The sequence below is a fragment of the Nocardia albiluteola genome (assembly GCF_018860155.1).
GTDB lineage: Bacteria > Actinomycetota > Actinomycetes > Mycobacteriales > Mycobacteriaceae > Nocardia > Nocardia albiluteola.
The window spans coordinates 1-56,979 of the sequence record NZ_JAHKNI010000029.1 but is presented as its reverse complement, the minus strand read 5'-3'; the positions used below and the strand labels follow the sequence as shown (position 1 = coordinate 56,979).

Below are 56,979 nucleotides of genomic sequence, written 5' to 3'. Positions count from 1 at the left end.
ACGACGGCTATGTCAGCGGTTCCGAACGCATCATCAGCGATGCGGGCCTCGACTCGGTGACCGTGCTGGACCTTACCGCCCCGCAGGCGGGTCTGGGGGTGCGCCGGGGGCTGCAACTCGTGGCGGAGGAGAACGTGATCGGCGCCCGCACCGGGGGTTCGGTGGAGAAGTTCGCGGGCCCCGACCGGGTCGACCTCGACGTGGCCGCCACGTTCGCGCGCGGCATGGCCCGCTACCGCCTGGCCACCACCGCGCAGATGGTCGACCTCGACGAGGACGCCGCGGGCGATCCGGGATTGATGGCGCTGCTGAAGATTCCGGACGCCGCGAACATCGACGCCGACCGGGTGTGGCGGCCCCGCTCCCCGCGCGAGCGGCTGCGCGTGCCGATCGGGGTCACTCCCGACGGCGCGCCGGTCGAGATCGATATCAAGGAGTCCGCCGAGAACGGCATGGGACCGCACGGATTGTGCATCGGCGCAACGGGTTCCGGAAAGTCCGAGTTCCTGCGCACCCTCGTGCTGTCCATGGTGACCACGCACTCACCGGACCTGCTCAACCTGGTGCTGGTCGACTTCAAGGGCGGCGCAACATTTCTCGGCCTCGACCCGCTACCACACGTCGCCGCAGTGATCACCAACCTCGAGGAAGAACTCTCGATGGTCGACCGCATGCGCGACGCGCTGGCCGGTGAGCTGAACCGCCGCCAGGAATTGTTGCGTGCGGCAGGCAATTTCGCCAACGTCACCGAGTACGAGAAGGCCCGCGCCAACGGCGCGGCACTGGATCCGTTGCCGGCGTTGTTCGTCATCGTCGACGAATTCACCGAACTGCTGTCGCAGAAGCCGGATTTCGCCGAGTTGTTCGTGATGATCGGCCGCCTCGGCCGGTCGCTGCGCGTGCATCTACTGCTGGCCTCGCAGCGCCTCGAGGAGAACCGGCTGCGCGGACTGGACTCGCACCTGTCCTATCGGATCGGCCTGCGCACCTTCTCCGCCGGCGAGTCCCGGCAGGTGCTCGGCATCACCGACGCCTACCACCTGCCCGCGCAGCCCGGTGCGGGCTATCTGAAGAGCGATTCCTCGGATCCGTCGCGATTCAACGCCACCTATGTCTCCGGCCCCTATACGCCGCCGGTCGCCCGGCGCGCCGGAGGCGTCGTCGCGGGCGCGGCGGCCGGCCGGGTCGGCCTGTTCACCGCCACCGCCGTCGCCGTCCAGAAGGCGGCGCCGGTGCAGGTGGAGCTGCCGAGCCTGGCCGAACTGCTCGCCGAGGAACCACCGTCGGGTACCGAACGCTCACTGCTGCAGGTGGTGGTCGAACGCCTCACCGGCCACGGGCGACCCGCGCACGAGGTGTGGCTGCCACCGTTGGACATCTCCCCGACCGTGGATATGCTGCTGCCACAAGAGGATTGGCGGGCCCCGGAGAATCGGCACGGCAAGCTGTGGCTCCCGATCGGCATCATCGACAAACCGTATGAACAGAAGCGCGATGTGCTCACCATCGACCTGGCCGGCGCGCAGGGCAATGTCGCGATCGTCGGCGGGCCGCAGTCCGGCAAGTCCAATGCGCTGCGCACCGTCATCATGGCCGCCGCGGCCACCCACACCCCCGAACAGGTGCAGTTCTACTGCCTCGACTTCGGCGGCGGCACCCTCGCCGGCCTCAACGGCCTGCCGCACGTCGGCTCGGCCGCCGGTCGGCTCGAGGCCGACCGGGTGCGTCGCACCATCGCGGAACTCAGCACTCTGCTGCGCCGGCGCGAGGCCCGCTTCCTGCAACTCGGCATCGAAACCATGCGCGACTTCCGCAAGGCCAAGGCCGAGCTGGCCGCCCTCCCGCCCGACCGGCACGGCGGACATCCCTTGTCCGAGGACCTGTTCGGGGATGTGTTCCTCGTGATCGACGGCTGGCTGACCTTCCGCGAGGAGTTCGAATTCCTCGAGCCGCAGGTACACGCGCTCGCCGCGCGCGGCTTGTCCTACGGTATCCACCTGATGCTCGGCGCGAACCGCTGGGGTGAGATCCGTCCCGCGGTCAAGGACCAGATCGGCACCCGCATCGAGCTGCGCCTCGGCGACCCGTCCGATTCCGAGATGGACCGGCGCGGCGCGGTGGGCGTGCCGATCAACCGGCCCGGTCGCGGCCTCACCGCCACCAAGCTGCACATGCTCGTCGCACTACCTCGGCTGGACACCGACACCGACCCGAACACGCTGACCGAGGGGGTCAACGCGGCCAAGGAGGCGTTGCGGGAGATATACGGCGAGCGGCGAGCACCCGCGGTGCGTATGCTGCCGCTGGAGCTGCCACGCGAGCACGTGCTGGCCATCACCCGTGAACAGAACGTGCGGCTGGATCGCCAGCGGATGTTGATCGGCCTGTCCGAATCCGAATTGCAGCCCATGGTGCTGGATTTCGCGGATTCGCCGCACCTGATGATCTTCGGCGACGTCGGCAACGGCAAGACCACCCTCTTGCGCAATATCGCGCAGGGCATCGTGGAGAACTCCACACCCGACGAGGCCCGGATCGTCCTGATCGACTACCGCCGGACGCTGCTCGGCGCGATCGATACCAAGCATCTGGCCGCATATTCCACCAGCGCCCAAACCTCGATTCCGACGCTGAAGGAGGTCGCGGGCTTCGTCTCCGAACGCATCCCCGGATCCGATATCACCCCCACCGAGCTGCGCGAACGCAGCTGGTGGTCCGGGCCGGAGGTGTATGTGATCGTCGACGACTACGACATGGTGGCCAACAACAATCCGCTGCTACCGCTGATGGATCTCATCCCGCAGGCCCGCGACGTCGGCTTGCACGTCATCATCGCCCGTCGTTCCGGCGGCGCGTCCCGCGCACTGTTCGACAATGTCCTGGGCCCACTCAAGGACATGTCGGTGGACGCGTTCCTGATGAGCGTCCCCAAGGATGAAGGCATCCTGATCAGCGACGTCCGCCCCGCCACCTATCCACCCGGCCGCGGCATGCTGGTCTCCCGCAGCCGCGGCGGCCGGGAACTGGTACAAATCAGTCAGATGCCCCCGCTGTAGGCGAGTGACCGCCGCCCCAGGTCAGCAGTTTGCGCGAGCGACGCGGCGAATGATTGGTCCAAGTGCCGTGCCCGTAGGCAAGTAGTGCGAGACCGATGCCCCTCGTCGGCGCGACCGGTTGCCGGCAACGGCCGAGACATCCGCGGCGGTTCTTCGTATGCTCGTTGTTAGCGAGCAGGAGGGTCGTCAGTGGTGGACCTCGATGGTCCAGCGGTGGAGGAAGGGCATCGCGGATGGACAGTCGCGACGTTGCGGAGATGGCGCGTGACTGGTCGGCAGCCCTGGTCGAATGCGGTGGCGTGCTGATATCTCTGCCGCACGACATCAGCCGGTTGACGGCCAGATGGATCGTGGAGCTGGAAGCTGCCCTGTCGGCCGAATCGTTCGACCCGTCGCCCGCATGCCGAGTCGGGGTCGAGATGGTCCGGTCGAACCTGACGGTCCCCGCCATGATGAGCCCGACCGCCGCGGTGCTGACCGGTTTGCTGGGGCGGTCGCCACAGCCGGATCGGACACAGCGATTCGGCGCGCTGATGGGCGAGCTGGCCCGTGGCTACACCACCGAGCTGTTGCAGGCCCACGTCCGCAGCCAGGAGCTTGCGGACCAGCGCTTCCGCGTGGTGTTCGACAACGCCGCGGTGGCCATCGCGCTCTACGACGTCTACGGCATCACGCTCGAGGCCAATCCCACCACGGCGCGGATGGTCGGGATGAACCCCGAGGACATGCCGGGCGTGTCCGCTCTGGACTTGATGCACCCCGATGACCGCGACAAGCTCCGTCAGGTGGCCGTCGGTCTGTTGAAACGCGGAAGCGGCACCGAGTATCTCGAGGGCCGATTCTGTCGCACTGACGGCACCGTCTGCTGGGGGGCGTGGACGATAACGCTGGTACGCGGCATGGACGGACGTGACGTGCGGCTGCTCGCCGTCGGGGAGGACATCACCGAGCGCCGGGCTATGCAGGAGGAACTGTCGTGGCAGGCCCGTCACGACCAGTTGACGGGTTTGCCGAATCGTCGTCGCTTACTCGAGCAGCTGGAGGCCATTGTCGCGGTGGCCCGTCCCGCCGATCACCTCGGTTTGTGCTTCCTCGATGTCGACGACTTCAAGCTGATCAACGATCGGTACGGTCACAGCGCAGGAGACAGCGTGCTGGCCGAGGTCGGCCGCAGGCTCGACGCGGCCCTGACCTCGCCGGCGGTCACGCTGGCCCGTATCGGCGGAGATGAATTCGTCGCTCTACTCGCACCGCCCTGCGACGACGACACGGCGTACGAGACGGCCGAGACGATGCTTGCGGTGCTGCGAGACCCGATTCCGGTCGGTCCCAGCGATCTGCTGACGATGTCGGCCAGCATCGGCGCCGTCGTCACGCCGGCTGCCGGCACACAAGCCGAAAAGCTCTTGGACGACGCCGATATCGGCCTATACCGCGCCAAGGCCGCCGGCCGCGGCACCTGGGTATTGCATCACAGCGACGGCCCCGCAGCCGGGGAGTAGGCGATCGGCCGGTACGGCAACCACGCCGGACCCGAAACCATCGCCTGGCACCTACCGCTATGCCCGGACCTCGTTGAGGTAGTTGTAGATCGTGTAGCGGGTGACGTCCAGGCGTCCGGCAAGGTCGTCGACGGCGTCCTTGATGAGGAAGAAGCCGGCCTCGTCCAGTTCGCGCACGACGGCCGCCTTGTGACGCTTCTTCATCAGATCCACCGGGATGCCGACCTTTCCCACCGCGCGGTCGACGAGGAACCGTTGCAGGCTGTCGATATCCGCGGGAAAGATCTCCGGTTCGCCGTTGCCGTCGGCGGATGCCGCGGTGTCCAGGCTGTTGACGCACAGGCAGCCGATCGCCGACCCGTCCGGGTCGTGCAGGAACAGCGTCGACGAACGGATCGGGCGGCCGTCGGGACTGTGGGTCCGATAGTTCGTCAGATCCTGGGTGGTGCCGCGGCGGATCAGGCTGAGCAACAGATCGGTCATCGGGCCGCCGATGCTGCGTCCGGTCAGATCGCCGGCGATCGCGATGATCGAGTCCGGCAGCCGGCTCAGGTCGTGCAGCAGCACCTCGTTGCCGGGACCGAGCATGGCGGCCAGGCCGGGTACGGCTGGGACCAGCGCGGTCAGCACGTCTGGCGTGGCCGCCGTGGCCGCGGGCGCCGGAAGCGGTTTCCGCGGACGGTGCAGCGTTTCCAGCGCGGAACGCAGCAGCTCCGCGCTGGCGGGCGGGGTTGAGGCGTGCGGCGACAGCCGAACGTGCTCCGGCCGGACCGTCGCGGCGATCCCGGCCGAGGTGAGAGCCAGACCAACCTGTTCGGCCGGGTGGCCGGGCAGGGTGAATGCCAGGATTCCGGCCCGTCTATCCACAGCGGACACGATCTGCGCGCCGACACCGGCGAGCACGTCGGAGAACTCGCCGATCCGCTCGCCGATCCGGGCCGCGATCGCGCCGGGACCGGCCTCCTCGACCAGTTCGAGCGCCGCGGCGAACGCGCCCGAGGTGATCGGGCTGAGATTGGTCAGCGACCACGCGGCGGCGGTGGTATCCGGCGGACGGATCTCGTCGTTGAACAGCCCGGGGTCCCGGGCTCCGGTCCAGCCCGACAGCACCGGGTCCATCCGCTCCAGTGCCCGGTCCGACAGCACGGCGAACCCGGTGCCCCACCCGGCGCGCAGCCACTTCTGGCCTCCCACGACGAGGATGTCCGCGACCTGCCACGGTTCCTCGGTGACGCCGAAACCCTGGATGCCGTCGACGACAAGCAACCGGTCACCGACGACATCGCGCAGTGCGGCCAGATCGGCGCGGTAGCCGGTGCGGAAGTCGACCGCGCTGACGCTCACCGTGGTTATCTCGTCGGTCAGCCCGGCCGCGACTCGCTCCGGCGTGACATACCCACCGGCCAGCCGCCGGACGACGAGCCGCCCGTCCTGCTCGGCCCGCGCCCACGGGTAGGTGTTGGCGGGGAACTCCGCGGCCGATACCAGCACTTCGCCGCCGAAACCGAACGCCGCTTGGAACAAGCCGAGGCTGGTGTGCGGGAGCAGCACAACATGGTCGGTATCCGACCCGGACAGTCGTGACACGGCCGCTCTGGCCCGGATCTCCTGCAGCATCAGGTTGTCTACCGTGGCCGGACCGGCGGTGGTGGCCTCGTGCAGCAGACTCGCGGTGGTGTCCAGCACGGCGTGCGACGGCGGACCGAACCGCGCGAAGTCCAGATATCCTGCGGGCTCATCGAACTGCAGCAGGTACCGCGGCGAGATCCGCGTCGCTGGATTCACGACAGAATCCTCGCGAGGAACTGGCGGGTGCGGTCGTGTTTCGGTGCGCTGAGCACCTCACCCGGCGGCCCGGTCTCGACAACTACGCCGTCGGCGAGGAATACCACCTCGTCGGCGGCCTCGGCGGCGAAGCTCATCTCGTGTGTCACCACGACCATCGTCATCCCCTCTCGAGCCAACGTACCCATCACTTCGAGAACCTCACCCACCAACTCCGGGTCGAGCGCCGAGGTCGGTTCGTCGAACAGCATCAGCTTCGGGCGCATCGCGAGCGACCGGGCGATCGCCACCCGCTGCTGCTGCCCGCCAGACAGCTGCGCCGGGTAGGCGTCGGCACGGTGTGCCAGCCCGACCCGGTCGAGCAGCTCCAGGCCCTGCCGCCGCGCGCTCGCGGCGTCGACACCCAGTACCCGGACCGGCCCTTCGACGACATTCTCCAGGGCCGTGCGGTGGGCGAAGAGGTTGAACCGCTGGAAAACCATGCCGATGTCGCGTCGCTGTCGGGCGACCTCGTGCTCCCGCAGCTCGTACAACCTGCCGCCGCGTAGCCGGAATCCGATCGGCTCACCGTCGACCCAGATCTGGCCGCCATCGATGGTCTCGAGGTGGTTGATACACCGCAGGAACGTGCTCTTCCCGGCGCCGGAGGGCCCGAGCAGGCAGACGACCTGACCCTTGCGGACTTCCAGATCGATCCCGCGCAACACTTCGGTGTTGCCGTAGTTTTTGCGAACGCTCACGGCTCGCAGCAGGGGGTCACTCACGGGTACTCCTTACTAACGGCACGCCCCGCAACGCCTTCGCGGCGCGCGCCATCGGCCCCCGGTCGGCCACACCGAACGCGCGCTCCAGGCGATGCTGGCCGACCCCGGCGACCGTGACCACGACCATGTACCAGACCGCCGCGGCGAGCAAGGTCTCCATCACCAACAGGTTGCTGGAGGAGATGTTGTTGGCCGCATGGATCAGCTCCGTCACGCCGATCACCGACGCCATCGACGTTCCCTTGAGCATGTTGATGAAGTCGTTGCCGGTGGGCGGGATGATCACCCGCATCGCCTGCGGCAGTACGACCCGCCACAGGGTCATCCCGGGTGTCATACCGATCGATTTGGCCGCCTCGGTTTGTCCGCTGTCGACACTGTTCAGCCCGGCCCGGACGATCTCGGCCATGTATGCGCTCTCGTTGAGCGCCAGGCCGAGGAAGGCCGCGGTGAACGCGCTGATCAGAACATTGGTCTGTGCGTGGAAAAGGGATGGGATGGAGATCACCGGGAAGACCAGCGCCAGGTTGTACCAGAGCAGGATCTGCAGCAGCACGGGCAGGCCGCGGAACAGCCAGATGTAGCCCGCCGCGAACCAGCGCGCCACCGGGTTCGCGCTGCGTCGCAGCAACGCGACGACGACGCCGAGCACGATCGCCACACCCTGCGAGAGCACTGCCAGCACAATGGTGTTGACCAGGCCGGTCACCATCACGCGATACCACAGGAAGTCCGGTACCCGAGCCCACTCGATCTTCCCGTTGCCGAGCGCGATGCCGAGTGCCACCAGCAGGGCGAGGATCACCGCGGCGGCGATCCAGCGACCCCAATGTCTCAGGCGGACTATCGGCAGCTCAGCTTCCTCCATTGATCACGGCCTCCTTGACCGCGCCCTTCTCCACACCCCACGCCTGCAGGATCTTGCCGTAGCTGCCGTCGGTGATCAGCTCGTTCAGCGCCTTCTGCACGGCCTCGGCGAGCGGCTTGTTCTGCTTGTTGATACCGATACCGTAGGGACCGCCGTTGATCGGCTCGCCCGGCACGACCTCGAAGAACTTCCCGTCGCCCGCGGTGCGGGACACGTAGATGGCGGTGGGCAGGTCGTTGACGATCGCTTGGACCCGACCGGTGCGCAGCTGGGTCTGGTTCTGGTTGTCGCTCTCGGTCTCGGTGACGTTGATCGCGGCCTTGCCTGCCTGCGTGCATTTCGTGCTCTGGTCCGCGGCGAACTTCTGCTGGCTCGTTCCCTGGACGACCGCGACGTTCTTGCCGCACAACGTATCCGGCCCGGTAATCGCGTCCGGGTTGCCCTTGCGGATCATGATCGCGATGCCGGAGGTGAAGTAGTCGACGAAGTCGATCTGCTGCTGACGTGCTTTGGTGTCGTTCATCGCCGCCATGGTCAGGTCGACTCGGCCGGACTGCAGGCTGGTGATCAGCGAATCGAACGTCATGTCCTGATACTGGACACCGACACCGAGCTTTGCCGCGATCGCCTTGGCCAGATCGACCTCGTAGCCGATCGGAGTCTTGCCGTCGGCGGCATAGAAGTTGTTGGGTGCGGACTGGATATACGACGCCAGGTGCAGCGTGCCCGCCTGGCTGATCGACGCCGGCAGGCCGGCGTTGAGCTGCGGATCCTTGGTCACCGCCCCGATGATCGCGGCGTTGTCCGGGACGTTGGCGCTCGGTGTATGCGACGTCGTGCCGCCGCCGCTCGGGTCGCCCCCGCAGGCGACGAGGAAACTGACCAAACCTGCCAGTAGTGCGATGTGGCGCACATAGGTTCGCGACATTGCGGAACCTCCGTTCTCTAGATAAACGGCGACGCTACGCTCGCTTGTTGAAGAGATCAACGGATTGTTGAAATTCCGCCTCGCCTTCGACCGTGAGCCGGTGGATCGCGCGCCGAGTTGCTCGACGCGGCTGGGCGGCTAGGTGCGCATACCCGATATCACGGAAGCCCTGTTCCCGGCGGTGATGCGTGGCGCACGTGACTCGAATCCGCCTGCCCTGGAACTGCTTTCGCAGCTGCGCCAGCCCACGCTGACCGCGGCCTGGGCCGGGGATCCGGTACATCCGACCGCCACCGCCGAACAGCTAGCCGACACACCTGGGGATCGGGCGGAACCAGCGGGCGTGCGCCGTCAGCTGGCTCGAGATGCGCAGGGCAGCACGGTCTTCCGGGTTCGGACATCCGTACCTGACCGACTCGCTGTCTCTGGCATCGGTGCGAGCGTGCCCGCATCGACCGCGCAAGGCCGCCCTGTGGTGTCGGGTCGGGGGCCGGTCAGCTGAGGAAATCGGCGATGCGCGCAGGCATGGCCTAATGTCGGTGCGTGCGAATTCTGGTGTTGGAGGACGACCAGCGGTTGTGCCACGAGGTCACAACCGGACTTCGGGCGGCGGGGTTCGCCGTTGATCCGGCCGGAGACATAGCCGATGCCGATTTCAAGATCGCGGTCAACCGCTACGACTGCCTGGTCGTCGACCGCGGATTGCCCGACGGTGACGGCCTGGACTTGGTCGCCGGCACCCGCGCCGCCGGTCACAACGTACCCGCACTGATCCTCACCGCCCGTGACGGGCTGGCCGACCGCATCGCCGGTTTCGAGAACGGTGCCGACGACTACCTGGCCAAGCCATTCGCGCTGGCTGAGTTGGTGTTACGGGTGCGCGCGTTGTGCCGGCGTCAGGCCCAGCCGACCGCGGCGCAGATCATGGTGGGCGACATCGAGATCGACCTGATGCGCCGCCGGGTGCAGCGCGGAGGGATCCTGCTGTCGTTGACTCCGAAGGAGTTCGCGGTACTGGAGTTGATGGCGGCCCGGCGCGGCAGCGTGGTCTCGCGCAGCGAACTCATCGAATGCTGCTGGGACGAAATGGCCGAGCCCACCTCCAACGTGGTCGATGCGCTCGTGGCCAAGCTGCGCCGCAAACTCGGTCCGCCGCCGGTCATCGAGACCGTTCGCGGCACTGGCTTCCTGTTCGCTCTCGAGCCAGTTCTACTAACGAGCGAAGCGGAGGCATGAGTGAGCGCAGCGAGCGAACGATGAACACGGCCGAGTACTCGCTCGCGCCGGAGCGAAGCGGAGGCAGGAGCAATACCCGCCCCGCACTGGCTGGGCTGCGGCGCACCCGATGGATGCTCACCGCGCTGGTCACCTCGATCACCGCGGTGTGCACGATGGTGCTCGGGGTGGGCGTGGTGTGGGTCGACAGCCAATCCCGCGCGCGCGGAGTCGATCACGATCTGGACCGGGTGGCGGGCGGCCTGGCCCGGGCCGTGCTGCTCACCACCGACAACAAGGCCGTCGACGTATCCACCATCGCCAACGACGACCTGACCAACCAGCAGACCGCCGTGGTCGTGCTGACCCGCAAGGCCACCGGCGGAAAGTGGCGACAGGTGTACACCCATCTGCGATCGCAGCTGCCTGACGACACCGATCTGGGGATCCTCGCCTCCGACTCCGTCGACCGGTCCCAGGGCCAGATCTACGCCACCTGGATGCACACCGGGGTCGACGTGTCCGGCGCAGCGGTGCGGGTGGCCGCCACCCCGGTGTTCTGGGACGACAACGATCGGGTCGCCGTGGTGATGGCGGGCGCGCCGCCGACGAGCGGGGCCGGTGCGCATCGGCTGCTCATGCTCGGCCTGTTCGCCGGCGGGCTGCTGATCGTGGCCGCCGCCGGCGCAGCCGGGCACGTGCTGTCCGGGCGCAGCATGCGAGCCGCGGTCCAGGTGCTCGACGAGCACGAGCAGTTCCTCGCCGACGCCGCCCACGAGCTGCGAACGCCACTGACCACCATGAAGCTGATCACCGAATCCCGGACGCACACACCGCAGGACCTGGACCGGGTGCTCGACGAGACGCGCGGGCTGGCCGATCGGATGGCGCGGCTGGTGACCGGTCTGCTCGCGCGGGCCCGCATGCAGGCAGGCATCGCGGATCCCGAACGCACCATGCTGCGGCTGGATCAGCTGGCCGATACCGTCGTCGAGGACATCCCGGACGACCGCATCACCCTGGACGCCCGGCCCTCGATGGTGGTCGGCGATCCGGAACTGCTGACCCTGGCGATCCGCAACATGGTGGAGAACGCGCTCACCCACGGTGCGGTGAACCGATCGGCACCGGTGGAGGTGCAGGTGGCCGAGGGCCGGATCAGCGTCCGCGACTACGGACCGGGCATCGATCCGGCGCTGTCGGCCAACCCGTTCGACCGCGGCGTCGCCGGGCGCAGCGGCCGGCACGGCATCGGGCTGGCTCTGGTGGCCTGGGTGGCACAGGTGCACGGCGGCAACGCCGCCATCGAACCGGCCGCCGGCGGCGGGGCGATCGCCACGCTGTGGCTGCCGCCGGCAACACTGCCCGCCGTCACGAGAACCCAGTAGGCATTCTGCTGGAATTCGCTGTGGTGGAGGGGATGAACCGCTTCTCGCCGGCTTTCCACCAGTGCGAGTGAAGGCCGGTATAGCCGGAGGGAACGTCTATACCGGCCTCCATCCGCACTCGGAATGCAGTGCGCGGCGACGCCGGGTGGCGCGACCCCTCGCGAGCCACCCGGGCAGCGGCTTGGAGGAAACCCCAGCGGCGATGTCGATCAGTTCGACAGGTACAGGTAGAAAAGGCCGTCGTCGCCCTGGCGGCAGTCCCACTTGGTCCACTTGTCGTTGTTGCGGGTCACCTCGACATGGGGGCCGTCGGCCTGGCAGGCGGCCAGGGTCGAGTAGTTGCCCTCGACCTGGACCTCTTCGGCGGAGGCGATCCCGGTGCCGGCAGCGGCGAGGCCGATCGCGATGGCGCCGGTGACAAGAATGTTCTTCATCATGAGAGCTGAGTCCTTTCGTTGTGGCGCGGATTTCCGTGCCACACAAAGGAAACCAATCTCTTCGTGAACATTTCATGATCGCCCGCGCAGCGGTGTCAGCTCTTGGGCGCGGAGCTCATTTCGTGACACATCGACTACCACAGCATGACTCACTCGACGACCAGGCCCTACGCGGTTGTCAACGGAACGCCAATCGTGGATCTGGCACAGACTTCGTTTGCGCCGTGAGGCGCTGTGTCGGAGGAGGGAGCTGGCTGCGGAGTTGCGGCCCATAGCGTGGTGTAGGAGCGGCGGCCGCTCAGCTACCGGGCCTGTCGATTCCCGAGACAGCAGGGTGGTCATCTCGTGATCCGAGGCCGACGCGGCGTGCGGCGCCGGCTACGGCGAACGCTCCGAATGCCGCATCTGCGATAAGTCAGGACATGCTGCTACGTTGCCTCCGCGGAGACGGCCGCCGCTCTGCTGGTGGTGGTCAGATCCTGGATGCGTCCCTGCATAACGGCGAGCCGGGTGAGCAAGGTCTGCGCGAAGGCGGCCTGCAGGGCGGCGCTGCCCCGCTGGACGGTGTACACGGTGAGCAGCGCTACGGCGCCGACGATCGTGTAAAAGACTGTCCGATTGTGGGCTGTGTCCGAGCCCATGATCGTCTCGATGACTATGTCGTGGCTGTCACCAAGGGGAATGAACCTGCCCCAGAACCAGTACGTCAAACCACCCAGCGTGATTGCCCACCACAGGATAGGCAACACGAATGTGACGATCGCGATCGGCAGGTTGACGACGGCGTACAACAGATCCAGCCAGCTCTGCCCCTGCCTGATCGGTGAGGTGATCTGGCGGAACCATCCCGCTCCCTCGGGCGCCTCGGCGTACCGAGGCCGTGGTGCCGCCCTGCCCGTCAGCTGCTGTAGGCGTACGCGCTCGATGTCGGCGAAGCCGCGCGCGAGCAGCAGCGTCAGCGCGAGCAGCGGAATCCCGATGAAGATCACCGCTGTGCCGATACTCGCCGCGAAAAGGGACACAAGGAGGCTGAAACTGATCAATGCGAGGGGTAATCCCAAGAACGTGTATGCGAAGTCGAGGCCCAAACGCCGGATAATCGTCACGCGGACAACGCTAGGACCGCGCCCAGCGAGATCCCATCCAACCCTGGTATGAGATCGGGCTACCCCCAGGGAGGGATGGAATTGCCACTCGCCCGTAGGTGGGCAGGAGTTCGGCTGGCCCACGCTCGCGGCACCGCCTCCGACTGCTCCCGCCACGGTATGGCTGATCGCCGCCCGCCACAGCTCAGCTTGCACACCGCGGTGGCGCTGGTATGTGAGGTGGAACGCACGGGTCGCACACCCGTGCTGTCGGGTACGCACGCGGTTGTGGCGCAGGCCGCAGGGCGACTGCGCGCGCTGGGGCTCCATGTCGAAACGGGCCCCGGCACCCCTGGTTAGCTGAAAGCCGGTGCGGCAGTGCAATTCATGCGGCATTCACCATGGTCCTATTTCCGGAACCACCAAGGTCTTGGCCGCGGTGGAAGCTCATACGATTCCGGCAACCCCCGCCGAATAAATTCCGCACGGTGAAATTTTACGTAATTCAAAGCCTCTTGGGCTGGCTTCATTGCCACGTAAGTGACGGAAATTAGAATTACAACAACAATAGAGCCCAGTAGCAGGAACATCCCTGACGCCGACGACGCCAGGGAGATAAGGGCAAAAGTGCTGCCCGCCAATGCGCCATAAAGCAGGTAACTGACCATCAATAGGCGCCACTCTTGAGGAACCTTATAGATCGCCGCCATCTGCGTCGCAAGGCACCTAACCTGGTCGAGAAGCACCGCACGCTGTCCGGGAAACTGGTGTCTATCAAGATCTTTCACTAGGTCCAGTAGTTTCTTGATACGCCAGCCTCGGTAAGTTCCGGGGCCTACTAACGCAGCAAGAAGGGTAACAACACCAGCCATACACGCACCGACAACCGGTGGAACAAGCAGGTTCAGCCAGTCCATACAGAAATGGTAATTAATGCTGCAAAGCCGGGGCGTAAGGCGCGCCGACGGTGTGACCACCCACAAGAGCGCTAGGTGGCTGGTGTCGGTCTTCTGGCAGACCGGAACGAGCAGGACCGCCTTATATTCCGGCGCTGATGGACGCTAGGCCGCGTGTCAAAAGTGGTGTGAGTTGGTGGATGCCGCCGAGCGGCACCTACCAGCTGGTCAGTTGAAAAATGTTGTCGGCATTGGTGTGTCGATGAGAAGAGGATGGCGAGGTCTCCGGTAGGTGGTTTAGCGACCAAGCAAAACCGGAGATACCGGAGACCTCGTGACCAGCGTATCGGTGACGAGGCGAGCGAATCTGACTGACGCCCAGTGGGCGCGGCTGGCACCGCTGCTGCCTCGTGGCATGAAGGCGGGCCGCCCGCCGAAATGGACGAAACGACAGCTCATCGATGGCATCAGACCGAAAACTTTTCGGCGGCGGCTGTTCTCGATCCCCGCCCGCCTCGCACGCCACGCCCGGCGAACCCACCTGCGCCTGTCGGACCACACCCCCCGGACCGGCCTGGCGCTTACCGTACTGACCCGTCTGCAACCAGGCTGACCAGCACCAACTCGCCCCAACGAGACGGAAGGCAACCATTCCGGGTCCGGTGGAAACCCGGCAGCCACCCGCTGAACGGGACCCCAGCCCTGCCGTACCCGATCAGGCCAGCACATCACCCCCGTGAAAGATGGAGGTTAACCGCCCGGACGGCATCCATTGATCGCCAGCGGACTGAAATAGTCAGCGCCGCTGGCAGATTCGCGCAGCGACTGTTCGCCGGTCAGTGCCTTCCTCGGTCGCATCCTCGGCCATGTCATGGATGCGTTCGCGCACCTGCGGAATTCGATCACTCGCATGCGCCACACCGAGGGGCGGGTTGCGGACTCGCAGTCATCGAGGCATTCGATCGCACGATGCTCGGCGTCAGTCATTCGCCTATGACGAATGTCCGGGCAGTACACATACCGAATCCACCCCGAGCACGTGATTCAGCCGCCCGAAGGCCAACCACGACCCGATGCTCATGCTCAATTCGACGATTTCGGTCTGACTGTAGTGCGCCCGCATCCGATCCCAGAACTCATCATCGAGATTGTGGTGATCGGTGGCGTAGCGCTCGGCGTATTCAGCGGCCAGCCGGGTTCGTTCGTCGAACAGTTCGGTGGTCTGCCAGTTGGTGACCGCGTCCGCGAACTCCGGCTCCACCTTCTGGCCGTCGCGTTCGGTGCGCCAGTCCAGGCAGAAGACGCAGCCGTTGACCTGGGCGATCTTCAATCGCGCCGCCTCGAATTCGCGCAGTCCGAGGGTGGAATGCGAATACACCGACAGCGAGAAGTTCGAGGCGGCGAGGCCGATGCCGGGCACCATCTCGCCCCATACGTAACCGATCGGATCCTTGCCCTCGGGTATGTCGATGATCACGGGTGTTTCCTTCCGAGCTTGCCTACTGCGGGGCGCAGTGGGACTTCGAGCGCGTCATAGAGTCCGGGTTCGGCGTCGACGAGCCAGTCGATAGCGTTCACCATTCGGCCGACCGCGGTGGCATTGCCGCCTGCGGAACGGTTTCCGTCCTCGTCGGTGGCCTCGACGGTGATTTCGATGCGCGGGCGGCCCTCGATGAGCACGCGATGCGCGCCCTCGCCGTCCGGTGGCGTCGGCCAGTCCGGCGCGCAGGACGGGTGGATGCGGGTGACGTGCTCGATGACGATGCATGCCTCGCCCGCTACGATCCCCTGCACCTCGAAGCGCAGCGCGCCCTGCGTACCCGCGGCGAACTCCCCCATCCGTTCGGTAGTCACCGTGGCGTCGAGCGCGCGCCGGTCCAGGGTTTCACGGATCTCCTCGAGTTCGACGCCCAGCGTCCGCGCCATCAATCGAATCTGCCCGCCCCACACCATGGTCGGGACGCCGGGCGCCACCATCGGCGGCAGATAGTCCATCGGCTGGCCCATACCGACCAGAAAGCGTACCGAATCGGGCTGGTCGTAGGTGGCGTAGTCGAAGATCTCCTGGCAGCGGATCACATCGACGGTGCTGCCGAGTCCGCTCATCAGCAGCGGGAGCACGTCATTGCCCCAGCCGGGATCGACACCGGAGACGAACAACGACCCACCACCTCGCACGACGGCTGCCAGCACCGGATCACGCACTTCGGGTGGGGCGCTGCGCGGATCATAGAGCGCGTACAGCGCCGGGGTGACGACGACCGCGCCGGCCTCGATGGCCCGGACGACGTCGGCGAGCGCGCCATCGGGACGGACATCGCCCGAAGCCGCATACACCACGGCCCGAGGGCCGCCCGCCAGGGCCGCATCGATATCGGCGCTCGCCGGGACGTCGAGGTCGTAGTCGAGTCCCGCGAGCCGACCCGCATCGCGGCCGACCTTATCCGGGTTGTGGACGAGCACGCCCGCGAGTTCCAGCGCCGGGTGCGCGTCGACGGCGCGGATGGCCGCGCGGCCGACATTGCCGGTGCCCCAAACAATCGTGGGGATCATCGAATGAGCGTAGCAAGCGCTTGGTTCAGTGACTGTGATTTCTCCGTGCCCGCGACGACGTTTCGGCTGCCGCGACACCCCCCGTAGACGTCGCCGCGGCACGATTCGCCGGCCAACGCGTCCACGGCTCCTGCGTAGACGCCCGCGTATGCGGGCGAGCGCCTCGACGATGTCGCCACGGCCCGCGCACCGGTGTACTGAACGCATGACGGAAAACAGCATCAACCAGCCCCTTCACCTCGTCACCGGCGGCGCCGGAAAGACCGGACGGCGCGTCGCGGCCCTGCTCGACGCGGCCGGCGCCCGGGTCCGGATCGGCTCGCGCACCGCCTCCATTCCCTTCGACTGGACCGACCGCGGCACCTGGGACGCGGCCCTGGCCGACGTCACCGCGATGTACCTCGCGTTCCAGCCCGACCTGGCGGTCCCCGGCGCTCCGGAGGCCGTCCACGCCTTCGTCGCCGCGGCCCGGGCCGCGGGCGTCCGGTCGGTGGTCCTGCTCTCCGGGCGCGGCGAGCCCGAGGCCGTGGAATGTGAACGGATCGTGCAGGATTCGGGCCTGGCCTGGACCGTGGTGCGGTGCAGCTTCTTCATGCAGAACTTCGACGAGGGCGCGTTCGTCGACGATATCCGGGCCGGAGCGCTCGCCCTGCCCAACGGTGGTGTGCCGGAACCGTTCGTACACGCCGACGACATCGCTGAGGTCGCGGCCGCCGCCCTGACCGACAGCCGACACCACGGCCGGCTCTACGAGCTCACCGGCCCCCGCGCCCTCACCTTCGCCGACGCGGTGGGTGAGATCGCGGCCGCCACCGGCCGCGACATCGCCTTCGTCCCGGTGTCGCGCCCCGAATTCGTCACCGCGCTCACCGAATACCAGGTCCCCTCCGACGTGATCACCCTGCTGGACTACCTTTTCGGCGCCGTCATGGACGGGCGCAACACACCGATCACCGACGGTGTGCGGCGGGCACTGGGCCGGGAGCCGCGCGACTTCGCCGACTACGCGAAAACGGTGGCCGCCACCGGCGTCTGGAACCCACCGGGCGAATAGGCCGCGTTTTGTCCATGTTCCCGTCGACCCCTGGGCACCCGCCGGCCCGGTGTCATGACCATCGCGCTCCCCGCAGTGCTCACACCCGTCCACTCACGAAGCCCTGGCCCTATGCATCCGGTCGGGTGGATCGGTGACATCAGCGACATCGTCGATACCTTCGTCATTTTGCGGATCACGCAGAGTCATGCGGGGATGTTCCTCCCGGACGACGGTCAGATGAATTCGTGGCCGTTGACAGAAGGGAGCCACACGTCGGCCGGATTATTGACGAATAGATAGCAAATTTCCGCAGGTCACACAGCACCGTCAGGCACTGTGTGACCTGCGGCCCCTCATTCGGTCGGCACATGGGTAACAAGGCACGCACAAAAGGTGCCCGCGGTCTTAAGAAAGGGCATGTTCCATCGGGAGCAGAGGCTTGCCATAGACCGACTGTTCGAGGCCGCGAATGTATCCGATGGCGAACAGGCGCCCCAGGGCGCCATATGCCGGGCGATCGTTGGATTCGCCATGCATGGTGGGGACGTGGTCCGGACGCATGGGTCCGGAAAAACCGACCTCCGCGTAGGCGCGCATGCATTCGGGTAGGTCCGTCTGGCCTTCGTCGTGGAAGGTTTCCTGGAAGTCGTCGGCGGTGCCCCGGACATCGCGGAAGTGCACGAAGCTGATTCGGTCCAGGCCGCCGAATTCCCTGATCAATGCGGGTAGGTCGGCGTCCATCAGGGCGAAATTGCCCTGGCAGAACGTGATGCCGTTACTCGTGGAGGGGCGCAGCGACAACAGCCGCCGGAATGCCTCGGGGGAGCGCATGATGTGCGGCACGTTGCGGCCCGTGGCGCGGGGCGGGTCGTCGGGGTGCATCCCGAGCCTGACTCCGGCTTCTTCGGCAACCGGGATGACGGCGTCGAGGAAGTAGCCCAGCGCATCCCACAACTGATCTTCGGTGATCTCGCCCGGTTCGGCGAGCGGGGGCAAGCTTGCTACGTCCGCTGCCCTGAACCCGGTGACCAGGGCTCCCCCGCGCCCGATGATGTCCACGCTCGTGCGGCCCCAGCTCGAGATGGCCATCCAGTTGTAGCACAGGGTCGGGATTCCCAGCCGGCCCATCGCGCGTATCTGCGTGAGAATGTTTTCGATTTGTTCGTCCCGCCCAGGGAGCCCCAGGCGGACCTTGTCCATGGGGGCCGTGTCCTCGATGGCGATTACTTTGAGGCCGTGTTCGGCGAAAATTTCGATGTCGCGTCTGATCGCTGCCTCGCCCCACGGAATATCGTCGGAAGGAGTCCCTGAGAACCCGTCCTTGCCGACGGAGGCGAACATGCGCTGGTCCTGTTCGGCTCCGTTGAGGAGGGCGACGACGTTGTCGACCCCGCATTGCTTGATCAATTTCCAGAGCGGCTCGGGCCGGGGGGAAAGCATTTCGCTCAGTTGAATCATCATGCAACCTTTCAGTTGGCCCTGGTCGATTCGGGCATTGCGTCGGTGCTTTTAGTTCTTCGTATCGGGAAGAGGGGCGGCGATGCGGGCGAGCAGGCCTCCATCGACCCGGATTTCCGCTCCCGTGACGAAGCTGGCCCGAGGGCTGGTCACGAAGGAGACGACTTCCCCGATTTCCTCGGGCCTGGCGACCCTGCCGAGGGCGTGGGCAGTGCCCCAGTTCGCGACGATCTGTTGGGCGCTCTCTTCCGAGCCGTCGCTGAACAGCGCCGCCGACGTGCGGAGCATGGGTGTGTCCACCGAGCCGGGGCTGATGCTGTTGACGCGGACCCCGTACTCGGCTTCGTCTACCGCCATCGCCCTGGTCAGGGCGTTGAGAGCGCCTTTGCTCGCCGTGTACGCGGCAACCTTGTTCTGGGTCGCGGTGGCCTGCACGGAGGAGATGATGGCGATGGCACCGGCCGGGCTCTGGCGCAGGTAGGGCAGGGCCGCACGGGCGGCGAGGAAGACTCCTTTGACATTCACGTCGAAAACTTCGTCCCAGGTTTCCTCCGGGGTGGAGGGAACGTCGCCGTACCGCTGAATTCCGGCGGAGGTCACGAGGGTATCGAGCCGACCGTACCGGGAGATGGCCTGCTCGACCGCGAACCGGCTGGTATCGGAAGCGCCGATCGGTCCCCATACCGCGATCGCCTTGCCGCCTGCGCGGTTGATTTCCGCCGCCGTTTCCTGGGCAGGGTCCTCGGTCTGCCCGTGGCAGACGATGGCCGAACCTTGCCGGGCCAATGCCAGCGCGATGCCCTTGCCGATGCCTTGGGATCCGCCGGTGACGAGGGCGACCCGTTCGTCGTGTTCACCCATCACGCACTCCTGTCGTCGAAATTGATGCTCAGTGGGATCTCGATCGCAGCCCGGGGGCCAAGGTGCAGGGCGCTTCGCCGGTCCGGACCGCTTGTCTGCATGCTTGCCGGTTCCATGGCCATCGCGCGGGCCCGCCCATACCAGGGGAACTGCTGGGTGGCATTGAGTTCCTGCCACAGCCATGCGTAGGGCAGGTGCGTGCCGTCCCAGTCGAGGCGGACCGTCAGGCCCAGGTCCAGATTGGTGACCGAGACCCAGTGCTCGGTGAAGTCGTGCAGCCACCCGAACACTTCGCGTGAGCTACCACGCGGGGGGATTCGGCGCAGATCGACACGCTCTCCTGATGTTGTGATGGCCTCGGGCCAGCGGTGTTCCGAGCCGGAGTCGATCGCTGTTTCCCGCTCCGGGTCGCTGGTGAACCGGCGAGCGCCGGTGTCGAGCCGGCAGTCCCCGTCCAGGAATGGGCCGCCGAGGGCGGGGTGGCTCGAGTAGTCGAATTCCAGATCGATGTCGCTCAGGTTGGTGAGCGTATCGGCGAGGTGCAGCCGCGGGCCCTGGAGCTCGATGACCCGATCAATGCGCACCGGGATCGAGAACAGCTCCACCTGCAGCCGAGCTGAGCCGGTCGATGCTTCATCGACCCGCCAGGGCACGACCGAGGCTTCACCGTGGAATGCCACGGGAGCGCCGTGGACGGACCGAGGGTCGCCGGCGTTCGGACACAATGTCTGCCAGCCGCCCCGATACTGCTCCAGCCATCCGGCGACCGGGTCGTATGTCGAGGGCCGCTGCCCGTCGCGGACCGCGTCGGCGCGTTCCCGCCATGGCGTCCGGAAGAGCGCGTCCACTCCGGTGCGCCGGTGGACGAGCGAGAGGACGTCCGCTCCTCTTCCGGGATCGATGCTGACCTGTAGATCCGGGCTCGTGAGGTCGAGGGTTCGCGGGCTCATGCGGCGAAGGGCTGGACGGGAACACCGGCGGTGTTGGTGGCGACCGCGAAGACAGAGCCTGCGAGGGGCTGCTTGCTGAGCCGGTCTTCGGGGATGTCTGCCGACGCCGAGGTGATGTACAGCGTTCCGTCATCGGCGAAGGCGCAGCTGGACGGTTGTTCGACGGGCATCGGGATCCGTCCGATCAATTCGCCTGAGGGGTCGTACCGGCGCACCTCACTGCCTCCCCAGATCGCGACCCACAGGCATCCGTCCAGATCGACGGCGAGCCCGTCGGGCAGGCCGCCGTCGATCTCGCACAGCGGGGTGAATGGTCCGACCTCGCCTTCGTCACTGCGATAGGGCGCGCTGAAAAGCAGGTTGGCCATGCTGTCCGCCAGGTACATGGTGGTGTCCTCGGCGTTCCAGCCCAGGCCGTTGGGCAGGGCGAATCCGGTCGCCACGACACTGCTGGGCGCCTGCCCGTCCCATCGGTGCAGGGCGCCGACGCCGGGGACGAAGTCGAGGTGGGTGCTCCCGGCCCAGAGCCGGCCGCGCGAGTCGCATTTGGCGTCGTTCATGCGCCGGGTGGGTTCGGGCAGTACCGGGTCCAGGATTTCCAGCTTTCCGTCGGCGAAGATCCCGAGACCGTCGGAGACGGCGACCGCGAATCCCTCGTGCTGGGCCCGGGGTGCCGCCGCGCCCAGGAGGGTGTCCAGGGCGGAGGTGCTTTGCCCGCCGGTCGCGAGGTCGTTCTCGAAGAGCAGGCCGTTGTTGATGTCGACCCAGCACAACCGTCCGGTCCGCCGGTCCCAGACAGGTCCTTCACCGACCGTGGCTTGGGCACGGATCACCACGTCAGGCTGCGGAAAAAGTTCTACGGAACCCATCGTTCTGCTCCTCTCGCTGTCGATCGCGGGCTGTAGCTGCGGCGTTCACAGGACGCCGTAGGTCGCAAAGGCTTCAGTGGTGCTCATTCCCTGTTCGATGGCGAGGCGGACCTGGTTCTCGGCGCCGGCTTTGTCCAACGCGCGGGCCAGCACTTCGTCCTCGAGGGCGGCCGGGATGACCAGGACGCCGTCCCGGTCTCCCACGACGAGGTCTCCGGGGGTGATCTGAACACCGTCGATTTCGAGGGGAATCCCGTAGTCGAGCACAGTGCCGCGGACTCCCGAATCCTGGCCGTAGCTGCCGCGGCTGAAGACCGGAAATTTCTGGTCCAAGACCTTGTCGGTGTCCCTGTGGTACCCATCGATGACGGCGCCGACCGCCCCTGCGGCACGTGCGGCCGTAGTCATGATCTCGCCCCAGGCGGCGCAATCGAGACGGCCGCGGCGGGCCAGGTAGACGTCGCCGGGCCGCAAAGCGTCCAGGGCTTCGGTCAGTTTGCCGAAAGGCTTCGCCGGCATTCCGAAAACGTCCCCGACCAGCACCGGCATCGCCCGGCCGACCACGGTCATGGTGGGCAGTAGCGGCTGCACCGCAGCCGGTAGGAACTGGTGTGTCCGGCCGAGCGCATCCAGGACGTCGCCGAGCACCGGGGTGTAGAGCGAAGCGGCAACGAGATCGAATCGTTCGGTGTCGTTGGGCGGTATCGTGACCATTTCTTCCTTGTGTCGATGATCCTCGGGTGGCGGTGGCCCGCAGGTCAGGTCGAGGTTGTCGCCCGGCGTGAGCGCCATACGTTCACCAGGACCGCGACGAGGACGACAGCGCCGCGAACGACCTGCTGGGCATAGGGGTCGACCCCCAGCAGCACCATCCCGTTCATGAGTACGGCGATGAACAGGACACCGATCAGGGTCCCGACGATGGTCCCCTTGCCGCCGCTGAGCGAGGCGCCGCCGATGATGGCGGCGGCGATCGCATCGAACTCCAGTCCGTTGGCGATAGTGCCGTTTCCGGAGGACAGCTGTGCGGATTGGAGCAACCCGGTAACCGCCGCGGTCAACGCGGAGATCGCCAGCACCGAAATCCGGATGGTGCGTACGTTGATGCCGGACAATTCGGCGGATTTGGCATTTCCGCCCACGGCGTAGATCGACCGGCCGAACACCGTTTTGCGTGCGATTACCGCGATCACGATAAAGACGATCAGGAGATAGATGGCCGGGACGGGAATGACTCCGGCAATCTTTCCGCTCCCCCAGTAGAAAAACTTGCCGGAGTCGACGGGAATCGGGAACGTGTTGGTGATCAGCATGGCCATTCCACGCAGTCCCAGATACAGGGCCAGCGTGGCGATGAAGGTCGGCACCCCGAATACCGCCCGGATCCATCCGGCGAAGGCGCCGATGGCAGCGGCGGCGGCGAGCACCACGATGCACGCGGCCCACATCGGCAATCCGAGGTTGACGACCATGACTCCCAGCAGGGCAGATGACAGCGCGGCCAGGGATCCCACGGAGATGTCGATCTCGCCGGCGACGATGACCAGCGTCATAGCGAAAGCAACAATCCCGAAGAAGGCGGCTTGCTGAAGAATGTTGAGCAGATTGCGCGCGCTGAGGAAGTTCGGTGCGGTGACGGACAGCACCAGGAAGACCAGCACCAGCACGCCGAGCAGGCCGATGCCCTCCCAGGAGCGGATGCGCGTGAACAGGCCGCCGGCCTCGGATTCGACGGCCCTTTTTTGGGGCTGCATGACTTCCGGGTGGGACATTTCAGTTGCCTTCTTTCATGGCAAGTGCCAATAGCTTTTCCGTCGTGGCACCGGCCCCGACGACTTCGTCTCGGATCCGGCCATCCCTGAGCACCAGGACGCGGTCGCAGACTTCCGAGAGTTCCTCGAGCTCCGAGGAGACAAAGATGGAGGAAATCCCGTTTTCGGCCAGCTCTCGGATGAGCTTGTAGATTTGGCCTTTGGCGTGGACGTCGATGCCGCGGGTCGGCTCATCGAGCAGCAGCACCGACATCTTCGCCGCCAGCAGCCGGCCGATCACAGCTTTCTGCTGGTTTCCGCCGGACAGCGTGCCGATCTCTTGACCCGATGTCGATGCGACGATCGAGAGCGCGCGCAGCGTTTCCTTTGTCACGGCGGCCTCGCGCGGGGGCTTGATCCAGAACCGCGGCAGCACCCGGCCCCGGGCCGAGAGCAGGATGTTCTCCCCGACCCCGAGCATCGGCACGATTCCGGAGCCTTTCCGGTCCTCGGGGGTCAGTCCGACTCCCCTGGCCAGCATGCGGCGGGGTCGGCGACGCAGGATGCGTTCGCCGGCCACGGACACCTCGCCCCGGACGACGGGTCGCAGGCCGTAGATGGCCTCGAGGAGCTCGGTCCGCCCCGATCCCAGTAGCCCGGCAATGCCGAGCACTTCACCGTCGTGCAGATCGAAGTCGACGCCGCCCAGCACACCGGGGATGTGCATGTCCCGCACCGACAGTACGACCGGCTGGTCACGACGATCCCGGTGCGCTATCCGGGCCGCCACCTGGCCGCTATCGCCCGCGATGAGCGCGGCCACCTTCTCGGCGCTCGCTTCGTGCGCTCCGAAGGTCTGCACTTCGCGGCCGTCTCGCAACACGGTGAGTGTGTCGGCAACCAGTGGGATCTCTTTCATCCGGTGCGAAACATAGATGATTGCCACTCCCTGACCGGCCAGGCGTCGGATCAGGGCCAGCAGCGCGTGGACCTCGTGACTGTTCAGGGCGCTGGTCGGCTCGTCCAGGATCAGTACCCTGGGCTCGTCGAGAAGTGCCTTGGCGATTTCGACGAGTTGCTGCTGTGCCAGGGAAAGGTTGCCGACTTCCTGCCAGAGCGGAATCGGTTCGCCCAGCATCTCGATGGCCCGCCGGGCATTGTCTTCCAACGTCTTGGCATCGATGAAGCCCCGGCGTTCGGGCCAGCGACCGAGCGTGATGTTCTCCGCCACCGACAGTCCCGGCACGAGGCTGAACTCCTGGTGCACCATGGCGATGCCGCCGGCCCGGGCGTCGCCCGGCCGGCTCCAGTGCACCTCCTTGCCGGACACGCGCAGTCTTCCGCTGCCCGGATCCGGCTGCTGGGACCCGGAGATGAGGTTCACCAGGGTCGACTTCCCGGCCCCGTTCTTCCCGAGCAGGGCCCGCACCTCCCCCGCACGCAGGGTGAGGTTGACGTCTACCAGCGCCTTGACGGTTCCATAGGTTTTGCTGAGGGAAATGCATTCCAGGATCGGGGGAGCAGTCTTATCCACAAGCGTTCCTTCATCGTTGACCGGGCAGACACCGTGCCGGGGCGCGCAAGGGCCTCGGCACGTGGCCGTTCCTGTTCCTACTTGCCCAGGTACTTGTTCACTGCGGCCGGATCGTCACGGGTATAGGTGATTCCGGGAAGGTCGGTTTCCAGCGGGGAGTTCGCCTTGCCCGCAACGGCGTTCTTGGCCTGCTCGAATGCGTCCTTCGCGGTGGTCTGCGGGTCCTGCCCGGTTGTGGCCTGAAGAATGTTGTTGTTGTCCTGCAGGAAGCCGGCGAGTTGTTTGGAGATGTCCGTACCGAAGACGGGAATGGTTTTGCCGGACTGCCCGACCGCGGTCACCTCCCCGACGGTGCCCCCCTCATTGGCGGCCCAGAGCAGGTTGATGCCGGGATCCCCGGAGAGCATGTTGGTGGCGACAGTGGTGGCCTTGTCCGCGAGAAATCCCTCCTGGTCGGAGGCATAGGTGGCCGTCACGCCCGCATCCTGGAGCGCCTTCTTGAAGCCGGCTTTGCGCAATTTGCAGGTTTCGGCCGCGCTGTCGCAGTTCAGGATGCCGATCCTTGCCGACCCGCCGAGCTTGCTCTTGATGTATTCCGCGGCGGCTTTTCCGGTCGCCGTTCCCAGGGCCGTGTTGTCGGACTGGACGACACCCTTGACAACGGAGGGACTCGTGGCGTCGGCCGTGCAGTTGCCGTAGCAGATCAGCGGGATGCTCGCACCCTTGATCGATTTCATCGTCGCCAGCGAGCCGGCGACGGTAACGGGCTGCATGATGATCGCGTCGACCTGGCGCTGGATCATGTTCTGCGCGGCGGCAGCCTCCGCGCCCGCATCGTTGTTCGAGTTGGCCGCGATGACCGTACCCCCGTCGGCCTTCACCGCCGCTTCCAACGACGTCTGGATCCCCCGGAAGTATTCGTCGCCCTGGAGCATGATCAGCCCGACCGTGAGCTTCTTGCCACTGCCGCCCGCACCACCGCTGCCCGCAGGCCCGCACCCCGAGACCGCAAGAACGGTCAAGACCCCGGCGGCGACGAGTGAGAGAAATCTCCGCTGCATTCCAATCTCCTTTGATTGCAGGTGGCTCACATACTAGAGTTCAAACATACTTGTATACAAGCCCCCCGATGAGTCAAAATCGAGCATGACTTCTACTTCCCGGTCCGCTGAGGGGCCGCCGCCACCCGCACCGTCTGCAGGTCTGCGGCAGGTCGCCCGCACTACTCGGCAGCGCATGTCGGACCGGGTCCACGACGAGCTCATGTCGGCGATCCGGGACCTGCGGCTCGAGCCAGGGGCTCTCCTGTCCGAGGCCGAGCTCTCCGTGCAGCTGGGGGTAAGCCGGACGCCGTTGCGGGAAGCCATTTCCCGGCTGGTCGATCAGGGCCTACTCAGCGTCGTCTCCCAGGTCCGGACCAGCGTGGCACTCATCGACCTCTCGCAGGCCCGGGAAGCCTGCTTCATTCGCCGCGCCCTCGAGACGGCAGCATTCCAGCAAGCCTGCGAATCCGGTGGCGATGTCGGCGAGCTCCGGCGCATTCTGCTACGTCAGGAGCAGGCGGTGGCCGACCGCGACGTCGAAGCCTTCTTCGTCTCGGATGAGGATCTGCACCAGGAGATCTTCAGGCTGGGCGGTTATCCGGGGCTCTGGAACGTGATACAGCGCTCGAAGCTCCAGCTGGACCGACTTCGCCGACTGGCGTTTTCCGAGACCGTGATCACGCGGGACGTCATCGACGAGCACATACGCATTGTGGATCTGCTCGAGAACAGGGACGTCGAGGAGGGTATACGCGTCATCACGGTACATTCTCGGCACGTGCTCGACCAGGCCGGAAGGGTCCAGTCCGAGCACCCGGGGTATTTCACCCCATGAGCGGTGCCTGCACGGGATCGGTCCGGCAGCGGCCTCAACCGCACCGTGATCTGATCCCGTTGCGCGGCAACGTATCGAAGTCACCGGCGGATGGCGTCGCAGCCTGCGAATTCCGCCGCCGCACCGAGTTCGCGTTCGATGTGCAGTAGCCGGTTCCATTTGGCAGTGCGCTCGGAGCGCATGGTGGAACCGACCTTGATCTGGCCGGTACGCCAGCCCACAGCCAGGTCGGCGAGCCAGCTGTCTTCGGTATCGCCGGAGCGGGCGGAGAGCACCGTCCGGTAGTTCGCATCGTGCGCGGCGCGCACGACGGACCGCGCCTGGGTAAGGGTCCCGATCTGGTTCGGTTTGACCAGCACCGCGTTGCCGACGTGATGGGTGATTCCGCGCTGCAGCCGGGCCGGGTTGGTGACGAACAGGTCGTCGCCGAGCAATTGGGTGCTGGCGAGCTGTACGGTGGCCTGTTCCCAGCCGTCCCAGTCGTCCTCGGCGAGAAGGTCTTCGATGGAGATCAGCGGGTAGGTGGTTGTCCACTCGGTGAATTCGCTGATGAGTTCGGCGCTGGTCAGCGCGCGGTCTTCGGTGCGGAGAAGATATCGGCCGTCCTGGAAGAATTGGGTGGCCGCGACGTCCACCGCGATAGCTGCCTGCGTCCCCGGCTCGAGTCCGGCGCGGTGGATCCCTTCGGTGACCAGGTCGAAGGCGTCGCGGTTGCGCGTCAGGGGGAAGGCGAGCCCGCCTTCGTCTGCGACGAGAGCAGTCGATAGACCGCGCTGTTCGGCCGCCATGGCTGTGCCCCGCCGGACACTCCAGCACCATTCGAGCGCCTGGCGGAACGAGTCGGCGCCCACCGGGACGACGAGAATGTCCTGAATATCGATCGCGCCGCCTGCGTGTGCGCCGCCGGAGATGACATTGACCATCGGCAGCGGCAGCAACGGTGCGGCTCCGGCGTCGAGAACGCTGCGGTACAAGGGCATTCGGCGGGCATCGGCGGCGGCGAGCGCGGCCGCGACCGACACCGCCAGCACCGCGTTGGCTCCCACATTCGACAGCGCGGCATCGGTATCGGTGGCGAGCAAAGCAGTATCGACCGCGGATCGGTCCAGAGCGTCGAGGCCGTGAACGGCCTCGGCGAGTGTGGTCTCCACGTTGGCGACGGCTCGCGTGACGGCACGTCCGGCGTAGCGGTGATCGGCGTCGCGCAGCTCGGCCGCCTCGTGGGTGCCGGTGGAGGCGCCGGAGGGCGCCATCGCCTGCCCCCGGGCGCCGCAGGCCAGCAGTACCTCGCAGGCGACCGTGGGGGTCCCGCGGGAGTCCAGTGCTTCCCACGCGAGCAGGGAAGTGATGCGTGTGTCCGTCATGAGATGGTCTTCCAGAGTTCTTCGAGGTCGGCCGCGCGGTGGAGCGCGGCAAGGGCCAGCTCTCGTACCCGTCCGCGGCCGCTGTGGGTGAGATATTCCGCTGGAGATTTGCCGTCGACCCGCGCCAACAGTAGGCATCCGACGTGCGCGGCCAGCTGCCCGGATTCCGGGACCAGGTCGCCGTGCACCGCACTGGTGTACCCGTGGTTGAAGGCGTCCGCCACCCCGTGGTAGCCGAGAGTGTCCTCGGGCCGGTGGACCGCTTTGAGGAGCAGATGGGTGTTGAGGAAGGCGAGATCGAAGACCGGGGACCCGTAGTGGGCAACCTCCCAGTCGATGACCCAGGCGTCGGTACCGTTCACCAGGATGTTCTTCGGAGAGAAGTCGCCGTGTACCAGGCAGGTGCGCTCGCGCAGCAGCTGGTCGGCCAACGCGTCGACCTTCCCGGCAACGCCGGGGTGGGCCGCGCCTGCCGCGCGGTAGAACGGTGCTATGCGCAGGCTCTCGAAGTGTGTGTTACCGAAGTCGGCGGCGAGGCTGCTCCGGTCGGCGGTGCCGGTGTGCCATCGGGCGAGTGCGGTGGCGACGGTCCCGGCGACCGCGGGGTCGATGGTTCCAGCGAGGAGTTGGGTTTTCCAGTCGGTCCACTGTCCGCGTGCGCGTTCGATGGTGAGGGTCAGCGCTTGGTCGTCGGTGTCGATCACCTTTGGTACCGCGGTGGGGTCCAGTTCGCCGGCCAGGCGGAGCGCCGCGGCCTCGACCAGAATTCTGGCGGGGTCGGCGACCCACTCCTGCGCCACCCGCAAGCGCGGTAGCGCCTGCTTGACCACGACGTCCACCCCGTCTCCCCGCACTGCGAGCACCTCGTTCGAGACCCCTCCGGACAGTGGGTACGCGGCGGCGGCGCTGCCCCGGGGAAGTACGCCACGGCCGATCAGGTACGGGATGATGGTCTCGGTGGTGAACACTGCTCACCTCCGGTTACGGGCGTGGTGACGCATTTCCAGATCCCCGACGCGAGTGACGATTTCGTCGCCGTCGGTCAGGTAACGCGGTGGCTGTTGGCCCAGGCCGACACCCGATGGGGTGCCGGTGAGAATCACGTCACCGGGCAGCAACGTCACGATGCCGGACAGGTAGGCGATAAGCGTGCTGACGTCGAAGATGAGGTCCGAGCTATTGCTGGCTTGCATCCGCTGACCGCTGACCTCGCACGACAGCGCGATCGCGTCCGGGTTTTCCCACTCGTCGGTGGTGACCAGCACCGGCCCCAGAGGTGTGAAGCCGGGGAAGGACTTGCCGAGGCTGAACTGCGGTGTCCCGGATGGCCGCATCTGCACGTCGCGCGCGGAAATGTCTTGCGCCGCGGTCAGTCCCGCGACGAACGACCATGCCCGGTCGGCTGTGACGCGATGGGCGCGGCGCCCGATCACCACGGCCAGCTCGACTTCCCAGTCCACCTGGTCGGTCGGCAGTTCGATAGTGCCTCGAGGGCCGGTCACCGAGCTGGGGAACTTGGTGAACACCAGCGGGAACTCCGGTTCCGGTAGCCCTGATTCGATTTGGTGAGCGCGATAGTTGAGCCCGATTCCGAACAGCTGCCGGGGTAGCGGTACGGGGGCGTCGGCCTTGTCTACCTCGAATGGCTCGCTATCGGAGGCTGGGACACCGCCGGCCCAGAGCAGGAATTCATCCCACCGGTCATAGACCGCCAGGGGGTCGGGCCCGAAGCGCCCTCCGCTCGCATCCGCGATGTCGGTCGCCCGGTCGCCCGTGACTATCTTCGCTCGGCCGGCTGTCACACCAATGCGCATCTTCTACCCGTTCTCAGTCGTTGTGTTCGGTGTCAGGAGGTCAGCCGGCGAGAATTCCGCCGTCGATGACGAATTCGCTGCCGGTGACAAATGCCGCGTCGTCGCTGGCCAGATACAGTGCTGCCTTGGCCACTTCCACGGGTTGCGCCAGCCGGCCCATGGGCTGACGGGCAACGAGCTGCGCGCGCCGGGTATCGCTATCGCCCGCTTGCGCCAGTAGCCGGCCCACCCACGGTGAATCCACTGTGCCCGGGCATATGCAGTTGCAGCGGATTCCCTGCTTGGCCCACTGCACGGCGACCTGCTTGGTCAGTGCGATGACCGCCCCTTTGCTCGCGGAGTAGGACGCCCGGTCGGGGAGCCCGATCATCCCCGCGACCGAGGCAGTGTTGACGATGACTCCGTTGCCCTGGCCGAGCATGTGCGGTAGCGCGTATTTGGTGCACAGGAATGTGCCACGGACATTGACCGCGAATACGCGGTCCCATTCCTCGACCGTGGCGTCCAAGACATCGGTGGTCGAACCGATTCCCGCGTTGTTGCACAGGATGTCGGCTCCGCCACCGAATAGGCGAGCCGCGGTATCGAACAATCGGGCGACATCGTCCTCGACGCTGATGTCGGCCCGGACAGCGTGCGCCCCAGCGGGCAGGCTGTCGGGGTCGAGGTCCGCGCCGATCACCTGGGCGCCCTCTTCGAGAAACAGTCGGGTCATTTCCCAGCCGATACCGGAACCTGCCCCTGTGACCAGGACCTTGCGGCCGTCAAAGCGTGCCATTGGCTACTCCAGCTTCTGAATTCGTCGATGAATGGAAACGTCGTGTGGCCTACCCGATGCCGAGGGCCTCCCCCGGCACGCCGCGCGGATAGCCCGATCGTGTGGGCTCGTCCGCGGCGGCGGTAGGCGGCGGGAGAGGTGTCGCCTCAGGTGGCGGTGTCGGAAATCATGACCACAATCTTGCATACCAGTCTTCTTGTATGCAAGTATTCAGCTGCCGGTTCGCGGCGATGAGATCGGTGTAGTCGGTGACGTTTTGCGCGAGCCCGGACAGTCCAGGACCGGCGTCGCCAGTCGGCGCCGAGGCCGCGCTGGCGGCCGAGGTCCGCTACGCCCAGGCCATTCGATAAGTCGACGGGGTCAGTATCGAGCCCCGAGTGCCGGTTCCACGTCTTCGGGTCAGTCAGCGAAGTAGTCGGGATATTGCTCGCGCAACATACGACCGTAGCGGCGTACCCGGCTGATGTGTCCGCGGAGCAGTGTCTGACCGCGCTCGATGTCAGCTGCCTCCAGCGCGTCGACGATCGCGGTGTGTTCGTCGATCAGCTCCCGTACCGTGTCGGATTCGGGAAGGCTCAGCCGACGTAGCCGGTCGAGCTGGAGCTTCATCGGCTGCATCATCGTCCAGGCACCGCTGTGCCCGCTGAGCACAAAGATCTGCTGGTGCAGCGCCTCGTCCGCGGCGAAGAAGGCACTGAGGTCGTGGGTTGTACGGCAACGTTCCTGCTCGATGAGCAGCGCCCGCATTGTGCTCACATCGCGGTCCTGCCGTTCGCATGCCTCCGCAAAGGCGGCCAGTTCCAGGGCTTCACGGACGAAGCGCGCTTCCTCCACGTCCTGTAACCGGATTCGCTCCACCCGCGTGCCCACCTGCGGTACGACGGACACCAACCCGTTGTCGACAAGACGCACGATTGCCTCACGCAGCGGCGTGCGACTGACCTCCAGCTGGGCGGACAGGTCGGTCTCGGACAGCGACGCGCCCGGTGGGATGCGCAGGGTTCGAATAGCGGAGACCAACTCGTCGTAGATCCGGTCGGATGTGCGTGCGCGGACGCGTTCACGCCGGATGGGTGCCATCCGGTGTACGTCACCGGTGCCGTGCGGCTTGGTGCTCACCGATCTATCGTCGCATGCTTGCGTACTTGTACATGAACGGCCTGATGGGAGAGCCGCACCCCATGAGTCGTCACGACCGGCACTGAACTGCCAATATAGTCGAGATCAATTGGGGGCCTGGAGATTTCAACCATTCGACCTGGGTGTTTCTGACCTGGGGGGGTGTTGCGATGCAGGTTGGCGCCGTACCGCGCGTGGCTGTCGAGGAGGTACGCGCAGTTCAGCATCTGCTGCGCGGCCATGCCGGTCGGCTTCAGGACGGTAATGAGGGCATCCAGCCAGGCCGCGTTGTGTGGCGAGAGGCGTATGTCAACTGTGTAATTCTACAGTGTAGACATATTGGGTAGCCGAAGCTATGCTGTAGCGATAACCGGTCCGTGCGTCGAACGGTCGGCCGATCTGGCTGCCGCGGCCGAACCGTACATCCGGGGACGGGATCTTTTCCGATGACCGAGAACAAGATCACGCATCGAATCTGGACCGCCAAGGAAGGCATTGAGAAACGCTTCCGCGACGTCGGTGCCCGGGGCCCCACCGAAGGGCGTACAGGGAGTCACGGCCCCTTCGACTGGCTGGAGCACAATCTGAGGGGCGCGTTCAAGCGCTGACATGGCAATTACAGAGGTTGCTGTCTACGCGCATGTGAGCGCGGCCGACATGGTGGCCCCACGACCACGAACTTGCCAGCGAGCTGTCGGCCCTGCTCACGGTCTTGGCAGTGGGGCTCGATCCCATCCATCGGGTTACTTGTCGTCTCGGTGACCGGGCGAGTACCTGTGGCGAACTCGTATTCGCCGGGCAGACGGTGCGACTGGACCGATACCCCCACGGCACCCCGCAGCCGGCGCCCGAGAACGCACCAACCGCACCGGCAGAGCCGCCGCGCTGCGACTATGGCGCATGAATTCGGCCCGCGCGCCGAGACGGGAGCATCGATCATGGCCTCACCGCAACCCCGATACGACAATCCCGTGCCACCCGCACATTCGCTGCGTCTGCTGGTCGACACCCAACCACCGCACACCGGATGGGTCGACGGTGCGTGGTGGCCCCACAGCCATCACCTCACCACCGAGCTGCCGGGCCTGCTCACGGTGTTGGCGACCCGGCTCGGCCTCGTGCACCACGTGATCTACCACCTCGACGATTGGGATGAAGCACCGACCGGATTCACCGTCGGTGCAAGCTGGGTGCGGCTCGGCGGGTTCCACCGCAAGCCGCCACACACCCTCGACGTTGTCGGGCTCGCCGGCAGCAGGGTCGCGCTACTGATCGTCCCGCCCTGCACCACCGTCCACTCCGCGCTCGTCACGATGGCGGCCGCGGCCGCCAGAGGCAACACATCGACCATCACCGACCTGCTCAGGGCCGGGCGAAACACCCCTGGTGACATTTCAGAATGACCGGCGAACTGGCTCGAATCGGATTCGATTGGAACACAGCGGCATCCACCTTCAGCGACGGCGGACAGGGCGGCATCATGCACCTGTACGGCCTGAAGGGCACCCGACTGGCACTACTCGTCATACCCGCCGACACCACGCCCGAACAGGCCGGCACCCGGATGCGGTGGGCAACTGGACAGCCCCGGCCGTACGACCGATGCACCCAGAGAATCGGAGCACGAACCTACGCGAAGTGGACCGCTGTCGCCGGCGGCGGGGGCGGGGGTAGCCGATGTCCGCAGTGAGTGAGAAAGACTACCTGGAACTGATGCGCGATCTCGCCGCGCTTCGTAGAACACGAGCCGCCACAACCGATCCCGCGATCCGCCACCGACTCGACCACGTCATCGAAGAACACCACGGAGAGGTATGCAAGCGGGACCGGCACGGGCGCTGACCGTTCGGGGCGCGGCGGGTGATCCTGATCGGCCTGGTGCCGGCCGTCGCACGCTGTCCGCCGACATTGTGTCCCCGCCAGGGTGATTGTTCCGCGCAGGTGTCGATGGTTTCACACGTTGGCAGTGAACTCTTGGACGACCTTCGCCAGCGAAGCGGAATCCTGCAGCATCGGCAGATGCCCGGTGGACAGCTCACGACGGAATCCGGAGCCGAGTTCGGCCGCGTGCCGATATTGCATCGCGGCGGACAACTGTCGGTCCGCCGTGGTCACGACATACCCGCTGCGCGCCGGGAACGTCCTGCTGGACACTTTGTCCCGATACAGGTGCTGGGATTCCGGCTCGAACTCCGCCACAATGCGAGCGGTGTCGCCCTCGTCGAGGCCAGCGCACAGCGCCGAGCGGATCGCCTTCTCGGGAGGACGAGTTCCCGCGACACGCATGACAAGGCCCACAACAACACGCTGCGGCGCAGGTAATGCCGCAAGGAACGACGTTCCGGCGGCGGGGAACGAGGCGGCGACCCCGAGCAGCCCGGCAACGCGCTCGGGCGCAGTCGCCACGATCTGACTTGCCACGACACCGCCGATCGAATGGGCAACGATCGTGAACGAGCCCTCCGGCGCCTGCGCCAGCACTGAGGACACACAGTCAACAAGACGCGCGTCAGCCCGCTTCGGATACGCGGCCACGACCGACTCGACAGGCAGGTCCGCGCGGACCCCGTCCCAGATCCAGGCCGGAAGACCTGCTCCACTGAGGAACACGATCGGCGTCGAGTCCAGATCCGGGTTCATTTCGTTCTCCTTGCGGGCTCGGAATGCGCTCGCAATGGTAAGCGAGGGGTCCGACACCAATTGATCCGAGACCGTCCCTCACGACTCCTACGCCCGGTGACCACCCCGGCCAAAGGTCGGGCTCATCCACCAGAACATCACCCAGCCCGCCAGTCGACTGCCGCGCCGACGGCACCAACCCACCTGTCAACACCTACAAAACAGCGTGGCCCCGGCACGGCCCGCTTCTACAGCTTCCACCTGCCCGATCCGGGCGGAACGCATCGGCCGCTGCGCGATCCCGGCGCCCGCGACGACGAATGAGACGGCCACTGTCGGTGCCGCCGCGATACAGGGTGGTCGACAATCGAGGAACCTCACTACCGGATAGCGGCCGGCAGGCAAAGCGCAGAGGCCGGCCATGCCGCCGCCCAGGGTAGTTCATGATTACGACTGGTCCGCGATGGTGCTTACGGCCTTGCGCATCTGCGCGTCGGCGCGGTCTGCGGTGGTGGCGGGGTCGATCACCAACAATCGAAGGCACCGATCGTGCGGCCCGAAGACGTACATCACCTGGGGTGGCTGGCCCGGAAGCGGGCCGGCGACCTCGATCCCATCGGGAGGGTCGATGCCACGCTGGGACAGGCTCAGCGAATTCCAATCGAAGGTAATCCGGGCGGTCGCGCCCAGTCGCGTAGTGAGGGCGGTGACCAGGTCATGCAGTTCTACGGTGAGGTTGTCGGTTCTGGGCCACCAGGCGCCGTCGACGCCACTGGATTGTTCGTCACAGTCGCGGAGCAGCAGTCGCGGTGTGCGGGTCGGCGTGTCGAATGGTTGCCCACCGCCGGCGGTTGCCCGGAATCGGCCCATGCCGCGGTCGGCGGCGGCACCGCCCCTATCCTGCGGCGGGTTCTGTGTCATATCAGACCGCCCGCAGGAGACGGGGATCCTGCGAAGGATGAGCGCCGGTCTTCGGTCGTGTGGGGCCACCAGGCCCCATCCACCGCTCCGTGGCGGGATGCTCGCGGTGTCGGTAACCGCCGTGACGACGGCAGGGCGCCGCTGCGGAGAGAAAAGCGTGAGGAGCGGTCCAGCAGGATCGGCTCGTGTTGTGGCGTCATCACGACGCTCCTGACCGGGACCGCGTGGCGGCCCCTTTTCGTTCGCCGGGTAACGACGAGACCACGGGTAGCTTCGAGAAGCCCCCGACGCCCTCATCCTATACCGGCCCGATATGCGCGCATGCTCGCGCATGCACAGTGGCCTGCGGCATTGCGACGGATGAGCAGTGCCACCAGGGAAACCGTCCCGCATGCCAGCCCGGCCCGGCCGGCGATCGACACCGGCGCTGAGATCACCGCCGGCGAAGATCGCCGCCTGCGCCGGTCGAATTCGCGGCCAGGCCGGTCAGCAGGATATCGAGCCCGCGCTCGAGCTCAGCGGCACCGTCATAGGCCGCCAGCATCGGGGCCAACTCGCGCAGCAGCGGGAACTCGCCGACCGGCAGCCGATACAACCCCAGCCGCAACAAGGCGTCGGTCTCCTCGGGCCGTTCCACGATCTCCTGCAACTCGTTGAGAACATGCCCGAACAGGAACCCGAACAACGCCCGATAGACATGCAACGCATCCGCACCGGAGAACCCGGCACGCGTCAGCAGGGCGAGAACGTCCTCCAGTGGCCGCAGCACGGCCAGCGGCCGCAAGCCCAGCGGTGTCGCCAGCGGCCGGGTCACCAGCAGCGGCACCACCCGCGGATGCGCCAGCGCCAGCCGCCGGAAATCCCGTGCCACCACTCGTAATTGGGCCATCCAGTCCGAATCCGTGGTGTCGACCGACAACTGCGCGAACACGATCTCGGCGACACCGTCGAGCACCGCGGCCTTGTTCGGCACATGCCGATAGATCACCATCGGATCCCGCCCCACCGCCTCGGCCAGACGCCGCATCGACAACCCCTCGACCCCGTCACGATCGACGATTTCGAGCGCCGCGTCCAGCACCACGTCCCGCGTCACCGGACTGCGCCTGCGGCCGTCGCCCACGCGATCGGAACTACCGGTATCGGACCGGGAGAAACTGCGGTTGATCGGCGATTCGGCCATCACGGGACTCCGTTCCTCGGGAGCAGCTGCCGTCTCCGTTCGTGTAGACCTACAATGTTGACATAGGGCGCATGAGGCGTCCAGTGCTACCGACAGATCCGGTCTGCCCACCCTTTTCAGGCATCAGCAAGGCCTGTCGTCCGAGCCGCAACGTAGGGGCCTGCCGAGATCGGTACGGGGTCAGTTTCGTCGACGGTGTCGACCCGGACGGGATTCGCGTGCTGGACCGCCTGGACCCGACCCGCCGCCGGGGCGAATCGGTTTCGATACCGATTCCCAGCGATCGTCGGCGCCCGCCGCCGCAGAACATGACCTGCCGAAACTCTCTGTCAATACTGTTGTGTCAGAACAGGATCTGCCGGTGGGTTGCCACACGGTGAGCCGCCCGCCCAGACCGGCATACATAGCACGAAGGCGCGCTGCAAGCTATGGCGTCCACGCCGAACACCCCGACCGAATAGGCACCGCCGGCCGGCCTCCGAGGCCGTCGACCTGCGACGGGCGTCGGTGTCCACGTTCGCCTGCAAGTGGCGTCGTCATTGACCTGCACAACCACCATGGTGTGCGGCCGGTGGGCGAGACCTGTTGCGGCTCGGGACATCCTGCCTACTCGCTCTTCAGCGGAGACGACAGGGTCCACAGCCGTCCGTCCGGGTCACGTACGACCATCTCCCGGGTGCCGTAGTGGGTGTTCTCGGGCGCGGAGACCACCTCGATACCGGAGCCGACCTGTAGGTCGCCTGGGTTGCTGACGCCGAATACGGCCTGAATGCCGGGTTTCTGGGTTTCCGGCACCTCGGCGATGAAGATGGCCGGTCCGGTTGTGTTTCGGAGCTGGCCGGAGTTGTGGCCAGTGTCGAATTCCAGTTCGTAGCCCAGTGATTGGAAGAACTTCGCCGCTTTGCCCCAGTTGTGGGTCTGCAGGAAGATCATTTCGATGCCGTTGGTGGTCATGGTTTTCTCCAGTCTCTCGGGGTTTCAGTGCCGGCCGGATCGATCGGCCGGGACGGTGAGCGCGGTCGGGTTCGGCGTCTGGATCGGTTTGCCCGATCCGGTGAACAGCGCCGCAGCGGCGACGCCGAGCAGTAGGACGGTTGCCGGCAGGATCATGGCCTGGCCGAGCGCGGTGCTGAACCGGTCCAGCGCCGCGGCAGGCAAGTGTCCCCCGCCGCCGGTGGACAGCCCGGCGCCGCCCAGTCCGTTGGCGGCCATGCGGGCGGAAATGAGCGCGGCGATCGCGGCGCTGCCGAGTACCGAGCCCAGTTGCCGCGTGGTGTTGTAGACACCCGCGCCCGCGCCGGCCTGATGCATCGGCAGGTTGCGCGTCGCGATCGAGGCGAGCGGCGCCCAGATGCAGGAGTTGGCCACGCCGGCGACCAGACCTGCCATCAGGAATATCGCGATCGGCGAGGTCGGTCGCATCGCGACGGCGATCCCGAAGATGGATGCCGCGAAGAGGCCGAAGCCCACGGTGGGGGTGACCCGGGGCGGCATCCGGTCGGAGATCTTGCCGATGAACGGTCCGGTGATCGCGGTGACGACCGCCATCGGGGCGAAGACCAGCGCCGACTTCGTCGGCGAAAAGTCGCGTACCGCTTGGAGATAGAAGTACCACGGGGTCATCATCGAGGTGACCGCGACGCCCATGGTGGTGACAGCGATGCTCGAGAGCGCGAAGTTGCGGTCGCGGAACAGGCGCAGCGGCACCAGGGGTTCGTCGGTATTGCGGGCCTGGTTGATCGTGAACAGGGCCAGCACTACCAGCCCAGCGATGATCAAGGCCCAGATGGCGCCATTCCACTTGTGGGCGTTGCCTTCCTGCAGTCCGAACACGAGCAGGAAGATGCCGGTGGCGGACAGCCCGACGCCGATCCAGTCGAAGTGGTGCGGATGCGTCTCGAGCGCGGGCACCAGCCACCAGGCCAGCGCGAAGGCGGCCACCCCGATCGGCACGTTGATGTAGAAGATCCAGTTCCATCCGAGCTGGTCGACCAGCACGCCGCCCACGATAGGGCCGACCAGCATGGCCAGGCCGGCCACCGCGCCCCACAGGCCCATGGCCGAGCCGCGGCGGTCCGGCGGGAAGGTGCGGGTGATGACGGCCATCGTCTGCGGCGTCATCATGGACGCGCCGAGGCCCTGCACGGCACGGGCCGCGATGAGCATCTCGATGCTGCCGGACGTGGCGCACCACAGCGAGGCCAAGGTGAACACGCCCAGTCCGGTCAGGTAGACCTGCTTGGGGCCGAAGCGATCACCGAGCCTGCCGGTCACCAGCAGCGGCACGGCGTAAGTGAGCAGGTAGGCACTGGTCACCCAGATGACCTTGGTGATGTCGGTGTGCAGTTCCCGCATGATCGCCGGGTTGGCCACCGAGACGATGGTCGAATCCAGCAGGATCATGAAAAACCCGACGACCAGCGCGTACAGCCCCGGCCATGGATTGCGTTGTGTGGTCACAGGTTTCCCCATTTCTAGTTGCCAGCCGCCGCGGATCACCCTCAGCACGCGGTGTCGTCATCGAGGTAGGCCCGCAGCGCCGCCGCGACCAGCGCGGACAGCGACATGCCGGTCTCGATGGAGCGGAACTTGACCTGCCTGATCAGCTCGACTGGCAGATACACATCGAACTGTTCGACGTCCGTCTCGCTCACACGCCGACACTAGCATGCTAGCAATATAGAATGCTAGTGCGGCGGCTCGGCGCGCGTTCAGCCGGCCGCGCCGTGGCCGTTTCGAACCGTGCAGCACGCGACATAGTGCGAGTCCCACGCGGCGAGTACTCCCGCCGAACCGCTGCACATCCTGGCTGCCCACGCTGCGGTCGTTGCGATATCTTTTGGCCTGCAACACGATCCGACGGCCGTCCGGTGCCCGGGCGATCACGTCCGCGCCCAGATCGCCCGCACCGCCGACCACCCGCACGTCGGAACAGCCATCGCGGCGGCGCAAACGCACGAGCGCGTGCTCGAACTCCGCAGGGCTGAGCATGTGCTGCCGCAGCGCGACCAGCACCCGCGCGTCATCACGGGCCCGCACCCGCCGACGCTGCCGCAGCATCAGCGCTCCACCGGCGGCCGGGCCAGCACTGCGCACACCCCGGCCACGGTCAATGCCGCAGCCTGCTGCTCGGCGGCGTGCGCGCCCCGGGGCACCGCCACCAGTGCCGCGTCGCCGGCCATGAACATCAGCGCCATCGTCTCCGAACCCGGCTACGGCGATGTCGTCGTCTCACCATCTCGGCGACCTCAGCAGCTCGACTGGAAGGGGTAGCAGCCCACCGGGACGCGCTGCGGTGCAGACGCGGGAGTCGGCGCGGGCGCCATCCCCGCCTGCGTACGCGGCGGCGCTGCTGCTGGTGGCGGTGGCGCTTTGGAGTCTGCGGGTGGCGCATTGTCCATGGTCCGTCGCTGCCGCCCAGTTCCCTTCAGCGAGCTGGTCGGATTCCGGCCACCCGGCACCCCGGCTGGGCTGGCCTGCGCGCTGCCGGAACCGACCGGAACAAAGGTGGGCCCGGGGTTCGGTGCGCTGCACCGAGCCCCGGGCCCACCTGTCAGCTGGGCTGCCAGATCCTCGAGCTCATGGCACCGTGGCGGTGTCGATCGCTTGGATCTGGTTTGAGTCGTGGTCCGAGACGAACAGGGTCGTTCCGTCGCGGCTGAGAGCGAACTCCCGTGGGAAGGCGCCGGTTTGGATGCGTCCGAGGTTAGCTGGTTTGCCGGTGAGGGCGGCCTGGGTGTCCACCACGGTCAGTCCGGTGGTGGCGCCTGGGGTGTGGAATCGATTGGAGTCGGCGGTGATGATGCGGCGGCCGTCTCGTACGAAGGTCAGTCCGACGGGGGCGGTACCGACCGGGACAGAAGTCAGCAGGGCGTGCTGGGGGTCGGTGGTGAGTTTTGCGGCGTCGAAGGCGAGCAGTGCGTTGCTCTTGCGGGCTGTGACCCATACCGTCTTCCCGTCCGGTGAGGGGGCTACCCGTACCGGGTTGCATCCGGCCAGGACGCTGCCGGGCAGGGCCTTTTCCGGAGTCGCTTCCAAGGTGGCGAGGTCGATGACGCTGAGCTCGCCGTGCTTGGCGCCTGCTGTCGGGTTCTGGCTCGGGGCAATCTCACTGGTCGCGTACAGCCGGCGTCCGTCAGGGGAGATCGCGGTGCCGACCACGGCTTGGCCCAGGGGCAGGTTACCGATGAGGGAGGTTTGGCCGAATCCACTGCGAAGTGCCTTGCCCAGGTCGAAGACCTCGATGTCGCCGCGATGGCCGGTGCTGGCGTCTCCGTATTCCTGGCTGACGAAGGCGTAGTGGTCATCGGGTGAGACAGTCACCTCGATCGCGCTGGTCCCGGCCGTGCCGGTGAGCGTTCCCAGCACGGCCCCCGGTGCTCCTGCCGCAGCCTTGGCCGCGTCCACCACGATCGCTCCGCTGCCCGCAGCGATGAGCAGCTCGCGTCCGTCATGGGTGAGGGCGACGCCGGTGGCGCCTTCCTTCCCCACACTGGCGGCCGGAAGCGGAATCTCGAGGAGGAGCCGGGGCGGGGTGCTGTCTGTGGACAGCACCCCGAGTTCCGACTTCAACGAGGCGAAGGCAATGTTGCCCGTCTGCGCGTAGACCAGTCCGAAGGGCCGGTCCGGGACGGTCGTACTCGCGGTGTGGACATCGTTGAGCGGTGACTGGGCTGGTGCAGCCGAGGATGTACACGAGGGCTCGGCCGTCGGGAGTGCTGCGGCGGAGGGCGCCGACGAGCTGGCATGACTACTCGGGGCACTGCCCTTCCCCGCGCATGCCGACGCGGCCACTCCCACGATTAGCGCCAGCGCCAACGAGCGCAGCTGTTTTCCTGAGATGTCCATCATGCTTCCCCTTTCTCGCTTCGGAAGCCGCGGCGATGGTGGCTACGGTTTCCGGCGTGCCATCCGGCACGAATACGTAGCTGACCTTCTCGGGATCGGCGGTCACAGCCGGTCATAGATCGCAACAAGCCGATCGAGGACCTCGGTGGCGGATCTCAGCGCTGCGATGTCCTGATCGGCCAGTTCCTCCTGGAGGGAGTCGGTCATGGCCACCATGCGCTCGCGGCACCGTACGCGCCCGGTCTCGGTCAACGCGACCAGGACCGAGCGCTTGTCGCCGGGTACGCGTTCCCTGGTGACATATCCTGCCGCGGCCAGGCCGTTGAGCAGCTGAGTGGTTGCGGCGCTGGTTGTTTCGGTCAAGGCGGCGAGTTGGCTGATCGTGAGCGGCCCTTGGTCGGCCAGCGCTCGTAAGGCACGCGCATGCGTGAGCGACAGCGCCTCGGGGGATCGGGTCGCACGCCCCCGCAGCCGGGAGTCTGCCGCGCTGAGCCGATAGGCGGCCCGGGCCAGCAGGTCGAGGGCGCTCGCGCGGTCCGATTCGAGCTCTTCTGTCACGGTGCATGTCCTGTCTACGGATCGTTCGAGGTTGACAACCAGTTTAGCGTAGTACTTAATAGATAAGTACTTAACCTACCTGGAAGGAATCACCATGACCACTCGATCCGTCGGCCAGAGCTGGGCCCTCGACATCGCCCTCGCCCAGGGCGGATTCGACGCCCTGCACCCGCAGGCGAAGGGCACCATGGAGCAACTCGGTCACGACCACACCGATTTCGACAAGGTCTTCGAACTCGTGCAGAGCGGGGCGATGCTGCCCAAGGCGTGGGCGAGCATTGCTGCCCAAGCCGAGGAGCGCGCCGCTCATCATGAGCGAAACGGGTTTGCCCGCACCGCCGCTGACCTCTACACCCGGGCTGCGGTGATGTGGGGCCGGGCCCAGTATTCGATCTTCGAGGCCGCCGACCCGCGCAAACTCGCTTTCCGTGAGCGCGCCAACCATTGCGTCGAACGGCTGGGGGAATTGCGTGACGGACGGGTCCGGCGGGTGGTGCTGGACTTCGAGGGCAAGCAGATCTTCGCGCTGCTGCACCTGCCACCGGAGCCGGTGCGTTCGGCGCCGGCAGTGATTCTCGGCCCCGGGATGGACATGATCAAGGAGGATTACATCGCCGCGGCCGAGCGGTACTACACATCGCGGGGTGTGGTCGCCCTGTCCATCGAAGGCCCTGGACAAGGCGAGAGCCGGGCGCACGGCCTCACCGTCGATCTCGCGAACTACGAACGTGCGGTGCGGCATTACATCGACTACCTGATCGGCCTGCCGGAGGTGGATCCGCACCGCATCGGCATGTTCGGCATCAGCATGAGCGGATACTGGGGATCACGTGCGGCCGCAACAGATCCGAGGCTGGCGGCGCTGGCAGCTTTCGAGGCGCCCACCGGTGACTTCCGGACCATCTTCGAGCGAGCTCAGCCGACCTTCAAGAACAACTACATGTACATGGCAGGCTACGACGACGAAGCGGCCTTCGACCGTGATCTGACCGATCGGATGCCGCTAGGTGATCTGGTCGGTGACATCACGTGCCCGGTGCTGTACGGAATCGGCGAGTTCGACGAGCTGACCCCGCTCGAGCAGGCTCTCGCCAACTACGAACTCGTTCGCGCACCCAAGGAGATTCGCGTCTACGAAGGCGAATTCCATCCCCTCGGAGGCGTGGCGGCCGAAATCTTCCGGTTCGGCGCCGAGTGGCTCGAGCGCGCTCTGGCCCGCGAGTTCACGACGCCGGGACGAGATGTGCGGCACTACGTCCACCGCGACGGGCACACCACCGACGGCACCGCCGATCCGACATGGTGGTCAGGTGCAGTGCCATTGGCGATCCAGCGGTTGCGCTCGGCGTGAGCGTACGTGAATACGACCAAGCGGGACAACAAGTCCGGCGCGGTCGGGTATCCACATCTGGCGCACAACGTGTGGGATCCGGTTAAGGGACGGGCGATCCCGAAGGTGCTGTTCACCTTTGGCCGATGGATCATCTATGGCGGTGGGTGGGCATAGATGCGATCGTGACCCGGCTCGGGCAGCCTCGCCCCGGTCCGCCCTGGGACGTGAGCGCAACCGAGCGGGTGCTGTTCGGGCTGGTCGCGGGCCGGGCGCTAGCCCCGTCGTCGAAACTGGCCGCGGTGGACTGGATCAGCGGTGACGTGCACACCCACGGGCTACCCGAGACCGACGACGATGCGCGTTATCGGGCGATGGACTGGCTGCACGCGGTTAGCTCCCGATCCTCAGGCGACGCGGAGGTCGGCGATCGCGTCCCAGTTCCAGGTGATCCCCAGTCCGGGTGTCTCCGGCGGCACCACGTGCCCGTCCTCGATCACCAGTGCGCTGTGGGTGATGGCGTTCAGCTGCGGGATGTGTTCGACGTAGGTTCCGGCGGGCACCGCGCACGCGAGGCCGGCGTGCAACTCCATGAGGAAGTGCGGGGCGACGCGCACGTTGAACGCCTCGGCGGTGTGCGCGACCTTCAGCCATGGCGTGATGCCGCCGACGCGGGCCACGTCGACCTGCACGATGCCGGCGGCCCCGGCGGCGAGGTATTGGGCGAATTGCCCTGCGCTGTAGATCGATTCGCCCACCGCGATGGGAACGCTGGTCGAGCGTGCCAGTCGCACGTGCCCGGACAGATCGTCGGCGGGCAGTGGTTCTTCGAACCAGGCAATGTCGAGGGGTTCGTAGGTGCGGGCTCGTCGGATCGCTTCCGGGCCGGTCAGCGACTGGTTGGCGTCGACCATGATCTCCCAGTCGGTGCCGACCTCGGCGCGGACGGCGGCCAGGCGCTCGGCGTCCTCGCCGGGGGTGGGTTTACCGACCTTGATCTTGCCCCCTCGGAAGCCGGCGGCTTTGGCGGCGCGGGCGTTGGCGACCAGTTCGTCGATCGTCAGGTGCAGCCAGCCGCCCTCGGTGTCGTAGACCGGCAACCGTTCGTGCGCGCCGCCGGCGAGGCGCCACAGCGGCTCTCCGGCGCGCCGGCACCGCAGATCCCACAGCGCGGTGTCGATCGCGGCCAGGGCGAGGGAGGTGATGACGCCGACCGCGGTGGCGCGGGTGCCGGCGAGCAGGTGTGCCCAGACCGCCTCGACGTTGCGGGCATCGGCACCCAGCAGCCGATCGGCCAGGTGGTCGCGCAGCATCGACAGTACGGCTCGCCCGCCGGTGCCGATGGTGTAGGAGTAGCCGGTGCCGGACAGGCCGTCGTCGGTCTCGATGGTCACGAGGATCGTTTCCTGGCGCACGAAGGTCTGCATTGCGTCGGTCCGCACGGTTTCCGGTTCGAGGAACACGAGCCGGCATTCGACGTTGGTGATTTTGCTCATGGGACGGCCTTTCGTTGTCAGGAAACAGGGTGTGTGGCGGCGGGACTCAGGGCGCGACGAGGACGACGTCCAGCGTCCGGGGGCCGTGTACGCCTTCCACGCGTTCGAGTTCGATGTCGCTGGTGGCGGACGGACCGGAGATCCAGGTCTGGGGCCGCGCGGGATCGAGGCGTTCGAGGGCCTGCGAAACGGATTCCACGATTTGGTCGGGGACGCGCACCAGGCAGATGTGGTGGTCGGGGACCAGGGTGATCCGCCGTCGTCCCTGATCCGGTGCGGCGTCCAGGATGAGCGTCCCGGTCTCGGCGATGGCCACGGCGCAGCCGGTGACGACGCTGTCGACGGTGTCGAGATCGGCGGCGGTGAGATCCGCCGTGTCCGGTACGCGTTCGACGGTGCCGGGCAGCCATGCCGCGGGGATGCCTGCCGGTGCGATCAGGGTGCGGGCGCCGCGGGCCGCGAGCAGGTCCGCGATCGTCGCGGGGAGGGCGGCGACGGTGGTGCGGTGGACGTGGGCGCGGTAGTCGGACAGGTTCGCGGCGAGCAGGTCGGCAGCCTGTGCCGCGGTATGTGTGCCATGGGTGCGGAGGTAGGCGCGCGGAACCGGTGTCCGGCCGGGCTGTTCATCGGGCGGAACGTCGGTGAGGGCTCGGCGGATGCGGGCGAGGATCAGGGTGCGACTGTTCACCGGGTGCCTCCGTGTGTCCTCTGGTTCTCGGTGCGCCGCCACCAGTCGCGGAAGGACTCGGCGGGCACGGCCGGTAGGTCGCGGGTGGCCGTCCAGGCGCGGCCGGGACCGGGCAGTCGGCGGAGGCGGAGCCGGCGACCGAGCGCGGTGAGGCGCTGCCCGGCACGCAGCGCGCGCGGATGGTCGAGGATCCAGCGTGTCGCGCGCATGATGCTGCGTTCGATCGTGTGCCCCGCACCAGTCTCGACGACCCGTTCCCGGAGGTGGACGAGCACCTCGGGGATGTCGATGGCGACCGGGCAGACCTCGTAGCAGGCGCCGCAGAGGGTCGAGGCGAACGGAAGCGAGGCGTCCACCTCGGAGGCGATGCCGCGCAGCTGCGGAGTGAGGATCGCGCCGATGGGTCCCGGATAGGCCGAGCCGTAGGCATGCCCGCCCGCGCGCTCGTAGACGGGGCAGACGTTCAGGCAGGCCGAGCAGCGGATGCATCGGAGCGCCTGCCGTCCGACCCGGTCGGCGAGGGTGTCGGTGCGGCCGTTGTCGAGCAGCACGAGATGGAAGGACCGCGGTCCGTCCGCGTCGGTGGTGCCGGTCCAGGTCGATGTGTAGGGATTCATCCGCTCGGCGGTGGAGGAGCGGGGCAGCAATTGCAGGAAGACCTCAAGGTCCTGCCAGGTCGGAACAACCTTTTCGATGCCGACGACCGAGATCAGCGTCTCCGGCAGGGTCAGGCACATACGGCCGTTGCCCTCCGACTCGACCACCACCAGGGTGCCGGTCTCGGCGACCATGAAGTTCGCTCCGGAGATGGCGACCTTGGCGCGCAGGAACTTCTCACGCAGATGCAGCCGGGCCGCCTCGGCCAGCTCCGCCGGATCGTCGGTCAAGTTGTGCGGTGCGGCGCGGCCCCAGTCCTGCATTCTGGCCGTGAAGATGTCGCGGATCTCGGATCGGTTGCGGTGGATGGCGGGGACGAGGATGTGGGAGGGGCGATCGTCGCCGAGCTGGACGATGAGTTCGGCCAGATCGGTTTCGTAGGCCGAGATCCCGGCCGCCGCCAGCGCGTCGTTGAGTCCGATTTCCTGGGTGGCCATCGATTTGACCTTGACGACCTCTGTCTCGCCGGTGGCTCGCACCAGCTCGGTCACGATGCGGTTGGCCTCAGCGGCATCGGCTGCCCAGTGGACGTGGCCCCCGGCCGCGGTGACCCCCTCCTCCAGTTGAACCAGGTAGTGGTCGAGGTGACGCATGGTGTGGTCCTTGAGCGCGGCGCCGGATTCCCGCAGCGCCGGCCAGTCGGCGAGCTCGGCGACGGCGGCGGCTCGTTTGGCGCGAATGGTGTGGGTCGCGTGGCGCAGGTTGGCCCGCAGCCGGGCATCCTGGGTGGACACCGCGGCGGCAGCGGGAAAGGCGGGCATGCCGATGTAGGTGCCGCTCATAGTGGGTCCTCCTGTGTACTGGCCAGGATCTCGGCGATGTGGACGGGCCGGATTCCTGCGTCGCGACGGCTGAGCGTGCCGCCGATGTGCATCAGGCAGGAGTTGTCGACCGCGCAGACCACCTCCGCGCCGGTGTCCTCGACGGCGCGGGCCTTGTCGGCGCCCATCGCGGCGGATACGGCCGCGTTCTTGACCGCGAAGGTGCCGCCGAATCCGCAGCATTCCTCGGCCCCGGCCAACTCGCGCAGTTCCAGCCCACGGACCGCCGCCAGCAACCGGCGCGGCCGGTCGCCCAGGCCGAGCATGCGCATCCCGTGACAGGTCGGGTGGTAGGTGACGGTGTGCGGGTAGTAGGCGCCGACATCGGTCACCCCCAGCACGTCCACCAGGAATTCGGTCAGCTCGTAGGTGCGGGGTGGCAGATCCGTGCCGCCTGCGACCAGGTGCGGATAGTTGTCGCGCACCATCGCCGCGCACGATCCGGACGGGACGACGACATGATCGTATCCGTCGAAGGCGGCCACTGTCCGGCGTGCCAGCGGCTGCGCCTCGCGCCGGTAGCCGCTGTTGAATTGCGGCTGGCCACAACAGGTTTGGCTTTCGGGGAAGTCGACCTCCAGCCCGAGCCGGGTGAGCAACCTGACCGTCGCCCGGCCGGTGCCCGGGTAGAGCGTGTCGTTGACGCAGGTAACGAAGACCGCTACGCGCACACCGGCTCCTCATCACCGCGGCGCCACCCTGCCTCGATCTCCTCCAGGGAGCGTTTGGCCGTCTCCGGGACCCGGGTGAGCACGAATATCGTTCCGAGCACGGAGAGCAGGGCGTAGATCCCGAATACTCCGAATCCGATCGCGCCCAGCAGATCCGGGAACGTCAGCGAGAAGATGAAGTTGAACACGTACTGGACGAAGGTGATCAGGCCCATGCCGACGGCGCGGGCGCGCAGCGGCAGGATCTCCGGTACGTAGAGCCAGAACACCGGTCCGACGCCGAATCCGAAGGCGAAGGTGAACACGAACACGCACACGATGTCCAGTGCGGAGGCGTGCGGGAACAGGGCCAGCAGCACCAGCGGCGGCACCTGCCCGCCCAGGCTCACGGCGAGCATTTTGACCCGGCCGATCCGGTCGATGAACGGCAGCGACAGCGCCGTCGACAGCACCAGCGCCCCGCCGACGCTGTAGTTGGCGATGGTGCCGGTGTCACTGCCATGGCCGGTGGCGCCGGCGAATACCGTCGGCGCGTAGTAGACGACCGCATTGATCCCGGTGAACACCTGGAAGAAGGTCAGGACCAGACCGATGTTCACCGCGCGGCGGTAGCGGCGGTACAGCTCGCGCAGGCCGGCGCCCTGATGGTTGAGGCTGTCCTGGATCTCGGCCGCTTCGGTGTCGGCCTCGGACGCCGAGGAGCGCAGCCGCGACAGCACCCGGTGCGCGTCGTCGGTGCGTCCGCGCAGCGTCAGCCAGCGGGGGCTGGCCGGGCTGAGGATCATGCCGATCAGGAAGAACACCGCCGGGACGGCGCCGAGGCCGAGCATCCACTGCCACGATCCGGTGCCGCGCAACGCGTCGCCGGTGCCGTAGGCGACCAGGATGCCCACGTTGACGCTGAGCTGGTACAGCGCGCTCAGCATTCCCCGGACGCGTTTGGGGGCGAGTTCGGTGAGGTAGATGAGCCCGAACATATTGGCCAGCCCAACCGCCAGGCCCAGCACGAACCGGGAGATCAGCAGCTCGGCGACCGTGCTGGACAGGGCGCAGCCCAGGGAGCCGACGACGAAGATTACGCCCGCCAGGATCAGCAGATGCCGGCGATCGAACCGCTTGGCGGCCAGCGTGCCTGCGACGATCGAGGGCAGCGCGCCGAGCAGGATCAGGCTTGCCACCAGGCCCTGCTCGGTGGATGTCAGCCCGAACTGCGCCGTGGCGAGGGGGAGTGCGGTGGCGATGGCGCCCGAGTCGTATCCGTAGAGCAGTCCGGCCATCCCGCCGAGTACCGCGACCACCCACACGAAGCGGGGGATCGGGACGGTCGCCTCCTCACGACGGTCGGCCGAACTGTCGAAGCGCACGGAACCAGCCATGCTTCCTCCATCAAACGAACGAATTTCCTATAGGAAATGTGGACAGGCGTCGAGTATGCGATGTGGCTCACAATCCGTCAACCCCTTGTCTAGCTGGATATATGCATAACTGCACCGTTCGATGCGCAGAAAAGCTTCCACAACTTGAGTATTTCCTATATGTTTTGGCTCACGTCGGGATTGCCGTAGCAAGGAGGTACCAAGGATGCAGCTCATGCGAGTAGGAGAGCCGGGCCGGGAACGACCGGTGGTCCGCGAGGACGACGGCACCCTGCGCGAGCTGACCCCGCTGACCACCGACATCGACGGACGGTTCCTGGCATCCGGAGGCATAGCGGCGACCCGGGCGGCACTGCGGGCCGGCACGCTCCCGGTCGCACGCGAGACGCAGGACCTCCGCATCGGTCCGCCCGTCGCGCGGCCGCAGGCCGTGCTGTGCATCGGCCAGAACTACGCCGCCCACGCCGCCGAATCGGGCAGCCCGCCACCCCAGGCGCCGATCGTGTTCTTCAAACATCCCAACACCGTCGTCGGCCCCTACGACGACGTCCTGCTCCCGCCCGGCGCCGAGCAGGTGGATTGGGAGGTGGAGCTGGCGGTGGTCATCGGAAAGCCGGCGCGCTACCTGGAATCACCGTGGGCGGCGGCGGAATGCATTGCCGGCTACGCCGTTTCACACGACGTCTCCGAACGGCGCTATCAGCTGCAGGATTCCGGTGGGCAATGGTCGAAGGGCAAGTCCTGTGAGACGTTCAATCCGCTCGGGCCCTGGCTGGTCCCCGCGGACGAACTGCCCCAGGGCCCGCAGGCATTGCGGCTGAGCAGCCGGGTCAACGGGCAGCCACGACAGGACTCCAGCACCGCGGACATGATCTTCGGCGTGCACGAACTGATCCGGCATCTGAGCCACTACCTGGTGCTCGAACCCGGCGACATCGTCAACACCGGGACGCCACAGGGCGTCGCGCTGTCCGGCCGGTTTCCCTATCTGCGCGACGGCGACGTAGTCGAGCTCGAGATCGAGCGGCTGGGCACCCAGCGCCAGCGGGTACGGGCACACCGGCAGGTGGTGTCGTGATGCGGCGCGTCGCCCAGGTCATCAGGGTGAAACCGGACCGGCTCGCGGAGTACCGGCAGCTGCATCGCGCCGTCCCCGAACCGGTGCTGGACCGGCTGCGGCGCAGCAATATCACCAACTATTCGATCCACCTGCTCGGCGACCGGCTGTTCAGCTACTTCGAATATCACGGCGACGATCTGGAAGCCGATCTGGCCGCCATGGCCGCGGACGAGGCCACCCGGCACTGGTGGCGGCTGACCGACCCGTGCCAGGAACCGGTCCCCGAAGCGCGCCCGGGCGAGTGGTGGGCGCCGGCGGAACAGATCTTTCTCATGGAATGAGGGCAACAATGACGGTACGAAACGAGACAGCGGACGCGCCGGCGGCGAGCGGGGAATTCGGCGGCCGGGTCGCCGCGGTCACCGGCGGCGCCTCCGGCATCGGAGCGGCCGTCGCCGCGGAACTGGCCCGGCGCGGCGCATCGGTAGTGGTGCTCGATCTCGTCACGGACGGCGTGCCCGCCGGGCTGGACCGGCAGCCATGCGACGTCACCGACAGCACCTCGGTCCGCGCCGCGATCGAGGCCGTCGAGCGACGCCACGGACGACTCGACATCCTGGTGAACAACGCCGGTATCGGCGCGCAGGGCACCGTCGAGGACAACGACGAGTCCGAATGGCAGCGAGTCCTCGACGTCAACGTCACCGGAATCGCCAGGGTCAGCGCTGCGGCGCTACCGCTGTTGCGGAAAACGGCGGCGGCCTCCGGCGAGAGTGCGGCCATCGTCAACACCTGCTCCATCGCCGCCACCGCCGGGCTGCCCCAGCGCGCGTTGTACTCCGCGAGCAAGGGCGCGGTCCTGGCGTTGACCCGCGCCATGGCCGCCGACCATGTGCGCGAAGGGATCCGGGTCAACTGCGTCAACCCGGGCACGGTCGACACCCCGTGGGTCGGTCGGCTCCTCGACGCCGCCGCAGACCCCGACGCCGAACGGCGGGCCCTGGCCGCCCGCCAGCCCACCGGCCGGCTGGTGACCGCGCGCGAAGTCGCCGTCGCCGTCTGCTACCTGGCCGGCCCGCTGGCCGGTGCCACCACCGGCACGGCGCTGGCCGTGGACGGTGGGATGCAAGGCCTGCGGCTGCGCCCGGTCGCCGAGGGTGCCACACGATGAGCGGGAAAAACCGGCCGGCCACCGTTCCGTTCGGCCGCGGGCGTCTCGAGATGACCGGTCTCGGTTTCGGCGCGGCCCCGATCGGCGGCCTGTTCGAGCCGATGACCGACGAGCAGGCCGACGAGGTTCTCCGCGCAGCATGGGATGCCGGAATCCGATACTTCGACACCGCACCCCACTACGGAGTCGGCCTGTCCGAACAGCGGCTCGGCCATTTCCTCTCCCAGCGCCCCCGCGACGACTATGTGGTGTCCACGAAGGTCGGGCGCCTGCTCGTCCCGCACAACGGCCCAGCGGCCGATGTCCAGGGCATCGACGGCTTCTACGACACCCCCAACCGGGACCGCCGGATCGACTTCAGCCGCGACGGCGTGCTGCGCTCGCTCGACGACAGCCTGCGCCGGCTCGGGCTCGACCACGTCGATATCCTGTACATCCACGACCCGGACGACCACGAGGAGCAGGCGCTGGCCGAGGCGTACCCGGCGCTGGCCCAGCTGCGCGATGAAGGCGTCGTCAGCTCCATCGGGGTCGGCGTGAACCAGACCCGCAGCCCGCTGCGGTTCGTCCGCGAGACCGACATCGACTGCGTACTCATCGCCGGCCGGTACACCCTGCTGGACACGCAAGCCGGTGCCGAACTGCTCCCGTTGTGTGCCGAACGCGGTGTCGACGTCGTCAACGCCGGAATCTTCAACAGCGGGCTGCTGGCCGACCCGCAACCCGGCGCGACCTACGACTACGAACCCGCACCGCACGAAATAGTCCAGCGCGCAACACATATCGCCGACATCTGCCGCCGCCACCAGGTCTCCCCGGCAGCCGTGGCGATCGCCTTCGCCCGTAACCATCCCGCCGTCCGCACCGCGCTGATCGGCATGCGCACTCCGGCGCAGGTACGGCAGAACAGCACCGCCGCGACGTCGGCCGTACCCGCCCGGCTGTGGGCAGATCTGTCCGCCGCCGGACTGCTGCCCGAAAACGGAGCACTCACATGACCATTCGCATCGATGCCCACCACCACCTGTGGGACCTCACCATTCGGGACCAACCCTGGATCACCGGGGCGGCGCTGGCGCCCCTGCGCCGCAACTTCGGCCTGCCCGAACTGGTGCCACAGGTCACCGCTCACGGCATCACCGCCACAGTGGTCGTCCAGACCGTGTCCGACGAGCAGGAGACCATCGACCTGCTCGCCCTCGCCGCGGACGCCGGCCCCATCGCCGCAGTCGTCGGCTGGACCGACCTGACCAGCCCAGATATCGCCGACCGGCTGGCCACCCTGCGCGAGCGGCCCACGGGCGCGTACCTGCGTGGCATCCGCCACCAAGCACAGGACGAACCCGACCCGCGCTGGCTCTGCCGCGCCGACGTGCGCCGCGGCCTGCGTGCCGTCGCCGAGGCCGGGCTGGTCTACGAACTGCTCGTCACACCGGCCCAGCTGCCCGCCGCCGTGGAGACCGTCGCCGCGGTACCCGAATGCCGTTTCGTACTCGACCATCTGGCCAAGCCAGCGGTCACAGCCGGGCTCGTCGAACCGTGGGCGAGCGATCTGGCCCGGCTGGCCGTCCTGCCCAACACCGTGTGCAAACTGTCGGGCCTGGTGACCGAAGCGGACTGGGTCACCTGGACGGTTCGCGACCTGCGCCCCTACGCCGACCGCGCGCTGTCGCTCTTCGGGCCCGAGCGGATCCTCTTCGGCTCGGACTGGCCCGTATGCACCCTGGCCGCCGACTACGGGAGGGTGGTACAGGCCACCGAAGAACTCACCATGGGCCTGACGGCCACCGAACGGGCGGCGGTGTTCGGCGGCAACGCCATCCGCACCTACCAGCTCAACCAGCCCGAGAGCTATATGCAATAGGATGTCGGAACAGTGGTCGAGTTGGCACGAAGAGGGGAAAAATGCTCGCCCAACAGCGCACGTTGCCGCATCGCGAGGCATTGGCCGACACCGTCTATGAAGCCGTCAAGGCCATGATTATGGACCTTGAAATCAAGCCGGGCGAACGCGTCGGCATCGAGGCGATCGCGCGCACCCTGGAGGTGTCCCCCACACCGGTACGCGAGGCACTGGCCCGCCTGGCAGCCGACGGCCTGGTCACCAAAAGGTCCCTGGCCGGCTACCGGGCCACCGAACTACTCACCCCGCAGGGACTCGAAGAGCTCTTCGAAATGCGCCTGCTGCTCGAACCGAAAGCCGCCGCGCTCGCGGCCGAGAACTGCGACGAAACCCACCTGGACCGCATCGAGGACATCCTCGAGCGAATGCGCGCCTGCCCCTACTCCGGTGAGCGCTACGCCGACTACGGCGAGTTCGCGGCATTCGACCAGCTCTTCCACGACACCATCGCCGCCGCCAGCAGCCGCCACCTGCTGGCCAACGCCGTCGAACGACTCCACTCACACCTGCACATCTTCCGCCTCGGCGGCGTCCCGGGCGGCGGTCAGCTCACCATCGCCGAACACGACCGCATCCTGCGCGCGATCCTGCGCCGCAACCCCGACCGCGCCGCGGACGCCATGACCGAACACCTCCAACTCAGCCTGGAACGCCAACGCGCCCGCCGGTAATGGAGCCCTGTCCGCGGGAAGCATGGTGGCCCAACGAAATCCCGTGACGCCTGCCTGCGCTAAATCTGCATCCACCAACGTGGTTTTTCGGGCTGACCTGCGGGATTGCGCATATGTGTGGTTACAACGGCATGAGGTTGTGTTTGCGGGGGCCGTGCTCGACTGACTTGTCCCGTAAGAGCCGTAGCGCCTTGCGGATTCCGAGCCGGGTGTGGGCGGGTTCGATGACTGCGTCGATGTAGCCGCGTTCGGCGGCGGTCCAGGGTGTGGCGACTGTGGCGTTGTAGTAGTCGATCAGTTGTTGGCGCAGGGCGGGGCGGTCGGCTTCTGGGGCTGCGGCGAGTGTTCGCCGTTGGGTGAGGCCGACGGCGGCCTCGGCGCCCACGACCGCGATGCGCGCGGTGGGCCAGGCCAGGTTGATGTCTGCGCCGAGCGATTTGGAGCCCATAACTGCGTAGCCGCCGCCGTAGGCTTTGCGGACGTTGATGGTGACGATCGGCACGGTGGCTTCGACGACTGCGTAGAGGAACCGGCCGCCGCGTTTGATGACGCCGATCTTCTCCTCCTCCAGGCCGGGTAGCACACCTGGGGTGTCGACGACGAAGACCAGCGGTAGCCCGAATGCGTCACAGAGCCGGATGAAATGGGCTGCCTTGTCTGAGCTGCGGGCGTCGATGGATCCGCTGGAGATCAGCGGCTGGTTGGCGACGACACCGACAGGGTGGCCATCGACACGGGCGAATCCGGTAATCATGTTGCGGGCGTTCGCATCACCGATCTCGTGGAACTCGCCGTCGTCGAAGATCCGGAGCAGGATCTCGTACATGTCGTAACCGGCGCGATCGGAGTCGGGGATGATCGTGTTCAGTTCCCGATCGCTGTCGGTGATCTCCGGTTCGAGGCCCGGATTGACTACGGGTGGCCGGTCGAAGCAGTTGGACGGCATGTAACTCAAGTAGTTCCGCACCCAGTCGAAGGCTGCTTGTTCGTCGGATGCGACGTGATGAATGTTGCCGTTCTCGGCCTGGGTGAAAGCACCGCCGAGCTCGTCGAGAGTGACCTCTTCGCCGGTGGTCTCGCGGATGATGTCGGGACCGGTCACGAACATGTACGCCGACTCGGTGGCGACCAGCACGTCGGTGTTGATCGGTGAATAGACTGCGCCGGCAGCGCATTTGCCCAGCATCAGTGACACCTGCGGCACGACGCCGGACAGTCGTAACTGTCGCCGGCCGAATGCTCCGTACCACGCGAGCGAGGTCACCGCGTCCTGGACTCGCGCGCCGCCTGAGTCGTTGATGGCAACGAACGGGCAGCCGATATCGGCGGCGAAGTCCATCGCTTTGGCGACCTTGCGCCCGAACGTCTCACCGACCGATCCGCCGAAAACCGTCTGATCGTGCGAGATGACAACCGCTGCACGGCCATCGATCGTCCCGCGGCCGGTGACCACGCCATCGCCGTAGAGTGCGCCGGGGGTGCCGGGCTGTTTCACCAGTGCATCGAACTCGAGGAAACTGCCCGCGTCCAGCAGCATCGCGATGCGTTCGCGGGGGCTCGGGATGCCCTTCGCCGCACGTTTGGCGATCCCTGCCTCCCCGGCCGGCTCCTTCGCGACTGCCAAATGCTTGCGCAGTGTGGTGAGTTTATCGGCAGTCGTCTCCACGGAGGCGTCCTCCTTCGCGCTGGCACCGGGTGCGCCGGTTCTTGGTCGGAACTCCGACCGTAAATCGCGGTGGACAGGTTCACAACGATGTGTACTGCAATAGACTCAGCAGGGTGTCGTCCACAGCAAAACCCCGCAGTACGCCCAGTTACCAGGCACGAACCGGTCGAACCGTCGAGGAGCACACTCGGGCGATGATCATCGCCGCGGCGGAGCGGTTGATGGCGGCCAGGATCGCTACGCCGGGCGGTTCCCTCGATCGCTTGACGATCGCCGAGGTGTGCGCCGCCGCGCGCGGCTACATCCGCCGTGATGGCACCGAGGGCCCAATCCCCAAGGCGACCATGTGGAAACACTTCAAAACAATCGAAGCCCTGGCCGCTGCGGTCGTGGAAAACATGACCGCCGAGGACCGGACGGTTCCCGCCGAGATCGCAGCTTTGGCCGCCCGTGACAGTCATGCCGGCACTCGTCCCGAGAACCCCGATGTGCAGCGACTGGAGGCACGGTTCTCTGCCCGGCATTTCGACATCACGGGCTTGGAAGGCCAATTCGAGGCCGCAGCGGCGCGCGGCAACCACTCCGACATGTTGTTCTGGTCGGCCGAGCTGGCCGAACGTCACCTGCAGCACCACCGCCGCGGGGACCGGCAGCCGATCATCACTGCCCGAGACTGGGCCCGACGCGGTCTCGCCCTGGTCGATCCCGACTCGCGCCTGGACGCCATGATGGGCATCCGGTGCACCCGCACAGCGACCGCGGCCGAGACGGCGCTGGCCAGGCGGGCCGACTACGAACCCACGGCACTGAGCCGGATCCGATCGCTCGAGGAGACCGAGTCCGCGTTGGCCGACGTCCTCGGTTGGGACCTGCACCGCGAACTCGCCCGATTCCACGCCGAACACGCCCGTGCCCTCAGCGAAGAGGATCCCGAGCGGGAAATGCGCGCGTACGCCGCCATCGGCGCCACGCTGACCGGCCTATGTGCGGCCAATCCGACCTCAACCCGCGAGCCTCAGGACGTCCTACGAGCGGCGGAGCTGGCCGACATCATCGTCGGACTGTGCCGAATCGACATGGCCTACGCCACCCATCCGAACTACCAGGAGATATACACCACGACGTTCGGTGACAACATGGCCGCAATTACACGAAATCTGCTGGCGTGCTTCCCCGCAACCATCAGCGAACGTCCCCGCCACGAGGGCAACGTCCGAGCGCTGCTTCGCCTGGCCGATCTGACCCGCCGCCTCGATCACCCCGACACGGTCGCCAGTACCGACCACATTGCGTCAGCTATCCAGGATTACGGTCAAGCGTCCAGCGATCTGCTCCGCACCGCCGAGTACGGCACCATCCGTGACGTTCTGATGGCGCGCTATCTCACCGCCAAAGCCCACGCCCTCACCCACCTCGCCGGCACACCACACGATCCCGGAGCAATCATCGCC

Annotated in this window: 54 protein-coding genes and 3 pseudogenes (1 of these 57 only partly in view); 19 read left to right on the top strand and 38 right to left on the bottom strand. The window is 66.8% G+C overall.

Features of this window, described 5'->3' with window-relative positions:
- Positions 1–3,056: the 3' portion of a type VII secretion protein EccCa gene (eccCa, locus tag KO481_RS41955; protein ID WP_215924212.1), read on the top strand. Its footprint begins 976 nt before the window's first position; the window shows 3,056 of its 4,032 coding nt (coding positions 977–4,032); its start codon lies beyond the left edge, outside the window; its stop codon occupies positions 3,054–3,056.
- A gap of 233 nt (positions 3,057–3,289) precedes the next feature.
- Positions 3,290–4,558 (top strand): diguanylate cyclase domain-containing protein, encoded by a 1,269-nt coding sequence (locus KO481_RS41950; RefSeq protein ID WP_215924210.1) that lies wholly within the window; start codon positions 3,290–3,292, stop codon positions 4,556–4,558.
- A 57-nt stretch (positions 4,559–4,615) separates the two neighbouring features.
- Here KO481_RS41950 and KO481_RS41945 read toward each other — a convergent pair whose 3' ends face one another.
- From KO481_RS41945 to KO481_RS41930, 4 genes are read right to left on the bottom strand one after another with little or no spacing between them, the layout of a single operon-like run.
- Positions 4,616–6,343, bottom strand: coding sequence for an aminotransferase class V-fold PLP-dependent enzyme (locus tag KO481_RS41945; RefSeq protein ID WP_308166993.1), 1,728 nt, complete (start codon positions 6,341–6,343; stop codon positions 4,616–4,618).
- On the bottom strand, positions 6,340–7,107 hold the full coding sequence (locus KO481_RS41940; protein ID WP_308166992.1) for an amino acid ABC transporter ATP-binding protein: 768 nt from the start codon (positions 7,105–7,107) through the stop codon (positions 6,340–6,342). The genes KO481_RS41945 and KO481_RS41940 overlap by 4 nt, the downstream gene beginning before the upstream one ends.
- Positions 7,100–7,975, bottom strand: coding sequence for an amino acid ABC transporter permease (locus tag KO481_RS41935; RefSeq protein ID WP_215924208.1), 876 nt, complete (start codon positions 7,973–7,975; stop codon positions 7,100–7,102). The genes KO481_RS41940 and KO481_RS41935 overlap by 8 nt, the downstream gene beginning before the upstream one ends.
- Positions 7,962–8,903 carry an ABC transporter substrate-binding protein gene (locus KO481_RS41930; RefSeq protein ID WP_215924206.1) on the bottom strand — a complete coding sequence of 314 codons (942 nt, stop codon included), beginning with the start codon at positions 8,901–8,903 and terminating at the stop codon, positions 7,962–7,964. The genes KO481_RS41935 and KO481_RS41930 overlap by 14 nt, the downstream gene beginning before the upstream one ends.
- A gap of 543 nt (positions 8,904–9,446) precedes the next feature.
- Here KO481_RS41930 and KO481_RS41925 point away from each other — a divergent pair.
- Positions 9,447–10,139 carry a response regulator transcription factor gene (locus tag KO481_RS41925; protein ID WP_215924204.1) on the top strand — a complete coding sequence of 231 codons (693 nt, stop codon included), beginning with the start codon at positions 9,447–9,449 and terminating at the stop codon, positions 10,137–10,139.
- The gene (locus tag KO481_RS41920) at positions 10,136–11,506 is read left to right on the top strand and encodes a sensor histidine kinase (RefSeq protein ID WP_215924202.1); all 1,371 of its coding nucleotides are present in this window, start codon (positions 10,136–10,138) and stop codon (positions 11,504–11,506) included. Before KO481_RS41925 ends, KO481_RS41920 begins: the two co-directional genes overlap by 4 nt.
- 209 nt (positions 11,507–11,715) lie before the next feature.
- Here the strand turns inward: KO481_RS41920 and KO481_RS41915 are convergent, their stop codons facing one another.
- From KO481_RS41915 to KO481_RS41890, 5 genes are all read right to left on the bottom strand, one after another.
- Positions 11,716–11,943, bottom strand: a complete 228-nt coding sequence (locus KO481_RS41915) for a hypothetical protein (protein ID WP_245402285.1) — start codon at positions 11,941–11,943, stop codon at positions 11,716–11,718.
- A 428-nt stretch (positions 11,944–12,371) separates the two neighbouring features.
- On the bottom strand, positions 12,372–13,049 hold the full coding sequence (locus KO481_RS41910) for a sensor domain-containing protein (RefSeq protein WP_215924200.1): 678 nt from the start codon (positions 13,047–13,049) through the stop codon (positions 12,372–12,374).
- A 386-nt stretch (positions 13,050–13,435) separates the two neighbouring features.
- Positions 13,436–13,945, bottom strand: a complete 510-nt coding sequence (locus KO481_RS41905) for a hypothetical protein (RefSeq protein WP_215924198.1) — start codon at positions 13,943–13,945, stop codon at positions 13,436–13,438.
- 970 nt (positions 13,946–14,915) lie between these two features.
- Positions 14,916–15,401: a carboxymuconolactone decarboxylase family protein gene (locus KO481_RS41895; RefSeq protein ID WP_215924194.1), complete on the bottom strand. Its 486-nt coding sequence runs from the start codon at positions 15,399–15,401 to the stop codon at positions 14,916–14,918.
- The gene (locus tag KO481_RS41890) at positions 15,398–16,477 is read right to left on the bottom strand and encodes an NAD(P)H-dependent amine dehydrogenase family protein (protein ID WP_215924249.1); all 1,080 of its coding nucleotides are present in this window, start codon (positions 16,475–16,477) and stop codon (positions 15,398–15,400) included. The genes KO481_RS41895 and KO481_RS41890 overlap by 4 nt, the downstream gene beginning before the upstream one ends.
- A 205-nt stretch (positions 16,478–16,682) precedes the next feature.
- On the opposite strand from KO481_RS41890, the gene KO481_RS41885 reads away from it, so the two are divergent.
- Positions 16,683–17,531 (top strand): Rossmann-fold NAD(P)-binding domain-containing protein, encoded by an 849-nt coding sequence (locus tag KO481_RS41885; protein ID WP_215924192.1) that lies wholly within the window; start codon positions 16,683–16,685, stop codon positions 17,529–17,531.
- A gap of 387 nt (positions 17,532–17,918) precedes the next feature.
- On the opposite strand, the gene KO481_RS41880 is transcribed toward KO481_RS41885, so the two are convergent.
- From KO481_RS41880 to KO481_RS41845, 8 genes are all read right to left on the bottom strand, one after another.
- On the bottom strand, positions 17,919–18,974 hold the full coding sequence (locus tag KO481_RS41880) for a mannonate dehydratase (RefSeq protein WP_215924190.1): 1,056 nt from the start codon (positions 18,972–18,974) through the stop codon (positions 17,919–17,921).
- A 48-nt stretch (positions 18,975–19,022) separates the two neighbouring features.
- Entirely contained in the window at positions 19,023–19,832 is an 810-nt protein-coding gene (locus tag KO481_RS41875; RefSeq protein ID WP_215924188.1) for an SDR family NAD(P)-dependent oxidoreductase, read from the bottom strand.
- A complete protein-coding gene (locus KO481_RS41870) occupies positions 19,832–20,782 on the bottom strand; it encodes a DUF4432 family protein (protein ID WP_215924186.1) in 951 nt (316 codons plus the stop codon). Before KO481_RS41870 ends, KO481_RS41875 begins: the two co-directional genes overlap by 1 nt.
- Positions 20,779–21,651, bottom strand: a complete 873-nt coding sequence (locus tag KO481_RS41865; protein WP_215924184.1) for an SMP-30/gluconolactonase/LRE family protein — start codon at positions 21,649–21,651, stop codon at positions 20,779–20,781. Before KO481_RS41865 ends, KO481_RS41870 begins: the two co-directional genes overlap by 4 nt.
- Positions 21,652–21,696: 45 nt before the next feature.
- On the bottom strand, positions 21,697–22,365 hold the full coding sequence (locus KO481_RS41860) for an RraA family protein (protein WP_215924182.1): 669 nt from the start codon (positions 22,363–22,365) through the stop codon (positions 21,697–21,699).
- Positions 22,366–22,409: 44 nt separating this feature from the next.
- A complete protein-coding gene (locus KO481_RS41855; protein ID WP_215924180.1) occupies positions 22,410–23,423 on the bottom strand; it encodes an ABC transporter permease in 1,014 nt (337 codons plus the stop codon).
- Between the two features lies 1 nt (position 23,424).
- Positions 23,425–24,936, bottom strand: coding sequence for a sugar ABC transporter ATP-binding protein (locus KO481_RS41850; RefSeq protein WP_215924178.1), 1,512 nt, complete (start codon positions 24,934–24,936; stop codon positions 23,425–23,427).
- 77 nt (positions 24,937–25,013) lie between these two features.
- Positions 25,014–26,027, bottom strand: coding sequence for a substrate-binding domain-containing protein (locus tag KO481_RS41845; protein ID WP_215924176.1), 1,014 nt, complete (start codon positions 26,025–26,027; stop codon positions 25,014–25,016).
- A gap of 145 nt (positions 26,028–26,172) precedes the next feature.
- Between KO481_RS41845 and KO481_RS41840 the strand changes: the two genes are divergently transcribed.
- Positions 26,173–26,814 carry a GntR family transcriptional regulator gene (locus KO481_RS41840; RefSeq protein ID WP_215924174.1) on the top strand — a complete coding sequence of 214 codons (642 nt, stop codon included), beginning with the start codon at positions 26,173–26,175 and terminating at the stop codon, positions 26,812–26,814.
- Between the two features lie 80 nt (positions 26,815–26,894).
- On the opposite strand, the gene eno is transcribed toward KO481_RS41840, so the two are convergent.
- The 5 genes from eno to KO481_RS41815 all read right to left on the bottom strand — a co-directional run bounded on the left by eno (position 26,895) and on the right by KO481_RS41815 (position 31,889).
- The gene (gene eno / locus KO481_RS41835; RefSeq protein WP_215924172.1) at positions 26,895–28,178 is read right to left on the bottom strand and encodes a phosphopyruvate hydratase; all 1,284 of its coding nucleotides are present in this window, start codon (positions 28,176–28,178) and stop codon (positions 26,895–26,897) included.
- Positions 28,175–29,146 (bottom strand): phosphotransferase, encoded by a 972-nt coding sequence (locus tag KO481_RS41830; RefSeq protein WP_215924170.1) that lies wholly within the window; start codon positions 29,144–29,146, stop codon positions 28,175–28,177. The genes eno and KO481_RS41830 overlap by 4 nt, the downstream gene beginning before the upstream one ends.
- A gap of 3 nt (positions 29,147–29,149) precedes the next feature.
- Positions 29,150–29,980 (bottom strand): fumarylacetoacetate hydrolase family protein, encoded by an 831-nt coding sequence (locus tag KO481_RS41825; RefSeq protein ID WP_308166991.1) that lies wholly within the window; start codon positions 29,978–29,980, stop codon positions 29,150–29,152.
- 52 nt (positions 29,981–30,032) lie between these two features.
- Complete coding sequence (locus tag KO481_RS41820) at positions 30,033–30,770, bottom strand: SDR family NAD(P)-dependent oxidoreductase (RefSeq protein ID WP_215924166.1); 738 nt, start codon at positions 30,768–30,770, stop codon at positions 30,033–30,035.
- A 399-nt stretch (positions 30,771–31,169) separates the two neighbouring features.
- Complete coding sequence (locus tag KO481_RS41815; protein WP_215924164.1) at positions 31,170–31,889, bottom strand: GntR family transcriptional regulator; 720 nt, start codon at positions 31,887–31,889, stop codon at positions 31,170–31,172.
- A 446-nt stretch (positions 31,890–32,335) separates the two neighbouring features.
- Between KO481_RS41815 and KO481_RS41810 the strand changes: the two genes are divergently transcribed.
- The 4 genes and pseudogenes from KO481_RS41810 to KO481_RS41800 all read left to right on the top strand — a co-directional run bounded on the left by KO481_RS41810 (position 32,336) and on the right by KO481_RS41800 (position 33,579).
- Positions 32,336–32,497: a hypothetical protein gene (locus KO481_RS41810; protein WP_215924162.1), complete on the top strand. Its 162-nt coding sequence runs from the start codon at positions 32,336–32,338 to the stop codon at positions 32,495–32,497.
- Between the two features lie 59 nt (positions 32,498–32,556).
- Positions 32,557–32,793 (top strand): annotated as a pseudogene (locus KO481_RS45005) (DUF5994 family protein); the annotation flags it as partial.
- Positions 32,794–32,827: 34 nt separating this feature from the next.
- Entirely contained in the window at positions 32,828–33,292 is a 465-nt protein-coding gene (locus tag KO481_RS41805) for a DUF5994 family protein (protein ID WP_215924160.1), read from the top strand.
- Positions 33,289–33,579: a hypothetical protein gene (locus tag KO481_RS41800; RefSeq protein ID WP_215924158.1), complete on the top strand. Its 291-nt coding sequence runs from the start codon at positions 33,289–33,291 to the stop codon at positions 33,577–33,579. The genes KO481_RS41805 and KO481_RS41800 overlap by 4 nt, the downstream gene beginning before the upstream one ends.
- Before the next feature lie 263 nt (positions 33,580–33,842).
- Here KO481_RS41800 and KO481_RS41795 read toward each other — a convergent pair whose 3' ends face one another.
- The 10 genes and pseudogenes from KO481_RS41795 to KO481_RS41760 all read right to left on the bottom strand — a co-directional run bounded on the left by KO481_RS41795 (position 33,843) and on the right by KO481_RS41760 (position 42,018).
- Positions 33,843–34,529 carry an alpha/beta fold hydrolase gene (locus KO481_RS41795; protein WP_245402284.1) on the bottom strand — a complete coding sequence of 229 codons (687 nt, stop codon included), beginning with the start codon at positions 34,527–34,529 and terminating at the stop codon, positions 33,843–33,845.
- Between the two features lie 426 nt (positions 34,530–34,955).
- Positions 34,956–35,429 (bottom strand): DUF5994 family protein, encoded by a 474-nt coding sequence (locus KO481_RS41790; protein WP_245402283.1) that lies wholly within the window; start codon positions 35,427–35,429, stop codon positions 34,956–34,958.
- 433 nt (positions 35,430–35,862) lie between these two features.
- On the bottom strand, positions 35,863–36,612 hold the full coding sequence (locus tag KO481_RS41785; RefSeq protein WP_215924154.1) for a TetR/AcrR family transcriptional regulator C-terminal domain-containing protein: 750 nt from the start codon (positions 36,610–36,612) through the stop codon (positions 35,863–35,865).
- Between the two features lie 606 nt (positions 36,613–37,218).
- Positions 37,219–37,566 (bottom strand): VOC family protein, encoded by a 348-nt coding sequence (locus KO481_RS41780; RefSeq protein ID WP_215924152.1) that lies wholly within the window; start codon positions 37,564–37,566, stop codon positions 37,219–37,221.
- Between the two features lie 24 nt (positions 37,567–37,590).
- Positions 37,591–39,072 carry a DHA2 family efflux MFS transporter permease subunit gene (locus tag KO481_RS41775; protein ID WP_215924150.1) on the bottom strand — a complete coding sequence of 494 codons (1,482 nt, stop codon included), beginning with the start codon at positions 39,070–39,072 and terminating at the stop codon, positions 37,591–37,593.
- Between the two features lie 41 nt (positions 39,073–39,113).
- Positions 39,114–39,266 carry a ribbon-helix-helix protein, CopG family gene (locus KO481_RS41770; protein ID WP_215924148.1) on the bottom strand — a complete coding sequence of 51 codons (153 nt, stop codon included), beginning with the start codon at positions 39,264–39,266 and terminating at the stop codon, positions 39,114–39,116.
- Between the two features lie 136 nt (positions 39,267–39,402).
- Positions 39,403–39,603, bottom strand: a pseudogene (locus KO481_RS45000) (restriction endonuclease); the annotation flags it as partial.
- Between the two features lie 68 nt (positions 39,604–39,671).
- The gene (locus KO481_RS44220; RefSeq protein WP_281066314.1) at positions 39,672–39,800 is read right to left on the bottom strand and encodes a hypothetical protein; all 129 of its coding nucleotides are present in this window, start codon (positions 39,798–39,800) and stop codon (positions 39,672–39,674) included.
- A 391-nt stretch (positions 39,801–40,191) separates the two neighbouring features.
- Entirely contained in the window at positions 40,192–41,463 is a 1,272-nt protein-coding gene (locus KO481_RS41765; RefSeq protein WP_215924146.1) for a YncE family protein, read from the bottom strand.
- Between the two features lie 99 nt (positions 41,464–41,562).
- Positions 41,563–42,018, bottom strand: coding sequence for a MarR family winged helix-turn-helix transcriptional regulator (locus KO481_RS41760; protein WP_215924144.1), 456 nt, complete (start codon positions 42,016–42,018; stop codon positions 41,563–41,565).
- A 94-nt stretch (positions 42,019–42,112) separates the two neighbouring features.
- Between KO481_RS41760 and KO481_RS41755 the strand changes: the two genes are divergently transcribed.
- Together KO481_RS41755 and KO481_RS45050 are read left to right on the top strand one after the other, a co-directional pair.
- Positions 42,113–43,369 (top strand): alpha/beta hydrolase, encoded by a 1,257-nt coding sequence (locus tag KO481_RS41755; RefSeq protein WP_215924142.1) that lies wholly within the window; start codon positions 42,113–42,115, stop codon positions 43,367–43,369.
- Positions 43,370–43,375: 6 nt separating this feature from the next.
- Positions 43,376–43,785, top strand: a pseudogene (locus tag KO481_RS45050) (IS1634 family transposase); the annotation flags it as partial.
- On the opposite strand, the gene KO481_RS41745 reads toward KO481_RS45050, so the two are convergent.
- The 5 genes from KO481_RS41745 to KO481_RS41725 form a co-directional block, all read right to left on the bottom strand.
- Positions 43,756–44,775, bottom strand: a complete 1,020-nt coding sequence (locus KO481_RS41745) for a mandelate racemase/muconate lactonizing enzyme family protein (protein ID WP_443678009.1) — start codon at positions 44,773–44,775, stop codon at positions 43,756–43,758. The pseudogene KO481_RS45050 and the gene KO481_RS41745 sit on opposite strands and share 30 nt — an antisense overlap.
- A 115-nt stretch (positions 44,776–44,890) precedes the next feature.
- Positions 44,891–45,532, bottom strand: coding sequence for a LutC/YkgG family protein (locus KO481_RS41740; RefSeq protein ID WP_215924136.1), 642 nt, complete (start codon positions 45,530–45,532; stop codon positions 44,891–44,893).
- Complete coding sequence (locus tag KO481_RS41735; RefSeq protein WP_245402282.1) at positions 45,529–46,971, bottom strand: lactate utilization protein B; 1,443 nt, start codon at positions 46,969–46,971, stop codon at positions 45,529–45,531. Before KO481_RS41735 ends, KO481_RS41740 begins: the two co-directional genes overlap by 4 nt.
- Positions 46,968–47,681 carry a (Fe-S)-binding protein gene (locus tag KO481_RS41730; RefSeq protein ID WP_215924134.1) on the bottom strand — a complete coding sequence of 238 codons (714 nt, stop codon included), beginning with the start codon at positions 47,679–47,681 and terminating at the stop codon, positions 46,968–46,970. The genes KO481_RS41735 and KO481_RS41730 overlap by 4 nt, the downstream gene beginning before the upstream one ends.
- Entirely contained in the window at positions 47,672–49,057 is a 1,386-nt protein-coding gene (locus KO481_RS41725; RefSeq protein WP_215924132.1) for a sugar porter family MFS transporter, read from the bottom strand. The genes KO481_RS41730 and KO481_RS41725 overlap by 10 nt, the downstream gene beginning before the upstream one ends.
- A 214-nt stretch (positions 49,058–49,271) precedes the next feature.
- On the opposite strand from KO481_RS41725, the gene KO481_RS41720 reads away from it, so the two are divergent.
- Genes KO481_RS41720 through KO481_RS41695 form a run of 6 tightly spaced genes read left to right on the top strand, consistent with a single transcriptional unit; the run spans position 49,272 to position 53,862 of the window.
- A complete protein-coding gene (locus tag KO481_RS41720; RefSeq protein ID WP_245402281.1) occupies positions 49,272–50,135 on the top strand; it encodes a fumarylacetoacetate hydrolase family protein in 864 nt (287 codons plus the stop codon).
- A complete protein-coding gene (locus tag KO481_RS41715) occupies positions 50,135–50,458 on the top strand; it encodes an L-rhamnose mutarotase (RefSeq protein WP_245402288.1) in 324 nt (107 codons plus the stop codon). Before KO481_RS41720 ends, KO481_RS41715 begins: the two co-directional genes overlap by 1 nt.
- Positions 50,459–50,466: 8 nt before the next feature.
- Positions 50,467–51,288 carry an SDR family NAD(P)-dependent oxidoreductase gene (locus KO481_RS41710; protein ID WP_215924126.1) on the top strand — a complete coding sequence of 274 codons (822 nt, stop codon included), beginning with the start codon at positions 50,467–50,469 and terminating at the stop codon, positions 51,286–51,288.
- Positions 51,285–52,286: an aldo/keto reductase gene (locus KO481_RS41705; protein ID WP_215924124.1), complete on the top strand. Its 1,002-nt coding sequence runs from the start codon at positions 51,285–51,287 to the stop codon at positions 52,284–52,286. The genes KO481_RS41710 and KO481_RS41705 overlap by 4 nt, the downstream gene beginning before the upstream one ends.
- Entirely contained in the window at positions 52,283–53,152 is an 870-nt protein-coding gene (locus KO481_RS41700; protein WP_215924122.1) for an amidohydrolase family protein, read from the top strand. The genes KO481_RS41705 and KO481_RS41700 overlap by 4 nt, the downstream gene beginning before the upstream one ends.
- A 41-nt stretch (positions 53,153–53,193) precedes the next feature.
- Positions 53,194–53,862 carry a GntR family transcriptional regulator gene (locus KO481_RS41695; protein WP_215924120.1) on the top strand — a complete coding sequence of 223 codons (669 nt, stop codon included), beginning with the start codon at positions 53,194–53,196 and terminating at the stop codon, positions 53,860–53,862.
- Between the two features lie 121 nt (positions 53,863–53,983).
- Here KO481_RS41695 and KO481_RS41690 read toward each other — a convergent pair whose 3' ends face one another.
- A complete protein-coding gene (locus KO481_RS41690; RefSeq protein WP_215924118.1) occupies positions 53,984–55,528 on the bottom strand; it encodes an acyl-CoA carboxylase subunit beta in 1,545 nt (514 codons plus the stop codon).
- Between the two features lie 113 nt (positions 55,529–55,641).
- Between KO481_RS41690 and KO481_RS41685 the strand changes: the two genes are divergently transcribed.
- Positions 55,642–56,979 (top strand): TetR/AcrR family transcriptional regulator (locus tag KO481_RS41685; protein ID WP_215924116.1); only part of this gene is annotated, 1,338 nt, incomplete at its 3' end.

Excerpts from the sequence above, each read along its gene's own strand:
- KO481_RS41720 (WP_245402281.1), top strand. The coding sequence starts at position 49,272 with ATGCGAGTAGGAGAGCCGGGCCGGGAACGACCGGTGGTCCGCGAGGAC.
- KO481_RS41780 (WP_215924152.1), bottom strand. The coding sequence starts at position 37,566 with ATGACCACCAACGGCATCGAAATGATCTTCCTGCAGACCCACAACTGG.
- KO481_RS41880 (WP_215924190.1), bottom strand. The coding sequence starts at position 18,974 with ATGATGATTCAACTGAGCGAAATGCTTTCCCCCCGGCCCGAGCCGCTC.
- KO481_RS41755 (WP_215924142.1), top strand. The coding sequence starts at position 42,113 with ATGACCACTCGATCCGTCGGCCAGAGCTGGGCCCTCGACATCGCCCTC.
- KO481_RS41785 (WP_215924154.1), bottom strand. The coding sequence starts at position 36,612 with ATGGCCGAATCGCCGATCAACCGCAGTTTCTCCCGGTCCGATACCGGT.
- KO481_RS41860 (WP_215924182.1), bottom strand. The coding sequence starts at position 22,365 with ATGGTCACGATACCGCCCAACGACACCGAACGATTCGATCTCGTTGCC.
- KO481_RS41930 (WP_215924206.1), bottom strand. The coding sequence starts at position 8,903 with ATGTCGCGAACCTATGTGCGCCACATCGCACTACTGGCAGGTTTGGTC.
- KO481_RS41715 (WP_245402288.1), top strand. The coding sequence starts at position 50,135 with ATGCGGCGCGTCGCCCAGGTCATCAGGGTGAAACCGGACCGGCTCGCG.
- KO481_RS41870 (WP_215924186.1), bottom strand. The coding sequence starts at position 20,782 with ATGAGCCCGCGAACCCTCGACCTCACGAGCCCGGATCTACAGGTCAGC.
- eno (WP_215924172.1), bottom strand. The coding sequence starts at position 28,178 with ATGACGGACACACGCATCACTTCCCTGCTCGCGTGGGAAGCACTGGAC.
- KO481_RS41735 (WP_245402282.1), bottom strand. The coding sequence starts at position 46,971 with ATGAGCGGCACCTACATCGGCATGCCCGCCTTTCCCGCTGCCGCCGCG.
- KO481_RS41795 (WP_245402284.1), bottom strand. The coding sequence starts at position 34,529 with ATGAACCCGGATCTGGACTCGACGCCGATCGTGTTCCTCAGTGGAGCA.
- KO481_RS41695 (WP_215924120.1), top strand. The coding sequence starts at position 53,194 with ATGCTCGCCCAACAGCGCACGTTGCCGCATCGCGAGGCATTGGCCGAC.
- KO481_RS41885 (WP_215924192.1), top strand. The coding sequence starts at position 16,683 with ATGACGGAAAACAGCATCAACCAGCCCCTTCACCTCGTCACCGGCGGC.
- KO481_RS41700 (WP_215924122.1), top strand. The coding sequence starts at position 52,283 with ATGACCATTCGCATCGATGCCCACCACCACCTGTGGGACCTCACCATT.
- KO481_RS41820 (WP_215924166.1), bottom strand. The coding sequence starts at position 30,770 with ATGGCACGCTTTGACGGCCGCAAGGTCCTGGTCACAGGGGCAGGTTCC.
- KO481_RS41915 (WP_245402285.1), bottom strand. The coding sequence starts at position 11,943 with ATGATGAAGAACATTCTTGTCACCGGCGCCATCGCGATCGGCCTCGCC.
- KO481_RS41840 (WP_215924174.1), top strand. The coding sequence starts at position 26,173 with ATGTCGGACCGGGTCCACGACGAGCTCATGTCGGCGATCCGGGACCTG.
- KO481_RS41950 (WP_215924210.1), top strand. The coding sequence starts at position 3,290 with ATGGACAGTCGCGACGTTGCGGAGATGGCGCGTGACTGGTCGGCAGCC.
- KO481_RS41765 (WP_215924146.1), bottom strand. The coding sequence starts at position 41,463 with ATGATGGACATCTCAGGAAAACAGCTGCGCTCGTTGGCGCTGGCGCTA.
- KO481_RS41705 (WP_215924124.1), top strand. The coding sequence starts at position 51,285 with ATGAGCGGGAAAAACCGGCCGGCCACCGTTCCGTTCGGCCGCGGGCGT.
- KO481_RS41920 (WP_215924202.1), top strand. The coding sequence starts at position 10,136 with ATGAGTGAGCGCAGCGAGCGAACGATGAACACGGCCGAGTACTCGCTC.
- KO481_RS41865 (WP_215924184.1), bottom strand. The coding sequence starts at position 21,651 with ATGGGTTCCGTAGAACTTTTTCCGCAGCCTGACGTGGTGATCCGTGCC.
- KO481_RS41875 (WP_215924188.1), bottom strand. The coding sequence starts at position 19,832 with ATGGGTGAACACGACGAACGGGTCGCCCTCGTCACCGGCGGATCCCAA.
- KO481_RS41725 (WP_215924132.1), bottom strand. The coding sequence starts at position 49,057 with ATGGCTGGTTCCGTGCGCTTCGACAGTTCGGCCGACCGTCGTGAGGAG.
- KO481_RS41710 (WP_215924126.1), top strand. The coding sequence starts at position 50,467 with ATGACGGTACGAAACGAGACAGCGGACGCGCCGGCGGCGAGCGGGGAA.
- KO481_RS44220 (WP_281066314.1), bottom strand. The coding sequence starts at position 39,800 with ATGTTCATGGCCGGCGACGCGGCACTGGTGGCGGTGCCCCGGGGCGCG.
- KO481_RS41800 (WP_215924158.1), top strand. The coding sequence starts at position 33,289 with ATGACCGGCGAACTGGCTCGAATCGGATTCGATTGGAACACAGCGGCA.
- KO481_RS41855 (WP_215924180.1), bottom strand. The coding sequence starts at position 23,423 with ATGTCCCACCCGGAAGTCATGCAGCCCCAAAAAAGGGCCGTCGAATCC.
- KO481_RS41890 (WP_215924249.1), bottom strand. The coding sequence starts at position 16,477 with ATGATCCCCACGATTGTTTGGGGCACCGGCAATGTCGGCCGCGCGGCC.
- KO481_RS41805 (WP_215924160.1), top strand. The coding sequence starts at position 32,828 with ATGGCCTCACCGCAACCCCGATACGACAATCCCGTGCCACCCGCACAT.
- KO481_RS41810 (WP_215924162.1), top strand. The coding sequence starts at position 32,336 with ATGACCGAGAACAAGATCACGCATCGAATCTGGACCGCCAAGGAAGGC.
- KO481_RS41790 (WP_245402283.1), bottom strand. The coding sequence starts at position 35,429 with ATGACACAGAACCCGCCGCAGGATAGGGGCGGTGCCGCCGCCGACCGC.
- KO481_RS41905 (WP_215924198.1), bottom strand. The coding sequence starts at position 13,945 with ATGGACTGGCTGAACCTGCTTGTTCCACCGGTTGTCGGTGCGTGTATG.
- KO481_RS41935 (WP_215924208.1), bottom strand. The coding sequence starts at position 7,975 with ATGGAGGAAGCTGAGCTGCCGATAGTCCGCCTGAGACATTGGGGTCGC.
- KO481_RS41745 (WP_443678009.1), bottom strand. The coding sequence starts at position 44,775 with ATGCAGACCTTCGTGCGCCAGGAAACGATCCTCGTGACCATCGAGACC.